We start from the raw sequence: 56,488 nt of genomic DNA, 5'->3' as shown, positions 1-56,488 counted from the left end.
ACGGCACACTGCTTGCCGCAGGCGGCGACGACCAGATCGTCCGCATCATGCGGATCTCGGGCGACGACGTCGAGGAGGTGTCCGAGTTGCATGGGCACTCGAGCACCGTGCGCTCGGTGAGCTTCGATCCGACGTCCCGGTTGCTCGCCACGGGCGCGGACGATCAGACCGTTCGGCTCTGGGCGTTGGATGATCCGTCCGCGCCGAGCGCGCTCGGCGAGACGCTCGTCCCGCTCGGAGTCGTCCGCTGGCGGGTCGCGTTCAGCCCGACGGGTGCACTCGGCGGTGGCGGCGAGAACGGTGTCCTCGGCTGGTGGACGACCGATGTCGACGCGGCGGCGGATCGGGTGTGCGTCGCGAGTCACGGCACCGAGCTCGAGGGCGATTTGGCGCAGTGGAGCGACGAGGCTGCCGCGGGCTGCGCCACCTGATCGGTGTCACCCCCTGACAGCTGATGCAGCGGAAAGCCCGCATGGTGGATTGCGACCACCATGCGGGCTTTCTGTTCGGATCGCTCAGCCGAGCGAGATGGCGATCGAGAACAGGTCGCTGATCGAGAGCAGGTCGCCGCCGATGGCGTAGAAGTCGTTGAAGAACTGGGTGAGTCCGGACAACATGTGAGTGTTCCTCTCGGGTTTTCTGCGGTTGTGCGCCGTGTTCGGCACCGGAACCACAGTCGCACCCGGTGGTGACCTCGCGCCTGTCCGATTGTCGGTTTATCGCAGGTCAGATGGTGTAAATGAGCCTTCCGGTCCGGACGGAACCGGGCAGGTGAACCTGCTCGGCCGAGTCCGCGAGCATGCTCGCATGCGAATTCTTCGGCGTTGGTACCCGCGGTCGGAATCGAGTAGCGCACTACTCGCGCCGTCGGCGATATACCGGCTTACGGTTCGGTTACGCACAGCCGGGCCCATGCCCTCCCCGTCCCGGCACAGGCTGAAAGGGGGCGATGGGAAATGACGGCAATCGATGACCACCGTGTCGCGGGCCTGCCATTCCCGAACTCCGTCTTGGCAACGATTGTTGAGGTTCTGTCGACCCGCGGCCCGGCGATCCTTGGCGGCCTCGCGGGTTTGACGGCGGCGGTATTCGGCTTGGCGACGAGTTTCGAGTGGGTGGCGTGGTCACCCGCACAGCACACGGTTGTCGCTACCGAGGCAGCCACATTCTGGGCTCTCGTAGCGGCCGTGACTGCGCACTACCGCCCCGGCACGAAGAAGCAGCCGGTCGCAGTCGCGGGCACAGTGACCGCCTTCGCGTCGACGACACTGTCCTTGGGCATCGGCTTCAGTTGGTGGCAGGTGAACGAAGCCCAGAACGCGTCGCTCGTCAGTCTGGTAGTTGCCTCGGTCGCCGTCGTGTCCGCGCTGATCGCACGGTCCGGCGTGACAGCAGAACTCTCGCCGGGTCAACCTGACAGTCCTAGTGGTGAACCCGGAATGTCGATCTAGCTTTGTCACTCGAGTACTGCAACACCCTCCGACCAATCGAACGGCAAGGAGTCGCGCACTCATGACCACTCCCAACGGATCCGCGAACGGGTCGTCCGTCGGACCGTCCACGAACACCGTGAAATCGAAGAACATCGTGTTGTGCTTCGACGGCACCGACAACCAGATCAAGGCCCATGGCAACACGAACGTCGTGAAGATCTTTCGCGCCCTGGAGAACCAGGATGGCGAACAGCTCATGTATTACGACCCCGGCGTGGGCACGTTCTCGTCGCCGAAGGCGTGGTCGCCGATGGGGCGGTGGGCCTCCAAAATGCTCGGCAAGGCCTTCGGGTTGGGCGTGAAAACCAATCTCGCCGAGGCCTATACGTTCCTGATGAACAACTGGGAACCGGGCGACAGGATCTTCATCTTCGGATTCAGCCGCGGCGCCTTCAATGCCCGGGCGCTCGCAGGACTGCTGGACGCGATCGGTATTCCGCGTCGGTCCTCGGAAAACCTGGTGCAGTACGCGATCGATCTCTACGCGCGCCCGGACGACGATTGGAAGAACAAATTGGCCGATGCCAGCGAGTTTCGCAGCACGATCTGCCGTGCGGCGCACCTGGGCACCACCGGAGATCCGATGTATTCCGTCCCTGTCGAATACATCGGTCTCTGGGACACCGTCAACGCACCCGGGGTCTTCCGACGTGAACTGAGCTTTCCGAAGTCCAACAGTCTCGACAGTGTTCTCGCAGGTAGGCACGCGGTTTCCATCGACGAAAAGCGCCGACCCTTCAAGGTGAGCCTTGTCACCAACCCGCATATCGAGGAAGCCTGGTTCGCCGGTGTTCACTCCGATGTCGGTGGTGGATTCGAAGCGAAGGGACTCGGCGACATTTCACTGATGTGGGTGCTGCAAGGCGCTGTGAATGCGGGAATCATATTGCGGCGGACGGTAAGTCTTCGCCAACTGCCCGAAGTGGAGGCGACGTTTGCCGTGGCTGAGATTCACCAGAACGACAAGGTATGGGCGCTGGCCATCAACACGCCTCGCCACCCCGGACCGTCGGCGAAGGTGCATGCCTCCGTGGGTGCGCGGCGGGAATCCGATAAATATCGCGACTACGGCAAGAATGTCGTGAACACGGCCTATATCGCCGACGACTGGACAGACTCCGCGTGGGCGCGGGTGGATGGGCCCGATTCTCCAAACGTGCAGATCGCCGATACCGGCAGCAACCCACGTTGATCCGGTCGCTACGCCGGCGGTGACCCAGCCGCCCCGAACAACGTCGACCCCCAGTACTGACCGTCCCGCAGCCCAGGCGGCACCGCGAACACCGCCGAGGAGGTGTGCTGGATGTATTCGTTGAGTAGGTCGGAGCGGGCGAGTTGGAGTTGCATCGGCACGAACTGGGTCTGCGGGTTGCGGCAGTAGGCGATGAAGAACAGTCCCGCGTCGAGGTGTCCGAAGCCGTCGGAGCCGTCGGTGAAGTTGTAGCCGCGCCGCAGGAGCTTGACCCCGCCGAGCGACTCGGCGGACGCGAGGCGGATGTGGGCGCGGTGGTCGATCATGGGGCCGTGCGGCCCGGCGGATTGCAGGTCGACCTGGTCGAACTCTTCGGAACCGCCGAACGGTGCGCCGTTGCCCTTGAACCGCCCGATCACCCTTTCCTGCTCGTTGAGCGTGGTGCGGTCCCACGACTCGATCAGCATTCGGATGCGACGAGTCACCAGGAAACTTCCACCGGCGAGCCAGTCCTGGTCGTCGGCGGGATCGACCCAGACGAACTCTGATACCGCGCTCGGATCTTCGGCCTTGAGGTTGTTGGTGCCGTCCTTGAAGCCCATCAGGTTGCGTGCGGTGACCTGGTCCGTCGACGTCGATGAGGTGCGGCCGAAGCCGAGCTGCGACCACTTGACCGCGACGATGCCCGTGCCGATCCGGGCCAGGTTGCGCACCGCGTGCACGGCGACCTGCGGATCGTTGGAACACGCCTGGATCGCGATGTCTCCGCCACTGATCGCCGGGTTGAGGATCTGGCCGGGAAAGTGCGGCAGGTCGACTAGGGCGGCGGGTTTTCGTGCATAAATATCGAAGCGATCGTTGTCGGCCGTGCCGAACAGCGACGGCCCGAACCCGATGGTGAGCGTGAGCTGGCTGGGTGCGAGCCCGAGCGCCTCGCCGGTGTCCTTGGGCGGCGCGTACTGCGGCCCGTCGACCGCGGCGCCGGGATAGGTTTCCTCGCCCTTGGTCATCCGCTCGGCGACCTCGGTCCATTCCCGCAGCATCGCGACGAGTCGGTCGCGAGATTCGGTTACCACGTCGAACGAGACGAAATGCAGACGATCCTGCGTCGGTGTGACGATGCCCGACTGGTGCTCACCACGGAACTCGACGATGTCCGCGGCCGCGTGTGTGTGCTCCGGCGCGGTCACCCGGCCGACGACCGCGCCGGCACCGGCGAGTGCCGCGCCGGCACCGATCGCGCCGAACAGCCCGCGGCGACTCAATCTGCCGCGGGCGCTGCCCGACTCAGGGGCTACGTGCTGCGCAGGCTCGCTGTTCTGCACAGGATCACTGCCCTGCGACGACGCCTTGGACATTGCTCACTTCCGCGAGTAGTGCATCGAGCTTTTTCGACAGTTCCTGTCGCTGCTGCTCGGTGACGGTGTCATAGGAAACGAACCCATCGCCCTGGTGGTACTTGGCGAGTTCGGCATTCACGTCGGCGAAGCGCTGATCGATCCGGAGGCCGAGTTCGGGGTCCTTCTCATCGATGATCGGGCGGACCGCTGCGACGGCGGCCTGCGAACCGTCCACGTTGGCCTGGAAATCCCACAGGTCGGTGTGCGAGAAGAAGTCCTCCTCGCCGGTGATCTTTGTGCGCGCGACCTCCTCGAGCAGTCCGGCCGCCCCACCCGCCGTCTGGATCGGGTCGAACTCCATCTCGGGGGCGTTCACCCGAGCGACGAGCTCGCCGACATCGGCCTGGAGCTGGTCGGCGATCGCGTTGGTGTCGGGCTGCAAACCTTGCGCCCACAGGTCCTTCTCGATCCGGTGGAATCCGGTCCAGGGCTGGCCCGGCTCGACGTCGGGCTCGCGCAGGTCGAGGCGCGGGTCGAGGTCGTCGGGGAAGCTCTCCGCGACCGGCTCGATGCGCTCGTAGTAGGTGCGCGCCGTCGCGAACTGGGCCTTGGCCGCCTCGATATCGCCCGCCTTGACGGCTTCCACGAACTTGTCGGTAGTTTCCTGCAGCGCCACCGTCTGGCTCACGACGTAACGCTTGTAGCTGTCGGCCGCCGCGGCGAGTGCGCTGCCGTCGTCCGGTGCCTTCGCCTCGCCGGTGACCGTGAAGTCCGCCCGAATACCGTCGCCGACCATGCCCGGTCGGCACGAGGTTTGGTAGGTACCGGGCTCGTTCAGCGCGACGATCAGCTGCCGCGTCAGCCCCGGCCCGATGTTCTCGACCTCGCCCATCACCCGGTCGCCTTCGCCGTACACGTAGAACTCGGTCGCCTTGGAGCCGTTGTTGGTCACCGAGAATGCGGTGTTGCCGGTCTCCGCTGACGTCTTTGCCACGTCGCAGGCGTCGTCGGTCGCGTTCACCGTGATGGCGTCAGTGTCGGTCTCGGACTTCTCCGTGCAACCGGCGAGCGCCAGTGGCAGGACGGCGGCTGCGACGATTGCGCAGGTGGTGCGGATTCTCAAGCTCGTGCCTCTCAGGATGTTTCTGGTGTGAGTTCTTCGGTGGCGGCCTTGGGTGCGGACATCGGCTTGGACCGCACCGGGCGCAGGAAAAGCGGCAGGACCACCGCGATGTAGGTGACCCAGGCGATGGCTTGCGCCAGCGTCGGGTCGGGCCGGAAATTGAAGATGCCGGCGAGCACGGTGCCATACCAGCTCGACTGGTCGTAGGTCGCGGAGATGTCGAAGGCGTTGGTCGATCCGCCCGCAAACCATCCGGCGGTCTGCAGCGCCCGCACCCCGTAGGACAGGATCCCGGCCGCGACGAAGATGAGGACGATGCCGGTGTATTTGAAGAACCGCGCGAAGTCGATGCGGACGGCGCCGAAGTAGAGCAGCACGGTCACGATGGCGGCGATGCCGAGGCCGATCAGCACACCCACCAGTGGCCACGGGCTACCCGCGGTGTTTTCTGCGTATCCGACCATGAGCAGGGCGGTCTCGACTCCTTCGCGCCCGACCGCGAAGAACGCCAGCGACACGACCGCGAACGGTCCCAGCCCGAGCGCGCGCTCCATCCCCGCCCGCAAATCGCCGGAGATGGACCTGGCCGCGGTCCGCATCCACAGCACCATGCCGGTGACGATGGCCACCGCGACGAGCGAGGCGATCCCGGCGATGAGTTCGGCGACGAGCCCGTCGATCGTGGAGGTGCCGTAACGAATACCGAGGAAGATCGCTGCCACCATCGCGACCGCGGCACCAACCCCGATCCACACCCATTTGAGCGCGTCGCGGCGGTCCAGCTTGACCAGGAACGCCACGAGGATCATGACCACGATCCCGGCCTCGAGGCCTTCGCGCAGCCCGATCAGCCCACTCCCGAACAGTTGAGTCGCGATCGAAGGCGCGGTCGAGGACACGGCGAGCAGGGACATAAAGGGAACCTCGTTGTCGTTCGGATCGCTCACTTTAATAGGCAAGGCGAACCTTGGTCTGATCCAGAAACATACACCCGGATTCGAGACACGCCAGACGGCTTTACCAATGCTTTAACACTTGGCGTGCAGGATGGATGCGTGCCCCGGATTCGTCGCTGTCTCCTCGCCGCGCTGGTGACGTCGACGATCGTGACCGCCGGATGTGCGGGATTCGGCGACGGCATCGACGTGCCCGAGGGCATTCCGCCCGGTCCCGGTGCCCCGTTGCCGCCGATCGACATCGACGCGCCCGGCCGGTCGGCGACTCAACTATCGGCCTGGGCGACCGAACAGTCCGACGCGCACGACATCCCGGTCATCGCGCTGGAGGCGTACGGCTACGCCGCTGCGGTGCTCGCGCGCAGCGCACCGGACTGCGGAATCGCGTGGACAACGCTGGCCGGCATCGCGAGCGTCGAATCGAAGCACGGCATGCACGGCCGCTCGACGGTGCTGCCGGACGGCCGCGTCGACCCGCCGATCCGCGGCGCGGCGCTCGACGGCTCGCCCGGGATCGCCGAAATCGACGACTCCGACGGCGGCACCCTCGACGGGGACACCGAGCACGACCGGGCGATCGGGCCGTTCCAGTTCATCCCGGAGACGTGGCGGGTCTGGGCGGCCGACGCGAACGGCGACGGTGTGCTCGATCCGGACAACATCGACGACGCCGCGCTCACCGCGGCCCGCTATCTGTGCGCGCGCGGTGGGAACCTGCGCACCGCCGAGGGCTGGCAGAACGCGCTGATGGCCTACAACCAGTCGGGCTCGTATCTGCGCGAGGTGCGACACCGGGCCGCGCTCTACAGCGTCGGCGCCGAACTGTCCTGACCGTCCGGACGGCAATCGTCGCGTTTCCGGCGATCCCGGGGTTGCAAAACGCAGGCCGACACGACGCACCCCGTCCGGCGCGGGGCGATAGGCTCGCACCGACAAGTCTGCCCGCAGTGCAGGCACGTGTTCACCGCCGAAGGAGTGTCGTTCGTGGCCATCATCGAACAGGTTGGAGCTCGCGAGATCCTCGACTCGAGGGGAAACCCGACGGTCGAGGTCGAGATCGCGCTCGACGACGGCACGGTGACCCGTGCGGCGGTGCCTTCCGGTGCCTCGACAGGTGAGCACGAGGCCGTCGAGTTGCGTGACGGCGGCAGTCGCTACGGCGGTAAGGGCGTCACGAAGGCAGTCAATGGTGTGCTCGACGAGATCGCGCCTGCCTTGATCGGCCTCGACGCAGTGGAGCAGCGCGTCGTCGACCAGACGCTGCTCGACCTCGACGGCACGCCGGACAAGTCGCGGCTCGGCGCGAACGCGCTGCTCGGCGCCTCGCTGGCCGTTGCGCGCGCGGCGGCGCAGTCGTCGGATCTGGACCTGTACCAGTACATCGGCGGCCCGAACGCACACGTACTGCCGGTGCCGATGATGAACATCCTCAACGGTGGCGCGCACGCCGATACCGGTGTCGACGTGCAGGAGTTCATGGTCGCGCCGATCGGTGCGCCCACCTTCAAGGAAGCGCTGCGCTGGGGCACGGAGGTCTACCACGCGCTCAAGTCGGTGCTGAAGGAGAAGGGCCTCGCGACCGGGCTCGGCGACGAGGGCGGTTTCGCCCCGGACGCCGCGAACACCAAGGCCGCGCTCGACCTCATCGAGGTCGCGGTCGGCAAGACCGGACTCAAGCTGGGTGCCGATGTGGCACTCGCGCTCGACGTGGCGGCCTCGGAGTTCTACAAGGACGGCAGCTACCTGTTCGAGGGCAAGGCGCACAGCGCGGCCGAGCTGACGCGGTTCTACGAGGATCTCGTCAACAACTATCCGCTGGTGTCGATCGAGGATCCGCTCAACGAGAACGACTGGGACGGTTGGGTGTCGCTCACCGACGACATCGGTGAGAAGGTTCAGATCGTCGGCGACGACCTGTTCGTGACCAACCCGGATCGCCTCGCGGACGGAATCGCCAAGGGCGCGGCGAACGCGCTGCTGGTGAAGGTCAACCAGATCGGCACCCTTACCGAGACGCTCGACGCGGTCGAGCTCGCGCACCGCGCGGGCTACAAGACGATGATGAGCCACCGCAGCGGCGAGACCGAGGACACCACGATCGCCGACCTCGCGGTGGCGGTCGGCAGCGGCCAGATCAAGACCGGCGCGCCCGCGCGTTCGGAGCGGGTGGCGAAGTACAACCAGCTGCTGCGCATCGAGGATCAGCTCGGCGACGCCGCGCGCTACGCCGGTGACGTCGCCTTCCCGCGGTTCAGCTTCGGCAACTGAGTCATGGCTGCTCGCCGCACGCGCAAGCCGGGTCCCGACCAAGGTGGTCGGGACGCGCGCCGGTCGCCGCGTGCGGAACGGCGGACGCAGAACCAAGCAGGTGGACGGCGCGCGTCGGGGTCCGGTGCCGACCGGGAACGGCGCGCGCCCGCGTCCAAGCCGTCCGGTGAGGGCACGGACCGGGACCGTTCGGTACGGGTCATCGGACGCAAGCGTGCTGCGGACGGCGGGCCACGGTCGGATCACACGATCTTCGGCCTCTCGACGGCGCGGGCGGTGATTCTCGCCGTGGTCGTCTGCATGCTCGCGTTGACTCTCGCAGTCCCGCTGCGCACCTACTTCACCCAGCGCAGCGACGCGTCGAGCATCGAGGCCGAGCGGGTGAAGCTCGAAAACGACATTGCGGAGCTACAGCTGAAGAAGCAGCAGCAGGACGACCCGGCGTATGTCGCCGCGGAGGCTCGCGACCGGTTGCGCCTGGTGATGCCGGGGGAGACCCCCTATCAGGTGCAGTTGCCCGGGGCGTACGAGGCGGCGCAAGCCGAACGCGCCAAACCAGAACCGACATCCGGCACGTGGTACAGCGACCTGTGGGATTCGGTGTCCGAGCCGCGCCCGGTCGGCCCGGTGCCGGCACCCGTCGCGCCACCGCCGGCCCCGGCGGCACCGCCCGCCCCGGGAGGTCCGGGCGGGTGAGTGAAGTACATGTCGACCCGACCGAGGATGACCTCGCCGTCATCGAACGGCAACTCGGGCGGGTGCCCCGTGGAGTGCTCGCGGTCGCGTACCGCACTCCCGACGGGCTGCCCGCGGTGGTGAAGACCGCACCCCGATTGCCGGACGGCACACCGTTTCCCACGCTGTATTACCTGACCGATCCGCGGCTCACCGCGGAGGCGAGCAGGCAGGAGTCGGCCGGCGTGATGCGGGAGATGACCGAACGATTATCGACCGATCCGGAGTTGGCGGATGCGTACCGTCGGGCACACGAGAGCTATCTGGCCGAGCGCGACGAGATCGATTCGCTCGGAACCACTTTCACCGGTGGCGGTATGCCGGAGCGAGTGAAGTGCCTGCACGTGCTGATGGCGCACGCGCTGGCGAAGGGGCCGGGGGTGAATCCGCTCGGCGACGAGTCGGTGGCGCTGGCGGCACGTGGACGTTTGCGGGGCACGGCGCTTCCCGCGGACTGGCCGGAATACGAAGGCCCCGAACCGGTGTCCGAGGATGCACCGGTGGCCGACGACAAGATGGAAGGTCACGCGTGACTCGACGGGTTGCGGGAATCGATTGCGGGACAAACTCGATCCGCCTGCTGATCGCCGATATCGACGAGACCGGCACGCTGACCGATGTGCGTCGCGAAATGCGCATCGTCCGGCTCGGACAGGGCGTGGACGCAACGGGTGCGTTCGTGCCGGAGGCGATCGAGCGAACCAGGGTGGCGCTGCACGAGTACGTGGAGATGATGCGCGAGACCGGGGTCGGCGCCGTGCGGATGGTCGCGACCTCGGCGACGCGCGATGCACGCAATCGGGAAGACTTCTTTGCAATGACCCGAGCGGAGTTGGGTGCCGTCGTGCCGGGTGCGGTGGCCGAAGTCATCACCGGCGACGAGGAGGCGCGACTGTCGTTCGCGGGAGCGGTCGGCGAACTCGACCCGGCCGAGGGGCCGTTCGTCGTGGTGGATCTCGGTGGCGGATCGACCGAATTGGTGCTCGGTGACGCTCATGGTGTCCGGGCGGCGTTCTCGGCGAACATCGGCTGCGTGCGAATCACCGAGCGCTGCTTGAAGACCGATCCGCCGACGAGTGAAGAGGTCTCGGCAGCAAAGCAATTCGTTTCCGAGCGGGTGGGTGAAGCGCTGGACGTGGTGCCGGTGGCGCAGGCGCGAACCTGGGTCGGCGTGGCGGGGACGATGACCACGATCGCCGCGCTCGGCCGCGACTTGCCCGAGTACGACCCGGCCAAGGTGCACCTGTCCCGCATCGACCTGCCCCGGCTGTACGAGGTGTGCAAGGGGTTGGTCGAAATGAACCACGAACAGCGCGCTGCGCTCGGCCCGATGCATCCGGGCCGGGTGGACGTGATCGGCGGCGGCGCCATCGTCTGCTCCACCCTCGCCGACGAGTTTCACAGGCGCGCAGGCATTTCCGAACTTGTCGTCAGCGAACACGACATTCTGGACGGAATCGCAATGTCGGTACGCTGAGCGCGGGCTCGAAGCCCTTGGCCCCCATAGCCCAATTGGCAGAGGCAGCGGACTTAAAATCCGCCAAGTGTCGGTTCGAGTCCGACTGGGGGCACTGTGAAGGTGCAGGTCAGAGCAGCTTTTTCTGCCCGGCACAACGCGCCGTCGCGCTCAAAACCGGCACCGTGACAGCGGCGTGACAGCAGCACGGCCAACAGCACCGCTGCAGCACCCGCGCACAGGGGTTTGCCCTTCACCCCACCCGCATCAGCAGTGCCTGCCGTCCCAGCTGCACCTAGAGACACAACGGCGCAGTTCAGGGCGATTTACCAGTGGCGATGGCTACCTAGGGTGAGGAGCGTCGGCGGCACCAGTCAACAGACGTGGCGGCGGCAGTGTCCATTCCGTAAGTCCCCAAAAGCGCGCTGGTCCTACCAACCGTCGGTTGGGGGTTCACTGCGCTTTCTGGAAGGCCACAGGCACATCTATGTCTATGGATGACGACGCCCGCGAGTTCGGGCAGCACTTCAAACAAGGCGGCTGGCGGTTGGGTCTGCTGGTTGCGCGCAACGTGGAACACGGCGGAGCCGGGGGAAGGCCAGCGGAGAACCGTTCTCTGGAGAACGGTTCCGGCAAGGTCAGCATGAGTCAATTCGCCGATCTTGCCCGGCCTTAACGCTGCCGGAGGCAGCAAGTACATCGGGCACGCACCGCTGTTTCCGGGCCGGATCAATCGCTATGTGTTCGATTGGGCTAACCCCGTCCACGCGGGCAACCTGTACGAGAACTACCTGCAGCCCGCCTGCGCCGCGTTGGCCTAGGGTCGGTACGTTTCCGCGACTTGCGGCATACGTTCGCCACCATGAACCTGAGTGCGGGCGAGCACTACATGCAGGTCAGCAAGTGGCTCGGGCACTCCACGTTCGTACTGACGCTAAGCACCTACGCGGACTACATCAACGAGGACGAACAGGCCGCACCGAAAGTTGGCCGTGGTGTTGCTCAGTCACCGGCAACGTTGTAGAGCTACACAGTCGTAACACCCGCTAACCGTTGCGCTGGGGCGTGAACGAGCTGACAACCCTGCCCAGGCTGGTTGACCAAATAATTGTTCCGCTGCTACGGTTCCATCCGAACCAGCACGGAGGGAACCTCGTGATCGACTTCACGGATCAAGTAGCTGTTGTGACAGGCGCTGGCCGGGGCCTTGGCCGCCTTTACGCGCTGGATTTGGCGAAGCGCGGAGCCTCGGTGGTAGTCAACGATCTTGGCGGATCCATGCACGGCGAGGGCGCTGACAGCAAGGTCGCCGATGATGTAGTCGCCGAGATCACCGCAGCGGGCGGTTCGGCAATTGCTTCGTATGACTCGGTGGACAGTCCAGAAGGTGGCGAAGCGATTGTGCAAGCTGCAGTCGAAAACTTCGGCCGCCTGGACGCGGTGATCAGCAACGCCGGCATTTTCAACAGCATCGCGTTCGATGAGATGACTCCGACTCAGTGGAGGCGGATGCTCAGCGTGCATCTGGACGGCGGCTTTTACCTGAGCCAGCCGGCATTTAGGGTGATGAAGCGGCAGGGTTACGGCAGGTTCGTATTCATCTCATCATCTGGCGGACTCTTCGGGCAGCATCTTGAGGCTCACTACGCCGCCGCGAAGGCGGGTCTCCTCGGCCTGAGCAACATAGTTGCCCTCGAAGGCGCCGATCACGGCATCTGTTCGAATACGGTTTTACCCTTTGGCTTTTCGCGCATGGTTACCGAGACCGTGGGTGATTCAAAGGCACTAGAGGAATCAGGTTTGTTGGACCTGATCAAGCCTGAGAAGGTGGTGCCGATAGTGGTCTTCTTGGCGAGTCGCGCCTGCGAATTAAGCCATCAGAACTACTCGGCGTGCGCCGGAAGGTACTCCCGGGCGTTCGTCGGCCTTGGAGATGGATGGCTGGCCGATGCGGACGCTACCGCCAGCGCAGACGATATCGCCACGCACCTGTCCGAGGTGTCGTCAACCGACACGTACTCCATCCCCGGGTCGATCTACGAAGAACTCTTCGCCGTGGTTGATCGACTTGGGGCCAATCCTTCTCAGTAAGGGCTCGTTAGGACTAGGCGAAGCGCTTCCGTGAAGCCGTCGGCTGGCTGAGTCGTCACTCGTCACTTTGCTGTGAGTCCGCACTGCTGGCGCGGGTCGCGGCGTGACAGCAGCGCGGCAGGAAACGGCCAACCTGCGGCAACGCTCAGCGCTGACGACAACGGAGCGTGTTGACCCAATAAGGCATAGTCAGACAGGGGGATTGGCGTCCAAATTGGATCGCGGCGCGGCATTACAGCAACCCTAATCGGACAGAGGCAGCGGGCTTAAATCCGCCAAGGGTCGGTTCGAGTCCGACTGGGGCACCGTGAAGGTCATCGATCGGCGCAACCCGAACCGCGCACACGCTCGTTCGAATACCCCTGCGGTATAGTGACTTCCGCGGTCCGAACGCAGAATTATACCGGTGCAATCACCTCCACGCGCACGTACGGCTCGCTCAAGTGCGTCGGTGACCAACTCAGTACGCATGTGATCGGCGACCGACCATCCCACCACTCGTTTCGAATATTCGTCCTTGATCGCACACAAGTACATCTCGCCCTCGCCGCACCTCAGGTAGGTGATATCGGAAGTCCACACCACATCGATGAGACCCTGATCGAAGCGGCGTTGCACCAGATCGGCAGGAAACGACGCGAACGGATCGACCACCGTCTTACGAGTTTTGAACGTCCGCGGGCTGATGCCTCGATGCCGATCTCGGCCATGATCTTGGCAACGGTCTTCTCCGTCACAAGGTCACCGCCGGCCCGCTGTCGACGCTCTTTGAATTCCGGCCGGTGGCGCTCTTCGAATTTCGGGCCACGTTGGTGGTGTCTAGTCTGCCGTGTTGTCGGTCCGCATGGACGGGAGTGTGTCGATTTCGGTGCGCGGAGTCGGTAGCTGTTGCCTTTGAGGGTGAGGACTTCGGCGTGGTGGACGATGCGGTCGATCATCGCAGCGGCGACGACGTGGTCGCTGAACACGTCGCCCCATCGGGAGAAGGGCAGGTTGCTGGTGAGGATCAGCGAGGCGTGCTCGTAGCGGCTCGAGACCAGTTGGAAGAACAGGTTCGCTGCGTCTTGCCCGAAGGGGATGTATCCGACCTCGTCCACGATCAACAGTCCGTAGCGGCGCAGCTTGGTGAGTTCGGTGGCGAGTCGGCCCTGTTGGTGGGGCGGTCTGCAGGCGGGCGACCCAGTCGACCGCGGTCGCGAACAGGACCCGGTGTCCGTGGTGAGCGGCGGCGATGCCGAGCCCGATGGACAGATGGGTTTTGCCGGTTCCCGGTGGTCCGAGCATCACCACGTTCTGCGCCTTGGCGATGAACTGGCTGGTCGTCAGGTGGGCGATGGTGTCGCGTTTGAGGCCGGGTTGGTGATCGAAGTTGAACTCCTCGATGGCTTTTCGGGCGGGGAATCCGGCGGCGCGGATGCGGAGCTCGGCGCCGGAGGACTCACGCGCGGCAACCTCGCGTGAGAGCACCGCGGCGAGGTATTCCTCGTGGCTCCAGCCCGAGTCGCGGGCCTGGCCGGCCAAGCGGGTGGCGGCCTCGCGGATGCGGGGAGCTTTCAGTGCGCCCGCGTAGTACTCGATCTGCTTGGTGGTTTCCGTCGGTGTCATCGGGCCACCACCTCGTCGTCGAAGTCGATGCCGAAGCGGGTGTCGTAGTCGGCCAGATCCCGCGCCAAACCCTGCTCGGCGTCACCGGGCTCAGTACATGCCCCGCGCCCGAACTCTGCTCGCATCCGTGCCGCGATGGCGACGTGGTCGGGATCGGTGATGGTCTGGTGCCGCGCCCAGGCGCGGGGATGGCGGGCGACCAGGTCGCGGCCGCAGTGGACGGTGACCATCGACAGGTCGGCGTGCAGATCGATCATGCGACCGATCACGCTCGGGTCGATGGAGTAGTCGTTGCCCAGCACCCGCACGTAGTAGTCACGGGGCAGCCGACCCGTCCGGTGAACCCGACTCCCGGGGCGAGCGGCGCCAACTCGACCATCGCGGCACGGTCGGCGTCGATCAGCTCCGCCGGCACCGCGCAGGTCCTACGGACGCGCCGAGTGTTCGCGCCCGCCAACCACTCCAGCAGCTGGGCGTTGAAATCAGCTGGTGAGGTGAACGACCGGCCGGGCAGAAACGACGTCTCGAAGTAGCCGTTGGCCCGTTCGACGATGCCTTTCGATTCCGGGTCGAACGGTTTGAGCTGCACGATTCTGGTCGCCAGGGTGCCGGTGAACTCGGCCACGCCCTGGGCCAGCCGGCCCCCACGGCCGATACCGGTTTCGTTGTCCCACACCAGTCGGCGAGGCACCGCACCGAGTTGCTCATCGAGCAGCGACCACATGCCGGCCAACAGATCCGGTGTCGTACGGGTCGGGATCATGGTCGCGGTGATGAACCGGGAGAACGAGGAAACCATCACCAGCACCGGCGGCGAGCCGATCTGCCCGTGCCCCAACGGAACCGGGACCGGCGGAAACCACAGATCGCATTGCGCCTGATCGCCGGGCCGATACGAGATCCGGTCGGCCGGGTCCTTCGGCGCGTACTCCGGGCGCAGCGCCGCGACCTTCTTACGAAACCAGGACTGCGAGCCCACCCAGCCGACCCGCTGCGCGATCACGGTCGCGGGCATCATCGGGAACTCTGCCAGCAGCGCCCGAACATGCGGATCGAACGGATCGAACGCCGAGGGCCCCGACACCCGCGAATACCTCGGCGGCGACTCCGCAGCGATCGCCCGCGCAACCGTGTCCCGCGAGATCCCCATCCGCGTCGCGATCGCCCGAATCGACAGGCCCTCGCCCTTGTGGAGATACCTGATCTGCGCCCAGTCCTGCACTGTGATCACCCATCCGATCGTCGTTGGGTGGCCGATTTTCAAAGAGCGGCAGTGGCCTAGTTTTCAAGGAGCGCTGACACCCGCAGATCGGCGGTGATCCGCGGCGACCCGTACACCCACCCGCCGTCCTGTGGTGGGCCACAATCTTGACCTCCAGATCCGCCCTCCGTTGGGCGTACCGCGTCAATTCGCTTGCCGCATTGCGGATGCGGTGCTTGTAGTACCCAGATGTCGACACCTCGAGCAGTCGTGCCATGCGGGTTGTCTCGGTGCTCGCGTACTCCGTGTCCATCAACAAGTAGAGCTCTACCGTTGTTGATTCGCGGCGAAGTACGCGGACGCTTTTTTCAGGAACGCGAGGTCTTTCTCCTGCTCGGCGACCTGCTTGCGCAGCCGCAGCAGTTCGGTGCGTTCGGCCGCACTCAACGGTGCCTCACCGTTCACCGCAGCCGCTCCACGCGGCGACGCTCGTCGCTGGTCCATTTGCCGAACAGTGCTTCGGCGCGCATCCTCCACCTTGTACTCGGTCGTGAACGACCGACGTGTTCGTGCCATGAGGGACATCCTCCCAGCGAGACCAGCGAGACCAGCGAGACCAGCGAGACCAGCGAGACCAGCGATCCCGCTATCTCGATGTCCACTATCCGGGGGAACCTCGCACAGGTCGGCCGCGGGCTGGGGCGGTCGACCGCACCATTGCTGTGGCAGGATGGTGGCGTGCTCGGTCATGTGGGGCTGAACGTTCCGGATCTTCTAGGGGCGCAGGCATATTACGATGCGCTGTTGCCGCTGCTGGGTTTTGAGCCGTTCCTCGCTGCTGATGATCAGTGCGCCTACAAGCCGGCGGGCGGAAAGCCTGGGACGTATTTGTTCTTGTATCCGGCCGTAGATCGGATGCCGTACTCACGCGACAGGACCGGACTCCAGCACCTGGCGTTCATGCTGAGGACGAGAGGCGATGTTGATCTGGTGCATCGTCACGTGCTGTCAGTGTGTGGAAAAGTGATCCATCCACCGCGCGATTTTCCGGAGTACCCGCCCCCGTATTACGCCACGTTCTGGCTGGACCCGTTCGGGATCATGCTCGAGGCCGTGTGTCATTACGACCGCGACTGATCCCAGCCGGGGCCCCAAACACTAGAAGTCTTCTTCCGTGTCAACGTCGCCTGAATTCGGACCCCTCTGCGACGGTGGTTCCGGTATTCGTCGCGACAGGTGAGCGCAACGCCACTGCCGGTTCAGGGCGATCACCGCGAGCGAGGACTTCATCCGCGAGTCGATCGAGTAGCCCACGATCCGGGTAGAGTAGACGCGCTTGAAGGCGCAGAGCTTGCCTTCCTCGGTGGGGTGCTCGGTGATGTCGGTCAGCCACACCTGCTTGTCGGCCCGGGCGCTGAACTGGCGGGCGACGAGGTCGTCGTGGACCGGTGGCCCTGATCGACGGTTCAGTCCGCGCTCCTTGGCGAAGATCGACCAGATGGGCTCCTGCGAGCACAACCGTGCGACTCGGTTCTCGCTGGCGGTGATCCCACCGCCGGGAAATTCGTCGGCGATGAACCGGCATCCGAAGGCACGGTGATCGGCATGAATGTCGCGGGCGGCGTTGATCAGGTGCGCATCGTCCCAATCTCGCTGTGACACGGGTGTTTTACGTCCTCGGCCTCCTGTTCGAGAGCTTGATCCGCTTGTGCGCCCCGCGCAGTGTTGACACCGTTAGCGGGTTGAAGTCGGCGCTCCCAACTTGCCACACCCCTGCCCGCCCGTTCTATTATCTGCGTATGAATGCAGATACGGGAGCATGTGCGCGCCGCCTTCCTGGCGACCAGGCCGACCTGGTGGTCGAGGTATTCCGAATGCTGGCCGATGCCACCCGTGTGCAGGTGTTGTGGGCGCTTGTGCGCCGCGAGATGTCGGTCAACGATCTCGCCACCCATGTGGGAAAGCCCGCCCCGTCGGTATCTCAGCATCTGGCGAAGCTCCGGATGGCGCGTCTGGTTCGGACCCGCCGCGAGGGCACGACGATCTTCTACAGCCTCGAAAACGACCACATCAGGCAACTGGTCACCGATGCCGTCTTCAACGCCGAGCACGCCGGACCGGGTATACCCGGCCACCACCGCGATGCCGCCGAACTCGCAACGCTGCACCCCGATAATTCCGCCGCCGACCCCAAACCCGCCGACCCCAAACCGGCCCGACAGAACGCCGGCCGATCGTGACCCACGAACCCACCGGCAATGCCGAGCACAGCCATCATCACGGCCACAGCCACGACGGGTGGGGCGGCAAGTTCGGCGCCGCGATCCGCGAGGTATTTGCACCGCATAGTCACGACACCTCCGACAGCATCGACGACGCGCTGGAGTCCAGTGCCGCCGGAATCAGGGCGGTGAAGATCAGCCTGCTCATCCTGGGCGCGACGGCGATCTCCCAGATCGTCATTGTGCTGATTTCGGGGTCGGTCGCGCTGTTGGCCGACACCATCCACAACTTCTCCGACGCACTGACCGCCCTGCCGCTGTGGATCGCATTCGTTCTCGGGACCAAGGCCGCCACCCGGCGCTACACCTACGGGTTCGGCCGCGCCGAGGACCTCGCCGGACTGTTCGTGATTGCGATGATCAGCCTGTCGGCGATCGTCGCCGGAGTCGAATCCGTCCGCCGACTGATCAACCCCGTGCCCATCGAGCACGTCGGGTGGGTCGCTGCCGCCGGGCTGATCGGTTTCATCGGCAACGAACTCGTCGCGATCTACCGCATCCGAGTGGGGCGTCAGATCGGCTCGGTTGCGCTCGTCGCCGACGGTCTACATGCCCGTACCGACGGCTTCACATCCCTCGCCGTTTTGTTCGGCGCAGTCGGTGTGGGACTTGGGTTTCCGCTCGCCGACCCCATCATCGGGTTGCTCATCACCGCGGCGATTCTCGCGGTGCTGCGCACGGCCGTCCGCGACGTGTTCCGTCGCCTGATGGACGGAGTGGACCCCCACCTAGTGGACGCGGCCGAGGCTGCTCTGGCCGCTGAGCCGGGCGTCACCGAGGTCCGCAGCGTGAAGATGCGTTGGCTCGGCCATAGCCTGCACGCCGACGCCGAACTCGACATTGACCCCGCTACCAGCCTCGACGAAGCTCACCGGATCGCGCATGAGGCCGAGCACACCCTGACTCACGCGGTCCCGAAGCTATCGTCAGCCCTGGTCCACGCCTATCCGGCAGCCGACAAGGGCTAGGCGTGACCGACCGCGAACCCCGCCCCATCGAAGGTCATCCCGTTGAAGCCGTAAAGAACGTGTAGCCCATTCGGCTGGCGAGCGGGTTGACCATCACAGATGTTGTCGAACGGAATGCAGTATTGCCGGGTCTTCGCCAGGTAGGCCGGCCCGACGGTGACGACGGGTGCGCCGATGTCGAGCATGAATCGGTCCGAGGGCGACCCGAACAGCACGACTGCTGCGACATGGCCGGCGATCTGCGGCGGCATCGGTGGGGGCACGTTCGCTGCATATTCCGGGCGCACGCCGGCCGGTGTCGTGGCCATGGTGGCGAGCGCAGCAACTACGGCACCCTGCGAATATCCGCCGAGCACGATCCTCGTGCCGGGGCAGTTTGCCGCCATGAACTGAACGTGCCCTTGCGCGTCCCTGATCCCGTCCATGGCTGTGTTGACGACGTTCAGCGGGTGGTTGAAGTCGGCGCTCGCGGCGTAGTTCACGCCGTACGTCCCGACCGACTTCCCGCCGGACCGTAGGCGCACCGATTCGGCGAAGGAGGTTCCGGTAATGCCGAGACCAGGCGGTTCGGCAGTGCCCCGGGCGAAGACCACCTCGATGTCGGGGCACGGTGCCGCCGATGCCGGCTGGGTGGGCAGAACGAGCTGCACCCCCAATCCGACGATCGCGGCACACACGAATTTGGCGAGAGAGCGTGCTGTCATCTTGCGAACAATACCGTTCATAATGGGTTCGATACCCAGTTTCGAACCGAATCAAGCATTCGATATCTCGGTTGAGAGAGATGCCCCCGGATCCCCGCAACCGTTGCAGAACGCACGAATCGGCACCGACGGCCGGGCAAGTCGTGTGCCCGTGCACGCTCACGCGCGCCAGCGCAGTCCCAGTGCTCTCGCGGCAGTTCGGCCTCGAGCGACCACGACATTCCCGCCCACGCCCGCCGACGTTCACTGCAGCGCTACGCCGATTCCACCAGCGTCCGATAGCTATGCAGAATGGCCGACGACACCCCTGCAAATCAGCCGGAATCCGAACGAGCCACGCAACCGAAGTCCCCGCCAGTAAGCCGGCGCTGGCTGCTCGGTGCCTCCGCGAGCGCCGTCGCCGGCCTGGCGGTCGGATCCGGAGTGACCGCCGCCGTGATGAACGACGGAAAGCAAGCGATCCCGTGGCCGTCCGGTGTATCGGCCGCGGGCACCGGCGACGTCCCGACCGTCGCAGGGTTGCACCTGCAGTTCGGTGCCGACGCCGCCCGCGAAGTCGTGGTGTCCTGGCACACCACCCGCTCGGTCACCAAGCCGATGGTTAGATTCGGATCGCCCGATGGTGAGCTCGGGTCGGTCGTCGAAGCACAGACATCAACCTATCGAGATGCCAAGTCCGGCATCGAGGTCCAGGTACATCATGCCCGACTCACCGGCCTGGAGCCGGACAGTCGGTACATCTACGCAGCGGGCCACGACGGTGTGCCGGTCGAACTCGGCACCCTGCGGACGGCGCCTTCGGGGCGTGCGCGATTCCGCTTCACGAGCTTCGGGGATCAGGGCACGCCGACGCTCGGCAAGGTGGACCCGGCGAGTGGGAAGTTCGTCAACGACAACCTCGGTTCGCCGGTCGCCGCCGATGTGACAACCGCCGTGGAAAGTGTTGCGCCGCTGTTCAATCTCGTCAACGGCGATCTCTGCTACGCCAACATCGCCACCGATCGGATTCGCACCTGGAACGACTGGTGGACCAACAACAGCAGGTCGGCTCGGCACCGGCCGTGGATGCCCGCGCCGGGAAACCACGAGAACGAGTCGGGTAACGGTGACATTGGATATGCGGCCTACCAAACCTATTTCACGGTGCCGAACTCCGGCAGCGACGAACCGCTGCGCGGCCTGTGGTACGCGTTCACCGTCGGTGGCATGCGCGTGATCGCGGTGGCCAACGACGACGTCTGCCTCCAGGACGGCGGCGACAGCTACGTTCGTGGCTACTCCGGCGGCGCACAGCGGCGATGGCTGGCGAAGGAACTGGCAAACGCACGGGCCGACAAGGGCATCGACTGGGTCGTCGTCTTCATGCACCAGACGGCGATCTCGTCGGCCAAGGGCAACGGCGCCGACCTCGGCATCCGCGGTGACTGGCTACCGCTCTTCGACCAGTACCAGGTGGATCTCGTGCTGTGCGGCCACGAACACCACTACGAGCGTTCGCATCCGGTCCGCGGAACGTTGCCGACCGACACGCTGACGCCTAATCCTGTCGAAATGCTCAGCGATGCAATCGATACCACGAAAGGCACGGTGCACCTGGTCATCGGCGGCGGGGGCACCAGCGTGCCGTCGAACTCCCTGTTCTTCCCGAACGGCGAGTGCCGGGTGATCATGTCCGTGGGCGCGCCCGACCCGGCGAACCGTAACCGGATGGCACCGAACTACGTTATGGAGCAGGCGGTCTGGTCGGCGTTCAAAGATTCCGCCAACCCTTACGGGTTCTGCAGTTTCGACGTCGATCCCGGGACGCCGGGCGGCCGCACCACCATCGAGGCGACATATTTCGCGGTAACGCCCGCCGGCCTCACGGCTGTCGACACCTTCACGCTGACCCGGCCCCGGTCCGACGCACTGTCCGCGTGAGGCTGCGCGGCGGCCCACCGTCGAGCAGTGGATGGCACACCCACGAGGGACTCGAAGTCTCGCTCGTCACCAGGGGCAACGTCGTGCTCCAGACGTCGACGAACTGCGCAGGCACGACCTACGGCACCGGGCAGGTCGTCGTCATCCCCGCCGGTGTGCCGCATCGTGTCGCGAATACGTCGACTCGGGACGCCGAGGCCCTCGTCACCTACACGTTGCCTGCGGGGATTCCGGCGCGGAACGACGCACCCAACGCCTGCGCCGCGTGGTAGTGCACATCGGTCTCGCATCCTCACCGAACGCCGCCGCACTCGTGCTGAACGCACTCGATCCCGCGCACCCGCGGGCGGTCGATTGCGTGCCGACGCAGGCCGTCACCGGCGGTCCGCTGCGCTGAATGATCAACTCCCGGCGATCTGGTCTCGACGGAACTCGACGAGTGCACGAACCGCGTCGTCCGGGATCGGCGCGGCAGGCTGAAAGCGGATGGTGCCCTTGGCGGTATCCAACCCGTCCAGCCGGGCACCGGCGGCGACGATCGCGTCCGGGCTGAACGGATACACCCCGATGTGCTTCTTGGCGCGCATGACCGACAGTAGCGGCTTGCCCCGCAACGTCAGCGCCGGCATCCCGTAGCCGTTGCCCTGTTCGGCCTCTGGTTCGATCTCCCGCGCAATCTCGTACACATGCTCGATGACAGCGCGGTCGTCGGGTGTCAAGCCCGCGAGATAGTCGTCGATCGTTCCCACGCTGCCATCGTCGCACCCGGGTGCGCGGCGCCGCGACGCATCCGCGAAATCGGTGCGCCTCAGAGGTAGGCGCCGCTGTTCTCCACGGGCGCAGTGCGGTTGGTGATGCGCTGATTGGTCCCGACGCGTTCGATCAACTCGGCGAGCGTTGCCGAGTTCGGGACCGCGCTACCTTCGGGCAGCCACGCCCGCGCCTCGGCGGTGCTGAATCGCGTGAATTCGATCTGCGCGAGACAACGCCCGGGCCGGATGAGCGCGGGGTGCAGGCGGTCGAGGCGCTCGTTGGTGGTGATCAGCAACAGCGTGTTCGATCCCTGCCCGAGAATGCCGTCGGAGAAATTGAGCAGCCGGCCCAGCGGTGCGCCGGTTTCGTTCCGTGCCGAGGTGCGCAGGAATTCATCGTTGTCCTCGGCCACAACCAACCGCCATGGCGCCGTCGTCGGATCCCAGTCGTCCTTGTGCCGGTAGCTGACGACCTCGGTCAAATATCCCGCGTCCGCGAAGAGCCGCTCCGGATCGGCGATGTAGTGCGTTTGACACCACGGCCGCCACTCCCGCATCAGCGACCGGATCGCCGTGGTCTTGCCGGTGCCGGGATCACCGTGCCACAGCATCAATTTGCCACGACCGGAAGGTCTTTCGAGGGCGACGAGTTCGGCCAGTACCGCGGCCACCGCAGGCGGGTAGTTCCGTGAAATGTCGTTCCACTCGGGCGCGGAAATGAACTGCAGGTTGGTTTGAGTACCTTTGGACCCATCCCGGAACCAGTTGTGGATCATCATCCGGCCCGCCAAATTCGGCCGGGGCGCTCGCTCGACGATCTGGTCGGCCAGTTGCTGAGCCGCCGCCAACGTCGTCGAACTGACCGACACATCGAGTGACCGCAGGCCGATTTCCAGAATCGCCGCACAGTTCTCGCCGCGCGCCAGCACCACATCGCGGTATTCGAAGGACACGTGCCGTCGAATCTCCAGCTCCGGGGGGAGCAAACCGTCCTCCAGCTTCACCTTGGTGTTCAGCATCCGGCGCGCCACGAACGGTTGGGACCCGTCGATCTGGGTGATGTTGAAATCGGCATTCAGGATTCCAGCCGCGTCCCGCTGCTGCGTGTCGAGGCCCTGTTGCACGAATTCGGGTGGGAAGTTATCGAGCGACAACGAGCCGGCCTTTCGCCAGGAGCGTTTGCACGAACGGCTAACTGTATCCAGTGGTGGGGGTGTTGCGCAGCAAAGAGGTGATGCACGAACCCATTACCTCGGCGGTAATCGCCGCGCACACCTCCCGGGCGTAGCGTCGAAATCACCATCCCGCTCCGGAAGGAGACACCCGTGGCCACCCCGACGCACGCACACCCGATGCTCCGGTTGATTCTGCGGATGGACCGGGCGGGCTCCGCCTACTTCGTCGGCATGGGGGTACTGACCGCGCCGGTCCTGATGCTCGCCGATCCGCCGGAGGCGATCGTCTGGCTGATGTGGGTCGGCTGGATCGGATTCGCCGTTTGGCTCGCCGCGCTCGGGGTGTTCATGGCGTGGGGCCTCACCCGCTCGGCGATGCGCGGCGAAGAACTCGACGAGGACTGGTGGCGGTCGATGATCGATTACCCGGCGGACAGTCGGCGCTGAACGAAATCAACCACTCCTCGCGTTTGCGGACGGGATTCCGTGCGCGAATGCGACGAGTGGTCAGAAATGCTCACCCGTCCGAGGATCGGCGCGGCGGCAGCGCACCCTTCGGCAACTCCGGCCCGACCGCCACCTTCGCACCGGGTGAACGTCCACGCCCCCAACCGATCTGCTCGCGATAGCGCCCGACGTGTTCCTGCTCGATGTCATCATGATCGGCCAGCGGCGTCACCTGCGGATGAACGTAGAGCGCATCGGTGGGGCAGTACGCCTCGCACATGAAGCAGGTCTGGCAGTCGCCGTGCCGGGCGATCGTCGGCACACCCTTCGCGCCGCGGTCGAACACGCTCGTCGGGCAGACGTCGATGCACTTGTCGCAGCCGATGCAGTCCTGCGCGAGGACGAGTTCGATCATGCGGGCACCGGGGCCGGCTTCGTCCACACCGCGTCGAGCCCGCCGCTGAGGATGTGGTGATGCTGCGCCGGATCGAGATCGGGATGGTCGTCGCGCTTGCTCATTCCGCGTGACTCGGTGCGCTCGAGTGCCGACGCGTACATCCACCGTCCGACCGCCGTCATCGCGGCCGCCTGTCGGCTACGCACCCGCAGCGCGCCCGCGCCACCGAGTTCCGCGGATGCTGCCTCCCACAGCGCATCGAGTTGCGTGAGAGCCGGCGTCAGGCGCGCACCGTCGCGAATGAAGTTCTTGTCGTAGGGGATCAGCTCGGCCTGCGCAGCGGCGACCACCTCGTCCGCGGTCAGTGCACCGGTACCACTCGGCTGCAACCCGACCCGGCCCGCGCCGCGCACGTCGGCATGCCCGACCCGTCCGGCAGTGCGGGCGAATTGTGCTGCGCCGCTACCGGCCCAGGTCCCCGAGGACATCGCCCACGCCGCATTGTGACTCCCGCCGCCGGTGAAGCCACCGCAAATCCGCTCCCTGGTCGCGGCGTCGCCGGCCGCGAACAAGCCGCCCACGGTGGTCGCGCAGGTGCGGTCGACGACGTCGAGTCCGCCGGTGCCGCGCACGGTGCCCTCCGCAATGAGATCCACCTCGAACCGTTGCGTGAACGGGTCGATCCCGCGCCGATCGAACTGCAGGAAGAAGTTCGGCTGGCCGAGGCGCATCCGCTGCTGGGCCTCCGCGTCGGCGCGGTCGAGCTGAGCGAACACCTTCTCCCGCAACAGGGCTCGCGCGATCTCCGACCGTCCACGCAGCGAGCCGGCGCCCTCGAGCACCCGGCCGTCCTCGTGGAAGAAGGTGGCGAAGCCGTAGTAGGCGGTCTTGGTGATCGTCGAACCGGCCGGTGCGATGCCGTAGGCGTTGGAGAACTCCATGCCGGAGAACTGCGCGCCGACCTCCGCTGCCATCAGCGCGCCGTCACCGGTGTCGACGTCGGTGCCGAGCGCCTTCGACAGAAATGCACAACCGCCGCTCGCGAGCACGACCGCACCGGCGGTGATCCGGTAGTCGCGATCCTCCCGCCGGTGGTAGCCGGCGGCGCCGCGCACTTGGCCGTCGGCGTCGGTGAGCAGTTCGAGGGCCGGGGAGTGGTCGAAGATCGTCACGCCGACGCGGCGGATCCACGCCCGCATCCGGCGCATGTACTCCGGCCCCTGCACCCCGGTGCGGATCTGCCGTCCGGTGTCGGGGTCGACCGGGAACGGGTACCGGCCCCCGACCGCGAGCCGGTTCATGTTCGTCCAGGTCTGCTCGAGGACGTCGTCCATCCAGCCGTGATCGGCCAGGTAGCCGCCGAGCGCCTCGCGACTCGCCTTGGCCGCGGCCCGTGCGTCCGGATCCGGCGCGACGTACCAGACGCCGGTGCCCGCGGGCGCGGTCGCGCCGCTGGTGCCGCAATAGCCCTTGTCGACCAGGATCACTTCGGCACCGGCCTCGCGGGCGGACAGCGCGGCCCAGGTGGCGGCCGGGCCACCGCCGATCACGAGGACATCGGTGCTCAATAACAACGGCTCGGACGCCTTGGATTCGGGCACACGCGCTCCTCGCTCGACGGCAGACATGCGACCGACGTTATGGCCGCGGAGGGCCGCCGTGACCGGTTGCGATCAGCGTGATTACTACCGCTTCCGGACCCTCCGGCGCGACGCGGTCGCGGGCGGTTGATAGGAACGAGGGGCGAGATGTTCGGTCGGCGCAGTCCGGCCGCGGAGAAAGTGGTGTCGATGAACCCCGAGGTGATCTTCCGAATCGAGTCCGATCCGGGGCGCGGTTCGCTGCGCATGGGGCTGGGTCCGTGGTGCACGGACGACGCCGGCTACTTCAGCCCGGCATCGCTCGCGGTTGGTGTGGACGCGCTGCTCGGGGCCCAGATTCACCTCGCGAGGTTCACCGAGCGTTGGACCGTGACCAGCGAGTTGACCATCGACAGCTTTGCCGATCCGGAACCGTCCGCCCGCTACCTGGACCTGCGCACCGCGCACCTGTCCAACGACGATGGCGGCGGCGCGGGGACGTGTGAAGTGGTGACCGGCAGCGGGCGGGTGATCGCCGCCGGTCTGCTCCGGTCGCGATACGTCCCGCCGCTGCCGGAGATGCCGCGCGAGTTCCGGTTTCCCTCGAACGAGGAGCGGACCGGTGAGCCGGAACCCAAGTCTGTGCTCGATGCGATCGGCGGACGCGTGGAGCTGGCCGAATCGGGTGCGCTGCTCGTGGTCGGTGCCGATTCGCGGCTGCGCAACTTCAGTGGCGTGCTGCACGGCGGCATCGTGTCGACCGCATCGAGCTTGGCGGGTCTCGCCGCGCTGGATTCCAGCGTGCCGAAGCGGATTGCGCGCTACTCGGTGAATTTCGTGCGGCCCGTGCCGATCGATGTGGATGCGATATTCGAAGCCACGGCAGTGCACGACGGTCGTGGATTCGGTGTCTCGGAAGTGATTGCGCGAACTGCCGAAGGCAAGGTCGGCTCGTTCGCGACCGTTACCGCATACGCACGCCCGGGCGACGCGCCGACCCCCTGATTGTCGCCGCGTCGCCCGGGCGGCGACTCACCCGTCCATCAGGTGAGGCTGGCCCGCCCGGAAGCGGTCGGCGTCGATCTTCTTCGCTGCGTCGAAGATCGGTAGCTGCACCAGTGGGAAGATCCCGGCGCGCGGTCCTGGGTCGCCGGCGGCGTTCATGATGCCGTTGGCCGCGGCGCGACCCGATTCGTTTGCGGCCTCCATGGTGGGCAGGTCGATGTGGGTGCGCACGTGATCGCCGCCGATGAACAGGTTCGGGATCGCGGTGGTGGCGTTCGGACGCCAATCCCACGAACCGACGGTGTTGACGAGTAGTGGCGTCTCGTTGTGCGTTGCGCCACCGGACCACGTCAAACCGGGGTCGAGGTGCCAGGAATGGATGTCCTCGTCACGCAGCCAGCTCCGCCCGGTGTTGAGCCACATCTTCGCCTGCGCCCAGACCTCCTGGTGCACTTCCTCTTTGGTGCACTGCTTGGCCGGCTTGCCGAACAAAATGCCGGGCGTATCCCAGTCGGACACGTCGATGGACAGGCATTCCACCACGGTGCCGTCACCGTAGGTGTCTTGGAACTTGTTGGCCCACATGGGCGCCTGCCGCAGTCCGGTGATCGCCCATGGCGAACCCATGCAGGCGATATGCCCCTCGGGCAGACCGCTCTGCCGCGTGAGGTAGTACTGAATGCCCACCATCCAGTCGGCGTACAGCTTGTGGATGCCGGCGAGGTGCGGGTCGGCGTTCATGACTTCGTCGGTGATCAGCGGTTGCGCTTTGTCGACGGGCATCGAGGTCACGTAGTAATCGGCGTGCACGGTGCTGCGTGCTCCCGACGCGTCGGCCATTGTGACGTTGGAAATCCGCCCATCGGCCACGTTCAGTTTCACGGCGCGCTGGCCCATGATGAACTGAACACCGCGTGCGCGCAGGTAGGCCACCCATGGGTCGATCCACGCTTCGTTGGTGGGGCGGTTGAGGATTCGGTCCGCACCGCCCTTGTACTCGGGAACGATTCCGGTGGCGGCGAGCACCAGCGCCTCGCCGATGGTGGCGATCGTGCGTGCAGAACTGACGTGCGGCTTCGCCGCGACGGTGATACGAGTCAGCGCATTCACGAGGTAGTCCCGGTAGGCCTGCGACTTACCCTCGGCCTCGAGCGCCTTCTCCCAGGTCAGGTACTCCCATTGCCCAAACCGTCGTTCCTCCGAGCTGGTGAACCACATCATCATCATCTTGACGAAGAACGCCATCTCCAGCGGCGGCAGCTGTGGGATGAAGCCAACCGCCGTGATGATGGCCTTCTCGATCGTTTCCGGCGTGAGCTGGGAAATGCCGGAAACCCCGAACGGGGCCGCGACGGCGGGCGAACCCTTGATGCCGATGACGCTGGACTCCACCGGGCGCAGATTGGTGAGCACGCCGTGCGGGTTGCCGGGGAACGGAATTCGCGACATCGTGTCCGGCACATGCTGGTAACAGCCGGGGAAGAATCGGAACCCGTGCTCACCGGGCAGGTTCTTTCGCCCGCCCGCCGCGGTGTTCGGCACGTCCATACTGCGCGCCTTGCCGCCGAGGAACGCCGGCTCGTACACCGTGACGGCGTACCCGCGCTCGCTCAGTTCGTGTGCCGCCGATAGTCCCGCCATGCCGCCGCCGAAGATTGCGACCGACCGGCCGGGCTTCGGCAGGATCGGTGTTTGGCGTAGCGGCCGGGGATGTGCGCCGGCGGTGCCGGGCAGCACAGTCACTGCTGCTGCCGCGGCACCACCGACGATCGTCGCGCGCAATACGTCGCGACGGTTGAAACTTGCAGCTCCACTGCCGGCTTCCTTCATTTCGACCCCCTGGCAAACTGGTGGGATGGAGCTACTGACGGGCTGATGTGGGCGCAGCACGGCGCACCGAATCCGTTGGCGGCGTGGGCAGATCGGGCAACGCGACGCGACGCTGGGCCCATTCGCTCGCGGCGTCTCGGACTTCGCGGCCAAGTTGCTTGGTGAACGCCGCCCGGGAACTGACCGGGCCGGAGATGCCGCGGGCGACGACCCGAGCGAGTCGTGCGGGCGACACCACGTTATTGGGCGTGCGCAGCCGGGAGTACACCTCGATCAGACCGACCGCGACATCGGGATGCTCGTCCGCGGACCGGTAGAGCTCGAGTTCGAGCGGCGTGAGCGGCTCGCCGCGGGCCTGCCGATTGGTCCACTGGAAGATGTCCATGCACTCACGCACGCGCCGCCGCTCCCACTCGAGCACTTCCCCGTCCAGCACGTGCGGGTCGTCGAGCGACCTCGCGACGCTCTCGCCGAGCAGCCGGCCATAGCGCATTGCATCGCGAATGCCCTGTGCGGTAACGGGATCCTTGAAGTGCCCGGCGTCGCCGGCCAGTGCCCAGCCCGGTCCGGCGGACCGGCGGAAGTACGAGGAAATATTGAGGCCGACGCGAACCTTGCCTTCCAGTTCGCAGCCGCGCATCCGCTCGTTCAGGCCCGGGATCTGTTCGACCATGCCCCGGTAGAACTCTTCCACCCCGCGGGTCACCTTCTGCGGCGACTGATCGACCGGTGGCTGCAGCAGGCACAGCACCAAGCCGTCGTCACACGGAAACGCGGTGCCGAGCAGTGCGGCGGCGCGCCACATTACCGCGGTGTCGCGCCACTCGGGTTTGTTGTCGCGCCAGTAGCCGTAGAAGCAGTTCCGCCCGCTGCGTACGTCGAGGAACGGCTGGTCGCGCACCCCGACCAGACCGGCAACTGTGCTACCACGGCCGTCGGCGCCGATCGTCAACGGTGCCCGTACCTCTCGAATCGTGTTGTCCGCGTTCGTGTAACGCACCCCGGCAACGCGCCCGTCGGACCAGACGAGCTCGGAAACCCGTGCTCGTTCCCGGATTTCGGCGCCCGCTTCACGCGCGGTTTCCACCAGCGCCGCGTCCATGCCGGTCCGCCGGACGCACATCGCGTAGTCGATGCCCTCGTAGGGGGTGTACGGCGCGCGAACCGTGTATCCCGGACCCGATGCGACCGCCATAGCGACGGTGAGCGGTGGTGCGCCGAGTTCGCGTACCGGTTCGAGTGCGCCGAGGGTATTCAACTCGGCGACCCCCGCCGGCCAGAGCAGGTGAGTCGAGAGTGCATCGGAGGGGAAACGGGCGCTGTCGAGGCCGATGACTCGCCGACCGGCCCTGGCCAGGGCGATCGCCGCGGCAGAACCCGCGCACCGCGTGCCGACCACGATCGCGTCGGCGTGTTCGACAGTGTCCGGGCCGCTCATCGGCGGGCCTCCCGGCGCGCGCAATAGCGTTGTGCGGCTTGATGTTCGACGACTTTGTCGAGCGTGTACACCATCCACTACCCCTATGGGTCATAGTGTTCGGACATAGTGTCCGATCCGATCGTGGCGCGCTGTTGGCCGATTGTCAATAACCGATTTCTGAAATGCCTCCGCTCGCGGCGAGCGTTCCGCAGGCATGATGGTGATCATGGTGTCGGTCACCCGCATGGCGAAGAATGCGCCCGCTCGTCGGGACGAGCGGCGTGAAGACGTCGAGGAGCGGGTGCTCGCGGCGGTGGACCGGCTACTGGCCGAGGGCGCGGTATTCACCGAGTTGCCGGTGCAGCGCATCGCGACCGAGTCCGACATCGCGCGCTCCACCTTCTACCGCTATTTCCCCGACAAGAGCCAACTGCTGATCCGGATGGCCGATCTCGCGACCGATGATCTGTTCCGCACCGCCGCGCAATGGTGGGGCGGGGGCGAGGCGACCGAGGCTAGCGCGATCGATGCGATGCGAGAGATGATCGCCGGTTTCACCCGACATCGGTTGCTGCTCGAGGCGCTCGTCGAGGTGTCCGGCTACGACCGTGACGTCGGCGGGTACTGGCGGGCGAGAGTGGATGCGTTCGTGGAGTTGGTCCGCCGCCGGCTCCGTGAATTGCAGTCGTCCGGCCGGATCAGCAAGGACGTGGACGTGCATGCCACCGCGGTCGTGCTGACATCGATGGTGGAACGGACCATCGCCACGCGCCATCGCATTTCGGACGGTCGGCTCGCCGAAGCGCTCGGCCGGGCGATCTGGTTGACCATCTACGGCGACGCGCCATCCTGACGCTGGGGCGAGTTCGTCAGTCGCGCGCCGCGGCTCGCGGGTAGCCGCGCACCACGGCGCGCTCGAGGATGCCGAGCGTCGCGCGCAGTGCGGGCTGCGAGATCACTGGGAATAGGCCGGATTCGCGCCACTTGTCGCTGATCGCCGACCAGTCGTAGAACGAGGTCACCAGCGTTCCGCCCTCGCCCGGTGCGAGGTCGTAGCCGTACACATGGCCGATCGGGGGCTTGATCTGGCCGTCGACGGTCCAGGAGATTCGCTTGTCCGCGTCGAACTCCTCGATCACGACCTGAACGTCGTAGTGGCCGAGCGGGACGTCGCCGAGCGACTCGCGGTCCATGTGCACCAGGAACCTGTCACCCGCCGCGGTGACCGGCTCGCCCTCGGCATCCATCAGCATCCCGGAGGAGTCGATCGCGACATGCCCCTGCGGATCGCACAGCACGGCGAAGATCTCTGCTGCGGAGGCGGGGATCAGGCGTTGGGCTTCGAGACGTTCGGTGCTCATTTCCACACCCTACGGGCGTCGTTGCGGTCACGGTGAGCCGAACCCGTGAGAGTGCCGAGGCGCGGCACTACCGTCGGTTGACCCAAAGGCGAGCGAACGGGAGTTGAGTACGGATGGATCTGGGACTGAGTGGCAAGCGGGCGATTGTGACCGGCGGTAGCCGCGGGATCGGACTGGCGATCGCACGCGCGCTGGCCGGGGAGGGCGCCGACGTCGTGCTCGCCGCACGGAGCGCCGAACCGCTCGAACTCGCCGCGAAGGCGCTCGCGCAGGAGACCGGCCGGCGCGTCATCGGCGTCCCGACCGACACCGGTGACGAAGCCTCGGTGCAGGCACTGGTGGATCGCACGGTGCGCGAACTCGGGGGAGTGGACATCCTGGTCAACTCGGCGGCGACACCGTGGAGCGCCGGGAAGCCGCGCGATTTCGCGTCGACCACCGACGATGTGGTGCGCGAGGAGGTGGAGATCAAGGTGCTCGGCTATCTCCGCACGGCGCGCGCGGTAGCGCCCCATTTCGTCGAGCAGGGTTGGGGCCGCATCATCAATATCAGCGGTCTCGGTGCCCGCCAGGCGAATTCGATCGCGCAGACGGTGCGCAACGTGTCCGTCTCCGCGCTGACCAAGAACCTCGCCGACGAACTCGGGCCGAAGGGGATCAACGTGACGGTGGTGCACCCGGGGGTCACCCGCACCGAAAGTCTCGTCGAACGGCTCGCCGCGCAGTCCGAGGCGGAGGGGGTGCCGGTGGCGGAACTGGAAGAGCGTCTTGCGACGAACTCGATTCGCCGGGTCGTCGACGCCGCGGAGGTGGCCGACGTGGTCACCTTCCTCGCCTCGCCGCGCAGCATTGCGATCACCGGTGACGCCGTGGCGGCGGGCGGCGGAGTGCCCGGGCCGGTCTACTACTGACGCCGAGGTACGCCGCGAAGCGGTAATACGAAGAGTACGAGACCGTTCGGTGGTTGACCGCCGAACGGTCTCGGCGTAGATTGTTAATCAATCAATTCGTTGATAAAAGATGAGGTTGATTAGGGTCGTGGAGGATGCGCAGGCGCTGGATCAGGCGTTCCTGGCGTTGGCCGATCCGGTGCGGCGGGCGATCATCGCCCGGCTGTCACGCGGGCCGGCCACGGTGAATGAACTCGCAGAACCGTTCGCAATCACCAAACAGGCGGTGTCGCGGCACATTCAGGTGCTCGAACACGCCGGGTTGGTGACGCGTACCCGCGAGGCGCAACGACGCCCCGTACATCTCGACAGCGTGGCGCTCGAACGCCTCACCGGCTGGATCGACCACTACCGCCTCGCCGCGGAGCGCAACTATCGGCGACTCGACTCACTTCTGGAAAGTATTGGCAGTGCAACGGAACAGGAGGAAGAACAATGAGCAATCCGACGACGATCACCGCGACACCGGGCACACCGTATGTCGATATCGTCCGCGAGTTCGACGCGCCGGTCGAGGCCGTCTTTCGTGCACATGTGGCGCGCGAGCTGTACGAACAATGGATCGGCAGCGCCGGCGACGGCATCGAAGTGATCGAGTACGACGCTGCTCCCGGTGGGACGTGGAAATACGTGATCAAGGGCCCTGTGAATGATGCCCGCGCTGCAGGCGGGGACAACACCGCGGGCGAGATTATGAGCTTTCGCGGCGTCTTCCACACCGTCGAGCAGAACCGGCTGCTCGTGCAGACTTTCGAGGTGAGCTTCGCTCCCAACCAAGTCGGCGTCGACACCACGACATTCGAGGATCTCGGTGGTGGACGCAGCAGGTTGACCCTGCACGAGTTGTACCCGTCTATCGAAGCCCGCGACGCCGCGATGGCGAGCGGCATGGAATCCGGAATCCGCGCCGGCTACGACCGACTCGAGGAAATCGCCGTCGCGTGACGCGGGCAGCGAGGTGGCTCGGCTACTCCGTCGGCTTCAGTCGACGACGACTTCGTTGAGCTTGCCGGTCGCGACGTCGAAGACGAAGCCGCGCAACGACTCCGTCTTCGTGATGAAGGGACTGGCCGCGATCCGCTTGATCGATTGGCGGACGTCCTCGTCGACATCGGGGAACGACTCCGCAGACCATGCCGGCTTGATCCCGGTCTCGTCCTGGATCGAGCGCTTGAACTCGTCGTCGGTAAACGTCAGCATGCCGCAGTCGGTGTGGTGGATCAGGATGATCTCGCGGGTACCGAGCAATCGCTGACTGATTGCGAGGGAACGGATTTCGTCATCGGTGACGACGCCACCGGCATTACGGATGACGTGCGCCTCGCCGTCGGCCAGGCCGAGGAGGCGGTATACGTCCAGTCGAGCGTCCATGCAGGCGACCACGGCGAGATGCTTGCTCGGCGGCAACGGGAGTGGGCCGGTGAATGTCTCGGCGTAGGTCTTGTTGTTCTCGATGAGTGCGTCGGTGACCGACATCGGGTTCCAATCGTTCGCGCGGAGCATGGCGCGGCCCACATTTCGCATGCGTGTTTGCGAAGGGAACCGTTTCGTTCAGGTTGATTGGATGGGTTGCCTCCCATCGGGGCCGAGCACGGTCAGTTGCACGGCGTCGGCGAGCCGGTACGGCTTGGTCTCCACCACGGTGCCCAGCACCCGGCGCAGCCGCGACACCTCGGCACGCACGGTCACCACGTGGTCCGGGTCGCCATACATCGCCCGGCTCAGCTCGACGGCCGACAGGCCCGGCGCGTCGGCGCGGTGCAGCAACTGCAGGATCTCGGCGTGCCGGGCGGTGATGCCGCTGCGCCACGACCGATCCCCGCCGGTGACGTCGACGGTGGGATTGCTCGTCCTGGTGTCCAGCGTGATCCGCAGCCCCGTGTCGGCGCCGGCGGGGCGCACCAGCCAGCCGTCGCCGATCTGCTCCGGCACGCACAGGCCGAGGCCGGGCACGGTCAGCGCGCGCTCGCCGCGCGGTGCGGCGATGCGGTCTCGGGCCGCGATGCCCGACGCGTGCGCCACCCAGCCGTGCTCGTCCACGAGCAGCAACGGGCCATCGGTCGAGGCGAGTCGCGGCGCGGCGGCGGTGCGCAGTCGTTCGAGCCGGCGCTCGTGGTGTCGCCACAGCTGCGACTCGGCGAGCCGGACCGCGGTCTCCACCAGTGCGGTGATCGTCGGGTGCAGCGTCAACGCGGGCCCGCTGACATCGACGATGCCGAGCAGGTCGCCGGTGCGCGGGTCGTGGATCGGCGCAGCCGTGCAGTACCACGGGTGTTGGGTCTGTTCGAAATGCTCCGCGGAGAACAACTGCACGGGAGCGGACTCGGCGAGCGCGGTGCCGATCGCGTTCGTCCCGACGGCCGTCTCGGTCCAGCGACTGCCCTCCTCGAACCCGAGTTCGTCGGCGCGGTGGCGCACCTTCGCCGATCCGTACCGCCACAGGATGATCCCGTCCGCGTCGGTGACGACCAGGAGCAACAGCGACGCGTCCGCGACCGGCGAGATCGCGTCGCGCAGCTCGGCGATGACGCCCGACAGCGGCGAGGCGCGGCGCCGCCGCTCGACGTCGGCGAAGGGAAGCGGATCACGCTTGTTCGCGCCGTCCGGGTCGAGACCCGCGTCGAGCACGCGCGTCCAGGAACGCGCGACGAGCGCGCGGGGATGCAACGTCGTGGCCGTGCCGCCGATCACCGCTTCGTGCATTCGGCGCAGGTCGCGGGCGTAGCTGGGCAAGTCGGTGCCCGGCCGCACGGCACTGAACATGCTCACTGGGCGTACCCCTTCTGCCGGATCTACCCGAGCATATGCGCGGACGCTGTGATCTGGGCCACGCAACCGGAGCTCCCAATCGGAATGCAATTCGATGCAACCCTGTCGCCGACGCTGCGCGCAGGTGTGTGCTCTACATCACAAAGAGTTTCCATCAGGAGGTTGTGATGACCCGAACACTCGAGCCCGACACGACGGCACAGCAGCAGACGCAGACACCCGCCGGGCGCGTCGACGCCTGGCTGGCCGGCTTCGAGGCGGCCCTGTCCCGCCGAGATGTGGCGGCCGCGGCGGGCATGTTCGCGCTCGATAGCTACTGGCGGGACCTGACTGCGTTCACCTGGAACCTCAAGACCGTCGAGGGTCGCGACGGCGTCGCGGACATGCTCGCCGCTCGCGTCGAGGACACCGACCCGGGCGGGTTCCACACCACCGAGGAACCGACCGAGGCGGACGGTGTGACCAGCGCATGGATCGCGTTCGAGACGGCGGTGGGGCGCGGCGTCGGACACCTGCGGCTGAAGCACGACGATGACGGTCCGGGTGACCGCGCGTGGACCCTGCTGACCGCGATGCAGGAATTGAAGGGCCACGAGGAGGGCAAGGGCGCGCGGCGGCCCAGGGGCGTGCGGCACGGCGCCGACAAGGAGCGCGTCACCTGGTCCGAGCAGCGCGCCGCCGAGGATGCCGAACTCGGCTACACCCGCCAGCCGTACGTGGTGATCGTCGGCGGTGGCCAGGGCGGCATCGCACTGGGTGCCCGGATGCGCCAACTCGGTGTGCCCGCCGTCGTACTCGATAAGCACGATCGGCCGGGTGACCAGTGGCGCGGGCGGTACAAGTCGCTGTGCCTGCACGATCCGGTGTGGTACGACCACCTGCCGTACCTGCCCTTCCCGGACAACTGGCCGGTGTTCGCGCCCAAGGACAAGATCGGCGACTGGCTCGAGATGTACACCCGGGTCATGGAGGTTCCGTACTGGAGCAAGACCACCTGCGCGTCCGCGTCCTACGACGAGGCAGCCAAGGAGTGGACGGTCGTCGTCGACCGCGACGGCGAGGAGATCGTCCTTCGCCCGAAGCAACTCGTGTTCGCCACCGGAATGTCGGGCAAGCCGAACGTGCCGTCGTTCCCCGGCATGGAGAAGTTTCAGGGCGATCAGCACCACTCCAGCCATCATCCGGGGCCGGACCGCTACGCCGGCAAGAAGGCCGTCGTGATCGGCGCCAACAACTCCGCGCACGACATCTGCGGCGCGCTCTGGGAACACGGAGCCGACGTGACGATGGTGCAGCGGTCCTCGACGCATATCGTCAAGTCGGACTCGCTGATGGACCTGGGGCTGGGCGACCTCTACTCGGAGCGGGCGCTCGCCGCCGGAATGACCACGGCCAAGGCCGATCTCACCTTCGCCTCGCTGCCGTACCGGATCATGCACGAGTTCCAGATTCCGGTTTACGACGCTATTCGCGAGCGGGACAAGGATTTCTACGATCGGCTCGAGCAGGCCGGCTTCTGGCACGACTGGGGCGACGACGGTTCGGGTCTGTTCATGAAGTACCTGCGTCGCGCCTCGGGCTACTACATCGACGTCGGCTCCGCGGAATTGGTGGCCAATGGTGATATCAAGCTGGCGCACGGCAACGTGCGTGAACTGACCGAACGCAGTGTGATCCTCGACGATGGCACCGAACTCGAAGCCGACCTCGTCGTGTACGCGACCGGGTACGGCTCGATGAACGGCTGGGTCGCCGACCTGATCGGCCAGGATGTCGCGGACAAGGTGGGCAAGGTGTGGGGCCTCGGCTCGGACACCACCAAGGACCCCGGTCCCTGGGAGGGCGAGCAGCGAAATATGTGGAAGCCGACCCAGCAGGAGGGGCTGTGGTTCCACGGCGGCAATCTGCATCAGTCGCGGCACTATTCGCTCTACCTCGCGCTGCAGCTGAAGGCGCGCTACGAGAACATCCCGACGCCGGTCTACGGCCTGCAGGAAGTGCACCACACGGCATAGAGCGAAGCGATGGAAAAGGATTCAGCATGAAGGCCGCACGGTTCTACGGTCCGAAGGACATCCGGATCGACGACATCCCCGAGCCGGCCACCCGACCCGGCACGGTGAAGGTGGAGGTGCGGTGGTGCGGAATCTGCGGCCCGAGTGCGCGGCAGCCTCGCCTACGCGGGTGACCACCCGGCGACCATCGCCATGATCGCGGACGGAAAGGTGGACGCCTACCAGTTCATCACCGGGCGGATCGGGCTCGACGGCATCGTCACCGACGGGTTCGACGAGCTGATCACGAACAAGGAAGAAAACGTCAAGATTCTGGTGCGACCGTGACGTGACGCGTCCCGCCGGACGACCACGAGCCGGTGATCATGGCAGGATGACGTTGGTGAAACGTGACGTCTCCGCCCAACTCGACCTCGATATCACCGAACCCACGGAGTTGGAGTTCCAGATCGCGGTCGCCCCGCACCCGGGGACGACGATCACCGAATCGCTGTCGTTTTGGCACGACGGCACACCCGTGCAGGCGCAGGAGATCATCGGTGTGCACGGCAGCCGCATCCACAAGTTTTCGGCCGGAATCGGCAACCTGCAGGCGTCGTACGAGGCCACTGTATTCGGTCGCGCCGAGCCGCCGCCCGTCGATGCCTATGACCTGTCGGTGTATCTGCGACCGAGCCGCTACGCCGAAGCGGACACCTTTTTCGGTTTCGCGGCAACCGAATTCGGCTCTTACACCGGATCGGCCACCTTGTTGGAAAAGGTATCGGCCTGGGTGGGCTCCCGGCTGGACTACGTGCCCGGCAGCAGCGACCCCATCGACGGTGCGACCGACACGTTACTGTCCGGAAAAGGCGTGTGCCGCGACTACGCCCACCTCGTCGTCGCACTGCTCCGTGCGGTGAACGTCCCCGCCCGTCTGGTCGCGGTGTATGCGCCCGGCTGCGACCCGATGGACTTCCACGCCGTGGCGGAGGCGTTCGTCGACGGCGCGTGGCGGGTGGTGGACGCGACGTGTCTCGCGCCGCGGCAGTCGCTGTTGCGGATCGCCACCGGACGCGACGCCGCCGACACCGCCTTCCTGGACAACCACGGCGGCTCGATCAACCTCAACTACGCCACCGTGACCGCAGTGGTGGACGGCGGGCTGCCGTTCGACGACATCACCGAATTGATCACGCTGGGCTGAGTTCGGCGCGTCTTCGTGGTGTCTGCCCGGAGTGGCTGCGACCTGCCCGAATGGTTGGTCCGCCCAGGCGATGCCGAGCCCATATTCCCTTTCTGCACTCGATGCCATATCTTGGTGAGGCGGGTCACAACGGTTGGTCGACTCGCATCCGCTCACACAACACACGGAGGTGTCAGATGGCTGACCGGAACGAGTCCGTCACCGAGGACTCATTGGTGGAAGAAACCCTGGTCGAAGAGGTTTCCATCGACGGGATGTGCGGGGTCTACTGACCATGGCCGCCGATGTCGTGCCCGCATTCGAGCTGGACGCTCGCTGGCGCCTGCACCCGCAGGTCGCGATTCGACCGGAGCCGTTCGGGGCCCTGCTCTACCACTTCGGCACCCGGAAGTTGTCGTTCCTGAAGAACCGCACCGTCGTGGAGGTGGTGCAGTCGTTGCCGGACCATCCGGATGCGCGCACGGCATTGCGGGCGGCGGGGGTCGATGAATCGGCCACCGGCGCATACGGCAAGGCCCTGGCCACGCTTGCCGGCTCGAACATGATCGTTCCTGCCGTGGATTCCGAGGAGGTTTCTCCATGACGTCCGTACTCTCCGCCCCCACTGCAACGCCGCCCAAGGTAGGCCGCCTGGTCGATCAGTTCGAGCTCGGTCTCGACGCGCCGATCTGTCTGACCTGGGAGCTCACCTACGCCTGCAACCTGTCGTGTGTGCACTGCCTGTCCTCCTCCGGGCGTCGCGACCCGCGCGAGTTGTCCACCGAGCAGTGCAAGGCGATCATCGACGAACTGCAGCGCATGCAGGTCTTCTACGTGAACATCGGTGGCGGCGAACCCACTGTGCGCTCGGACTTCTGGGAGCTCGTCGACTACGCGACGGCACACCAGGTGGGCGTCAAGTTCTCCACCAATGGTGTCAAGATCGACAAGGTGGTCGCGGCCCGGCTGGCCGCGAGCGACTACGTCGACGTCCAGATATCCATCGATGGCGCGACCGCCGAGGTCAACGACGCGGTACGCGGCCCAGGCTCGTTCGATATGGCGGTTCGCGCGCTGGAGAACCTCGCCGAGGCGGGCTTCAAGGACGCCAAGATTTCGGTTGTCGTCACCCGCGAGAACGTCGGGCAGCTCGACGAGTTCAAGGCGCTTGCCGATAAATACGGTGCGACGCTGCGCATTACGCGACTGCGGCCCTCCGGTCGCGGCGCCGACGTCTGGGACGAACTGCACCCGACAGCGGAGCAGCAGCGCGAGCTGTACAACTGGCTCGTCGCCAACGGCGACGGCGTCCTCACCGGTGACTCGTTCTTCCACCTGTCCGCCTACGGTGACGCGCTGCCGGGTCTGAACCTGTGCGGCGCCGGTCGTGTGGTGTGCCTGATCGACCCGATCGGTGACGTCTACGCCTGCCCGTTCGCGATTCACGAGCAGTTCCTCGCCGGAAACATCGTGCGCGACGGCGGTTTCCAGCAGGTCTGGCAGCACTCCGAGCTGTTCGCCGAGCTGCGCTCGCCGCAGACCGGCGGCGCCTGCAGCAAGTGCGACCACTATGACTCCTGCCGCGGCGGGTGCATGGCGGCGAAATTCTTCACCGGCCTGCCGATGGACGGCCCCGACCCCGAATGTGTTCAGGGCTATGGCGAGTCGGCGCTCAATGCGGACCGGAGTGTGCCGAAGTCCAGCCAGGATCACTCGAGGACGGGGAAACGCGCCGAACGCCGCACGCCGAAGGCGCCGGTCCCGCTCACTCTGATGACCCGGCCACCGGCCAAGATCTGTGACGAAAACCCCCTCGCGGGAATGAAATAGAGGACAACATGGCTAAGAATGCGTGGTTCGAGACCGTTGCGGAGGCGCAGCGGCGAGCCAAGAAACGGCTGCCGAAGTCGGTGTACAGCGCCCTGGTCGCCGGCTCCGAGCGCGGCCTGACGGTCGACGACAACCTTGCCGCGTTCGGCGAAGTCGGCTTCGCGCCGCATGTGGCCGGCCTGTCCGACAAGCGTGACCTGTCCACCACCGTGATGGGGCAGCCGATTTCGATGCCGGTGCTCATTTCGCCCACCGGTGTGCAGGCGGTCCACCCCGACGGTGAGGTCGCCGTCGCCCGCGCCGCTGCGGCCCGTGGTATCGCGATGGGACTGAGCTCGTTCGCAAGCAAGTCGATCGAGGACGTCGCGGCCGCGAATCCGCAGACCTTCTTCCAGATGTACTGGGTGGGCAGCCGCGAGGTGCTCGTGCAGCGCATGGAGCGGGCTCGCGCCGCCGGCGCCACCGGGCTTATCATGACTCTGGACTGGTCGTTCTCCAACGGCCGCGACTGGGGTAGCCCGCAGATCCCGGAGAAGATGGACCTCAAGGCGATGTGGAAGTTCGCGCCCGAGGGCATCACCCGCCCGAAGTGGTTGTGGCAGTTCGGCAAGACCGGCCGGGTGCCGGACCTGACCACGCCCAACCTGACCGCGCCCGGCGGCGTCGCCCCCACTTTCTTCGGGGCCTACGGCGAGTGGATGGGCACCCCGCTGCCCACCTGGGACGACGTGGCGTGGCTGCGCGAGCAGTGGGGCGGTCCGTTCATGCTGAAGGGCGTCATGCGCGTCGATGATGCGAAGCGCGCCCGCGACGTCGGTTGCACCGCGATCTCGGTGTCCAACCACGGCGGCAACAATCTCGACGGCACGCCCGCGCCGATCCGCGCGCTGCCCGCGGTCGCCGAGGCCGTCGGCGATGACATCGAGGTGCTGCTCGACGGGGGCATCCGGCGCGGCAGCGACGTGGTCAAGGCGTTGTCGCTCGGCGCCGATGCGGTGATGATCGGCCGCGCCTACCTGTGGGGCCTCGCGGCGAACGGCCAGGCCGGCGTGGAGAACGTGCTCGACATCCTGCGCGGCGGCATCGATTCGGCACTGCTCGGGCTCGGACGAGCCTCGGTGCACGAACTCACGCCCTCCGATGTGGTCGTGCCGGACGGTTTCGTCCGCAACCTGGGCGTCTGAACCCCCGGCCACTGAACCGCCCGACTACGCGCCCGCCCCCCGACCGGTCGGGCGCGTAGTCCGCGCACGCCTGCAGCGCCGATCGCCACGCCCTGCCACCGCTGGGACCTCGCGCCTGGCTGCGACAACACCGTGAATCGGCAGAAAGCGCACCGCTGTGCGGGGAGCGGAGGATTCTTGCGGATAGCTGTGCGTGAACCCGAAGTGGCAGTTTGGTGGTACCGGTCGTTACAGTAAGAGCGCCGAACGCTCGCGCAGCCCGCGTCGTCGGCTCGATTGCTTGGAGGTAGTTGGCATGGTCGCGCAGCGCGCCACGGACTTCGACGTCCTGATCGTGGGTTCCGGATTCGGTGGCAGCGTCACGGCGCTGCGTCTCGTGGAGAAGGGCTACCGCGTCGGCATCCTGGAGGCGGGACGGCGCTTCGCCGACGAAGACTTCGCCAAGACGAGCTGGGACCTCAAGCGCTTCCTCTGGGCCCCCAAGCTCGGCTGCTTCGGCATCCAGCGCGTACACCTGCTGCGTGACTGCCTGATTCTGGCCGGCGCCGGGGTCGGCGGTGGTTCCCTGAACTACGCCAACACTCTCTACAAGCCGCCCGCCGCGTTCTTCGAGGACCAGCAGTGGGCACACATCACGGACTGGAACGACGAACTCTCGCCCTACTACGAGCAGGCGCGCAAGATGCTCGGCGTCGTGCAGAACCCGCATATGACCCCCGCTGACGAGGTCATCAAGCAGGTCGCCGACGAGATGGGCGTCGGGGACACGTTCATCCAGACCCCGGTCGGCGTGTTCTTCGGCGAACCGGGCAAGACCGTCGCCGACCCGTACTTCGGCGGGGTCGGCCCGGACCGCACGGGCTGCATCGAATGCGGCGAGTGCATGACCGGCTGCCGGCACGGCGCCAAGAACACACTGCTCAAGAACTACCTCGGACTCGCGGAAAAGGCCGGGGCGCACATCATTCCGATGAGCACCGTCACCTCGGTCACCCCGCACTCCGACGGTTCATGGGACGTGGCCACCGAGCGCACCGGTGCATGGCGGCGTAAGCGACCCACGACCTACACCGCGCAGCAGGTCGTACTCGCCGCCGGAACTTGGGGCACCCAGCATCTGATGTTCAAGATGCGCGACGAGGGCGTGTTGCCGAAGCTTTCCGAGCGGCTCGGCCTGCTCACCCGGACCAACTCCGAATCCATTGTCGGCGCAGGCAAATACAAGGTGGACCCCGAACTCGACCTGACCAAGGGCGTCGCCATCACTTCGTCGTTCCATCCGACCGCGGACACCCATATCGAGCCGGTGCGCTATGGCAAGGGCTCCAATGCGATGGGCCTGCTGCAGACCTTGATGGTGGACGGCGGCGGCCGAATCCCGCGCTGGCTCAAGTTCATCTGGGCGGTGCTGTGCAACCCGGTCGGGACGCTGCGGCTGCTGTCGGTGAAGAACTGGAGCGAGCGCACGATGATCGCGCTCGTCATGCAGAACCTGGACAACTCCATCACCACGTACACGAAGAAGGGCTTGTTCGGGCGCCGCTACACCAGCAAACAGGGGCACGGCGAACCGAACCCGACCTGGATCCCGGTCGGCAACGAGGCGACCCGGCGGATCGCGGACAAGATCGACGCCGTCGCCGGTGGCACCTGGGGCGAAATCTTCGACATCCCGCTGACCGCGCACTTCCTCGGTGGTTGCACCATCGGCGAGGACGAGACCAATGGCGTGATCGACCCCTACCACCGCGTCTACGGCTACCCGACGCTGAGCGTCGTCGACGGCGCCGCGGTGTCGGCAAACCTCGGTGTAAACCCGTCGCTCACCATCTGCGCGCAGGCCGAACGGTCGGCCGCGATGTGGCCGAACAAGGGCGAACTCGACACCCGCCCCGAGCAGGGCGCGGGCTACCAGCGCCTCGCTCCGGTGCAGCCGAAGCAGCCGGTGGTGCCTGCCGAGGCACCCGCGGCGCTGCGGCTGCCGATCGTGCAGATCAAGTCGGCCTGACGGCTGCGTCTGAGCGAAGTCGTCGCAGCTAGACTCATGCGAGTGGCCAACCCCCAGCAGCCCGATTCCCCGGTCCTCGTCATCGACTTCGGCGCCCAGTACGCGCAACTGATCGCGCGCCGCGTGCGCGAGGCCAAGGTGTACTCCGAGGTAGTCCCGCACACCCTCACGGTCGACGAGATCGTCGCGCGCAAGCCGCGCGCGATCGTGTTGTCGGGCGGGCCGTCGAGTGTCTACGTCGAGGGTGCTCCGCAGCTCGACCCGCGGCTGTTCGACCACGACATCCCGGTCTTCGGCATCTGTTACGGATTTCAGGCGATGGCGCAGGCGCTGGGCGGGACGGTCTCGCAGACCGGCACCCGCGAGTACGGCCGCACCGAGTTGAGCGTCGATGGCGGCATCCTGCACGGCGGGCTGCCGACGTTGCAGCCGGTGTGGATGAGTCACGGCGACGCGGTGACCGACGCCCCGGAGGGCTTCGAGGTCACCGGTACCAGCACGGGTGCGCCGGTCGCTGCGTTCGAGAACGTCGAGCGCCGCCTTGCCGGTGTGCAGTACCACCCCGAGGTGCTGCATTCGCCGCACGGTCAGCAGGTGCTCAGCCGCTTCCTGCACAAGATCGCCGGCATCGACGCGACCTGGACGGCCGCCAATATCGCCGAAACACTGATTGAGCAGGTCCGCAGCCAGATCGGTGACGGGCACGCGATCTGCGGACTGTCCGGCGGCGTCGACTCGGCCGTTGCCGCAGCGCTCGTGCAGCGCGCGATCGGGGATCGGCTGACCTGTGTTTTCGTCGATCATGGGCTGCTGCGCGCCGGCGAGCGTGAACAGGTGCAGAACGACTTCGTCGAATCCACCGGCGCCAAGCTGGTCACCGTCGACGCGGTGGACACGTTCCTCGGCGAACTCGACGGTGTCAGCGACCCGGAGGCCAAGCGCAAGATCATCGGACGCGAGTTCATCCGCAGCTTCGAAGGCGCGGTCGCGCAGGTGGTCAACGAGACCAGCGGGGTCGGCGAGGCAGGCACGCCATCGGTCGAATACCTCGTGCAGGGCACGTTGTATCCGGACGTGGTCGAGTCCGGCGGCGGTTCCGGCACCGCGAACATCAAGAGTCACCACAATGTCGGCGGTCTGCCCGACGACCTGGAGTTCGAGCTCGTCGAGCCGCTGCGATTGCTGTTCAAGGACGAGGTCCGTGCGGTGGGGCGCGCACTCGGACTCCCCGACGAGATCGTGAACCGGCAACCCTTCCCCGGGCCCGGTCTGGCGATTCGCATCGTGGGCGAGGTGACCCTCGATCGCCTCGAGACCCTGCGGCAGGCCGATGCGATCGCCCGCGAGGAACTCACCGCAGCCGATCTCGATAAGCAGATTTGGCAGTGCCCCGTGGTGCTGCTCGCCGGCGTCCGCAGTGTCGGGGTGCAGGGCGACGGACGCACCTACGGTCACCCGATCGTGCTACGGCCGGTGTCGAGCGAGGACGCGATGACCGCGGACTGGACGCGACTGCCCTACGAGGTGCTGGAGCGGATCTCGACCCGGATCACCAACGAGGTCGCCGAGGTGAACCGGGTCGTGCTCGACGTGACGAGCAAGCCGCCGGGCACCATCGAGTGGGAGTAACCGCGCCGCCCTACTGACGTGCGCGCTTGCCCGGTACGAAGACGAGCAGCGCACCGGCCACGATCGCGGCGACGGCGAGGATCCAGCCGAAGTTCAGGCCGTCCACCCCGTCGAAGGGCCAGGCGTTGCCGCCGGCCAGCGCCCAAGCGCTGACCACGAGAGCGACGATCCCGGAGAGCAGCAGCAGGACCGACGGTCCGCGCTTGGCGGTCTTGGTTTCGGTTTCGGTATCGAATTCGTCAGCCACGGAGCACCTCCACCTTGCCGAAGCGGCCATCCACATCCAGGGTCAACACCGGCCCGTCGGTGCCGTCCGGTCCACCGGTCAGCCCTTCGGGCAGGCAGGTCGCGTCGCCGAACTGCATCTCGCAATGACTGCGGACGTTCATGTTCGTCGGAATCAGCACGGTCGCCTGGCCGAACTCCTGCTTCACCTGCACCGTCCGGTTCTCGGTGAGTTCGAGTCCGCGCAGGTCGAGAGTGCTCTCGCCGAACCGGACGACGTACTCCGGCCGCAGGTCGGCGGCAGTCGCGGGTTGCCAGGTCTGGTTGCCGGTGCTGTTGAAATCGACCGGGCCGACCAGCGAAGCCAGCACGACGAAGCCGAGCACCGGAGCCGTGACGATCAGCAGCCCGTAGCCCCGGCGCAGGAAGGCCCCGATGATCAGGCCGACACCGATCACGGCAAGCGCGATCGCACCGATCCGGGCGGGGGTGAACCATTCCACCCCGAGCGCGGCGGCGATACCGGAACCGGCGGCGGCCAGGATTGCCAGGCCGATCACCGTCGTGGTGAGCCGGGAACGTCCGCGCACGGTCTGGGCGACCTCGGGGACCTGGGTCGGTGTCGGTTCGGGTAGATCCCAGGCGAACGGCGCGACGCCCAACGGATCCCAGGCCGGCGGTCGAGTGGTCGTCGATGGCGTGCCGGCGGGCGGGGTGCTCGACCAGCCCGAAGGCGGTGCAGGCAGATCGTTCTCCCGCGCGGGTCCGGATTCCTCGTCGTCGACCGATGATTGCGGCCTGTCGGGTGCGGTTTGCGCAGTCGACGGTGTCACGGCCGGGCCGGGCTCGTAGTGCTCCGGCAGCCGCGTGTACGGCGTGTAGTCACTCTGCATGGCCCGCCACGGCGGACCGAATCTACCTGGACCGCAACCAATTCCGGATCCACGAGCGGGGCCGAATGAGTCGTAGGGCGCCGACATGCCGACCGGCAGCGGCGGCGGTAGCGGTCGACGCTGGTACAGCAGCCACAGGCCGGCGAGCATGAGGGCGGTGCTGATCAGACCCGACCCGCCCAGTCCGACACCGACCGGTCCCATCGTGCCGACGGCGATGCACAGGGCGACGATCAGGATCACCGTCTTCCTGGACGACTGCCTATCGTTGCGCCGTCCGCCCACCAATGCCTCGGCGCGGGAGAACTCGTGGCGCGCGTCGTTGAGCAGCAGCCACCCGGCGAGATAGAGGACCACTCCGGCGCCGCCGAAGATGGTGGAGACGACGAAGGCGATGCGAACCAGCACCGGGTCGACGCCGTAGCGGTAGCCGATACCCGCGGCGACACCCGCGATCGGACCGCGGTCGGGCAGTCGGACAGGGCGGGTGCGCCAGAGGTCGGCCAGTTGATCGCCGAAGGTCGTCGTGCTCATGTAGCAATCGTGGCCGCTCGGGCTGCATTTCCGCATCGGGGGGAACCCTGATCTTCGTGGGCCGTCCACGCGGCGCGACCCCGATACGTCGCGGACAGGTTCAGGGCAAACCCCGATGCCGAGTACGGGCCCGACGTGCCAGTATCGAAGATGTGCCGTCCGTGTTCCCTCCTGCCACGACGCCGGAACGCGACCCGACCAGGCTGGTCCGTCGCTCCGGCGGCAGCATCATCGGCGGTGTCGCGGGCGGGATCGCCGATCACCTCGGCATCGACCCCTTCAAAGTCCGAGTGGCATTCGTACTCCTCGCCGCGCTCGCCGGCGCCGGGATCGTTGCCTACGGACTGATCTGGGTCTTCACGCCGAGCGGATCCGACACTGCGCGGCCATCCGCCGGTGAGCGGCGCCGTGCCTACGGGCTGGCGATCATGGGCCTGGGACTGGCCGCCGCGCTGTCCTGGATGTTCAGTGGCACCGCCGGGCAGGTCATCGTCCCGATCCTGGTCGTGGTGATCGGCGCGGGCCTGATCTGGCACGAATTCGACTCGGACGCATCACGTTCGATATTCGGCCTGCCGGACCGACCGACGGTGCTCACCTGGTCGCGAATCGTGGCCGGCGCGACGCTCATCGTCGTCGGTCTCGCCGTGGTGGTGCTCGCGCGCGTCGATCTCGACGCGCTGCGCCCGGCGTTGCTGGCCGTCGCGGTGACACTGTTCGGGGTCGGCCTACTCACCGTCCCGCTCTGGCTGCGCACCATGCGCGCGCTGAATGCCGAGCGGGCGGCGCGAATTCGCAACGAGGAGCGTGAGGAGATCGCCTCGCACCTGCACGATTCGGTGCTGCAGACGCTCGCGCTCATCCAACGTCAGGCGAGCAATGCACAAGAGGTCAACAGGCTGGCGCGCAGCCAGGAACGTGAGCTGCGGACCTGGCTGTTCGACGAGCCCGAACGTCCGCAGTCGAGCCTGGCGGCAGCGCTGCGCAGGATCGCCGGCGAGGTCGAGGACCAGTACGGGGTGAAGGTCACCCCGGTGATCGTCGGTGATGTCGCGCCCACCGGCGGCCCAGGTCAGAATCACCGCGACGCACAGGATTTCCCGCGTGAGCGTTTCACCGCGCTGCTCGGCGCGACCAGGGAGGCGTTGGTGAACGCCGCCAAGCATTCCGGGGTCGCGGAGGTCGACCTGTTCGCCGAGTGTGAGGACGACCGGGTGAGTGTCTTCGTCCGGGATCGCGGCGTCGGTTTCGACATCGACGAGATACCCGCGGATCGGCAGGGGCTGTCGCGCTCCATCCGCGGTCGGGTCGAGCGGCGCGGCGGTGAGGTCGAGCTGATCAGCGGCACCGGCCGGGGGACCGAGGTGCGAATCCGAATGGCCAGGGGTGGCAAGGGCGCCGATGCGGGGCGGACATTCGAGCCGGCGGCTGCCGAGACAGACGACGCAGAGCAGGCGGAGAAGCAGGATCAAATGGAAACCAAGCACCGTGAGGAGCAGCCCCGGTGACCGTTGCGGATACTTCGGTGCGGCACAAGCCGTATCGGGTCTTTCTGGTCGATGATCACGCGGTGTTTCGCTCCGGTGTGCGTGCGGAACTCGGCAGCGAGACCGATATCGAGGTGATCGGGGAGGCGGGCACGGTCGAGGAGGCCGTGCTCGGGATAAACCACACCCACCCGAATGTCGTGTTGCTCGACGTGCACATGCCCGACGGCGGCGGGGTGGCGGTGCTGAACCGGATCGACCCGGGACCGGTGTGCCTGGCACTGAGCGTGTCGGATGCGGCCGAGGATGTGATCGCGGTGATCCGGGCGGGGGCCCGCGGCTATGTCACCAAAACCATTTCCGGGTCCGAACTCGCCACCGGTGTGCGCCGGGTGGCCGGTGGCGATGCGGTGTTCAGTCCGCGGCTGGCCGGGTTCGTGCTCGACTCGTTCACCGGCAAGTCACCGGTCCCCGAACCGCCGCTCGATCCGGAACTCGACTCGCTGACCCCGCGCGAGCTCGAGGTGCTGCGCTTGCTCGCCCGTGGGTACACCTACCGCGAGATCGCCGAGGAACTCGTCATCTCGGTGAAGACCGTGGAGACGCATGCGTCGAACGTGCTGCGAAAGACGCAGCAGTCCAACCGCAATGCGCTCACCCGGTGGGCGCACCGGCGTCGTATCGACTAGTCGTTTCAGAGCTCCGGAAAGAACTGGTGGACCACCGTCTCACGGGGAACGCCTGCGGTCGGTGTCGGGCACCTGGATGCACCTGTGGTTTGCCCCACAACCATCCCATTGCCCGCAACAGATCTCACAGACCGAGTGGCGCATCCAGGATCAACGACTCAGGACACCGGCGCGAGCAGCGTGACTTCGAATCGCACCGATCGTAACCAGTGACAATGCGTCCCTTATTCGCTCACCTGTTGAGGTGAACACCGTCCTTGGCCATGTGTCCCGTCTTACCGTGGCCGTATCGGCTGTTGTGGTCGCCGTCGGGGTGATGGTGGCGTCGCCTGCTCGTGCCCAAACGCCGGTGCCGCTGGATGGCTTGTTCGCCCTGTCGCCCGGAGTATGCGCGGGCGGCGCGGTGAGCGGCAGCTTCTTCCGGATGATCTTGCCCACCGGCGACGCGAACGGTCCGTTCCTATCCAACAGCGACTCCGCGTGCAGCGACCAGAGCGTTACTCCGCTTTCCGCGGGCAGCGACGGCGGACTCGTCAGCGGCAGCTATCAGCCGCAGCCCGCGGCGGCGTTCGACGGGCGCCGGTAATGCCGTCTCGGGGCGGGTCACCACCCCGGTCCGGTTCTACGGCGTGGGCTTCGCGACCGCGACCAATCCGACCGATCCGCAGACCGGAACGGGCACTGCGGTGCCGCAGATAATCGCCACCGGCGGCGCTCTCTCCGGTGACCTGAGCAGCCTCGGCGTGACCTGGAACAACCAGGTGTTCAACCAGGGTGCGCCGAAGCCGGGCGGCGGGCTGCCGGGCAAGACGACGGCGGTGCGCGGCACGATCGACCCCACCACCGGCAGCTTCGTGCTCGAGTGGACCAGCCAGATCGTCGGCGGACCGTTCGACAACTTCACCGGGCTCTGGCACCTCGCCGGACAGTACCGCGGTGGTACCGCGCTGCGACCGGCCGCCGCACCCGTCCCGGCTGGTCCGGCACCCGGGGCACCGGCACCCGGGGCGCCCGCAGCGGGAATCGCGGCACCGGCACCTGTTCCAGCACCCGCACCTGGTCCAGCACCGGCGCCGGGCGACGAGCCCGCCGCACCCGTGCAAGCCGGCGCGGCGGATCCGGCGCCGGTAGCGAAGACGATCGATCTGCCCGATGATCGCGACCTGCCGATCTGGCTGGTGCCGGCCCTGATCGTGGTCGGCCTGGCGGGTGTGGCGGCGTTCCTGTCCGCGGACCGGATCGCGGGCCGGAGACGGCGCCCATGACCGAACCGCGGCCAGGCATGGCGACCGTAGGCGCCGCATTCCCGGCCTACGGGGACGTCGTCTCCTCGCACGCTGCCGAGGTCGCCGGGATCCGCGCGCCCAGGTCCCGAATTCCGCACCTGCTCCTGGCAGCGCTCGGGGTGGCGCTGATCCTCGCCCCACTGTTGCTCGGCATGTTCACTCGAGCCGCGCAGGGGCAGGAGATGATCGTCTCTTTCGCCCCGTACATCCAGACCGAACGGATCGCGGAGTTCCGTGCCGATTTGGCCACGGTTGATGCCGCGCGGGAGAACGTGGCGGCGCTCGAACTGTCGGGGCACGCGCCGGTCGGGGACTATCCGTACGTGGCAGCGCTGGTGCGTGAATACCCCAGCATCGACGCCGACATGTCCGCGATGTTGGACACTGTCGAATCGAACGCCGTTCGCTATCAGCAGCTTTCCTCGCTGCCGCCGTTCGCGCTGTTGCCTTGGCTGTTTGTCCTGCCTGGGCTCGCTTTCGTTCTCGCCGGCGCGCTCGGCTGGCGCGCGGCGCGGCGCGGCCGGCGTTCGATGTTCGCGACGGGCGTGGCAGGGCTGGCGGTGGTGTGGTTACTCGTCGTGCCGTTCGCGGGCGGCTTCTTTACCAATGCACCCTCGGGAACGCCACTGCTGCAGGACTTCTCGGCCATCATGACGCATGATCGCGTCCGGCAGGTGCAGGGCTACTTCGTCACCCTGGCAGGTGGGCAGGGCGAGCTGAACAGCCGCTACACCAAGGCCGTGCTCGCCGCCGACCCGGGCGCGGATGTCGGTGCGATAGCGGCGCTCGAGGCCCGCTGGCAGCCGATGACCTCCCAGTTCGCCGGGCTGATCGGCGTGCTGAACGACAACGTCGACAACTACACCGCAGTCTCCGAATTGAACGATTCCACAGCGCCGCTCGGCTTTTCCGCATTCGACCGGTTCGGGTGGTTCTTCCTGCTGCCGGGCCTGGCCGGGCTGGGCGTGCTCGTCGCCGAGCCGGCTCGTGTGCTGCTCGATCGACGACGCGCCACGGTGCAAGGAGAGAATCGATGAATCGACGAATCGTTACGGCCATCCTGGTCGCGATCTTCGTGCTGTTGGGGTCGGCCTGCTCGAGCTCCGAGTCGGCGGGGTCGGACACGCCGGCGCAGGACGAGCCACTGATCGGATTGTTCCGGTTGACACCGGGAACGGTGGACGGGGAGACGGTGTCCGGCACCTGGTTCCGGATGGTGCAACCCGGCGGCACGCCCGAGTCCGGCCCGTACATGCCCAACGGTGACTCGATCGTTCCCGGGGGCGCCGCAACTTTGCTGGAGCCCGGCACCGAAGGTGGATTGCGCACCGGCGGCTACCAGTCCGAGCCGAATCCCGCCTTCGCGGGAGGTAATTCGCTGGCCGGGTCGATCACCAAGCCGACGAAGTTCTTCGCTGTGGAATTCGGCACCTCGACCAACCCGGTCGACCCGCAGACCCAGCGCGGCGTGGTGGCGCCGTCGGTGGTGAACAAGGCCGGCGTGCTGACCGCGGACCTGTCCGCGTGGGCGGCCTCGTGGAACAACCAGGAATTCAACCAGGGTGCACCGAAGCCGCCGGCGAAGGCGGGACCGGACGTGCCGGTCGCTGCGCAGGTCCGGCAGGCGTGGGACTGGGTCGCGCAGAAATGGCTGAACATGCCCAGCGAGACGGCCGCCAGCGGACCACCGGCGACGGGCACCTTCGACCCGGACAGCCGTGCCTTCACCCTCGAGTGGACCAGCCTGATCGTGGGCGGGCCGTTCAACGGCTTCACCGGCGTCTGGCATCTCGGGGGCGTGTTCGAACCGGGTGCCGCCGCGCCGGGCGGCCCGGGCAATGCGCCACCAACGGGCTCAGGCGGTTGAGCGATGAGACGAAGCAGCGGTATCGAGAGGATGCGATGACCAACCCGTCCGCACGACCCAGATCTGGCCTCGCGACCATCATTCGCGTGGTCTCGGCCGCCGCGGTGATCGGCAGTTCGGTCGCGGTGACCGCGTTGACGGTGGACAACGGCGATCGGGTCGCGGTTGTCGTGCCGCAGGCGCAGGTGGCCCCGGCGCCGGTCGCGCCGCCTGCCGGGAACGCCGAGACCGCACCTGCGCCGGCCGCGCCGCCCGCAGTCGGCACGCCCGCACCGGCAGCGTCGGTCCCGCTCGGCGGCGGCGTCGGGGCGGGTGCGGTACCGATCGGTACCGCCCCGGTGTCGACCGTCCCGCTGCCGACCGCCGCGCCGGGCGCCGGGCCCGCGGGCGCCGTCCCGCTCGGCGCGGTCGCGCCGGGTACGGGCAGCCCCTTCGGCGCGACGATTCAGGTGACGCAGCCGCCGTGCCCGCTGGGCTGGCCGGCACCGGAGAAGCAGGGCGGCCTGGCATCGTTGATCGGTTTGGCTCCGCTGGCCGGACCGTTCTCCTCGGAGGCGTTTGCGCTGGCGTCGGTGTACCAGCCGATGCTGCGCCTGGCCGGGCCGATTCTGGCCGAGATCGCGCCGGTGATCACCCACTACCAGCCGCAGATCGATCCGATCATTCAGAACGTTCAGGCGGTGGAAGCAGTTGTGCTGCAGGCGATTCTGCCGTACTACGGACCGTACCGGGACCAACTGATCGCTGCCGAGGGGGACGTGGCGAAGGCGCTCGCGCCGGTCCTGGAACGGGCCTACGCCACCGAGAGCGCCTCCTGCCTGGTGGCATGGCAGGGGCAGGTGGTCGAACAGGCGCGCGGCGGGCGGATTGTGGTGCCGTCCCTGGCGCGGCCGGGCACGCTCGTCGAACTCGGCCCCCAGCCCTTTGCGCCCCGGACCGACGCGCCGCGCTAGCCGGCGCCGGCAGGCTCAGAAGGCGGAAGCGATCAGGAAGGCCAGCGCAACCACGACCACCGCGGCGCCGACGAGTAGCGCGACCAGGGCGCCGATCGGGAGGCCCTGCCTACGAGACAGGGATTTCCGCTCTGCCTGCGTCGGGAACGACGGCGTGGTGCCGGGGCGGGATGGTGCCAAACCGGTCGTGTCGTCGGTCGAGCCTTGCGCGGGAACGGGATCCGATCCCTGCGTGGCCGCGGGGAGTGGACGTGCCGGGCGCATCGCCGAGCCGGGAACCGTGCGATCGGGCACCCGGCGGCCACCACTCGCGCCGGCCGGTCGGACCGCCCAAGCGGGCACCGACCCGTCCCGGGAACGCAACGGTGCGCCGAGGATGTAGGCGGCATTACTGCCGGCGCCGATCGTCGCGGCGAGGAGTTCGTCGCGTGCCTGCGCCATGCTCGGCCGACGTGCCGGGTCGGGTTCGAGCATGTGCAGCAGTGCGTCGGTGAGCATTTCGGTGCGCTGCGGCGGAATTATCTCGGCGGCAGCGACCTTGGTGAGCATGGACGAGGGATCCGGGTCGATACCGAACGGCGGCTGTCCCTCCACCGCGGTGTAAAGCGTTGCACCGAGGGAGAATACGTCACTCGCCGCGGTCGGGTTGGCGCCGCGAGCCACCTCGGGAGCGAGGTAGGCCGGGGTGCCGGTGATCATTTCGGAGTTCTCGGGATCGGTGTCGCCCACCGTCCTGGCGATACCGAAGTCGGAGATCTTGACGATGCCGACGCCACGTCCTCGATTGGCGATGAGGATGTTGCCCGGTTTGATGTCGCGATGGACGATGCCCGCCGCGTGTGCGTCGGCGAGTGCGTCGGCGATCTGTGCGCCGATCTGGCCGACCTCGATCGCCGGAATGGTGTCGGCGGCGTTGAGCGCCTGCGCGAGACTGCGGGAGGGCAGGTGCTCCATTACCAGCCAGGGCTCGCCGCCTTCGATCGCCACGTCGTACATCGCGATGGCGTGCGTGTGCGAGAGCTGTGCGGCGATCCGGCCCTCGTTGATCACCTGGTTGCGGACCCGCTGCGCCTCGACCGCGCTCAGGCCGGTGGTCGAGGTGATCTGTTTCATGGCGACGTCGCGATCGAGCAGCCGGTCGTGGGCGAGCCAGACCGAACCCATCCCGCCACCGCCGAGCTTGGTACGCAGTCGGTAGCGCCCGGCTACCAGGAAGTCGGGACCAACGGGGGGACGGGGGACGCTCACGTAGGCGAGATTAGTTGACTCGAGTGGCTGTGCTGGTGGCCTGTCGGGCCTGCGCAGGTGAGCGGCTGGACTTGACGGCCGACCCGGCCGAGGCTTTACTTGAAGTGTTCGAATATGTGTTCGAATACCGCGTCTTCCCCGTGGTTTTCTGCGCTGTGCCGCCTGCGGCGCAGCTACGCCTGCAACATGGGGGTACGTGTGACATTGCCACTCGAATCACATTCGGCTGCAATCGAATCGGCCGATGCCGGAGCAGATGTCCCGGCTGGTCCCGACCGGCAGGAGCGGCTGGAGCAACTGCGTCGCCGGATTGCCGCGGTGCCCGGCCGAGGTGAGGCGTCCACCGGCCGGTTGCCGCTCGCCGCCGACGAGCGTGAGGTGCTCGCGGTACCGGACGGGATTGCCCGGCTGCTGCCTAAGGGCGGGTTGGTCAGGGGATCGGTGGCGTCGTATTCGGGGCCGAACTCGCTGCTCGCCGGTCTGCTCGCCGCGGCGACGAAGGCAGGCGCGCATGCGGTGCTGATCGGTATGCCCCGGTTCGGGTTGCTCGCCGCGGTCGAGATGGGCGCCCGGCTCGACCGCATCGCCGTGGTCCCCGATCCCGGTCCCGACCCGGTGGAGGTGGCCGCGGTGCTGCTGGACGGAATGGACCTGGTGGTGCTCGGGCTCGGCGGCGCGGCAGTGGCACCGACGCGTTCGCGTGCCCTGGTCGCGCGGGCGCGGAGCAAGGGGGCTGCGCTTGTGGTGACCGACGGTCACTGGACCGGTGTCGAGCTGTCGCTCGCGGCCCGCGTCGTCGGCTACGAGGGGCTCGGCCGAGGTTGCGGGCGGGTGCGGGCGGTGCAGCTCGATGTCAGTGCCACGCGCCGGGGCGCCCCGTCGCGGACGGTGCGGGTCGATGTGCGGCCGGTTGCTCGTGGGGGTGTGGAGTGGGTGCCGGAGAACCTGGCGTTCACCCGGCTGCCCGAGGCGGTCTCCCGGTGAACAAGGCCGAGGCGGGGCACGCGCCCGCGGCAAAACCGGCCCGGGTGCTTGCCCTGTGGTGTCCCGACTGGCCGGCGATCGCCGCGGCCGCGGCAGCGGACCTGCCGCCCACCCGTCCGGTGGCGGTCACCTCGGCCAACCGGGTGGTCGCTTGCTCGGCGACGGCGCGGGCGGCGGGAGTGCGGCGCGGGCTGCGTCGAAGGGAGGCCCAGGCGCGCTGCCCCCAACTGCACGTCGTGACCCTCGACCCGGATCGGGACGCGCGGTTGTTCGAACCGGTCGTTGCGGCGATCGATGCCGTCGCGCCGGGGGTGGAGGTGTTGCGACCCGGGCTGCTCGTGCTCTCGGCGCGCGGCGTTGTCCGGTACTTCGGTTCCGAACCGGCCGCCGGGGAACGGCTCGTCGACGCGGCCGCCGCGGCGGGGGTGGAGTGCCAGATCGGTATCGCCGACGAGCTGTCCACCGCGGTGATCGCCGCCCGGCATGCCACGCTCGTTCCGCCCGGTGCGGGTGCGCAGTTTCTGGCGCCCCTGCCGGTCGCCGAGCTCGCAGCCGAGCCCAGCCTGGCCGCACCCGACCGGGAAGAACTGGTGGATCTGCTGTGGCGCTTGGGATTACGCACCATCGGGGCGTTCGCCGCGTTGTCACCCACGGATGTGGCCTCGCGCTTCGGGACCGATGCGGTGCTGGCCCATCGTGGCGCCCGCGCCGAGCCGGAGCGGCCACCCTCGGCTCGCGGATTGCCGCCCGACCTCGAGGTGTGCCAGTCCTGCGACCCACCGATCGATCGGGTCGACGCGGCGGCCTTCGCCGGGCGCGCACTTGCCGAGCAACTGCACCGGCGGCTCGCTGCTGCCGGGGTGGCCTGCACTCGGTTGCTGGTGCAGGCAGGCACGGCGAACGGCGAACACCTCTCGCGCACCTGGCGCTGCGCCGAACCGCTCACCCCGGACGGCACCGCGGACCGGGTGCGCTGGCAGCTCGACGGCTGGCTCACCGGCCGCAACGAGGCCAGGCCCACCGCAGGGATCGTGCTGCTCCGACTCGAACCGGTCGAGGTAGTCGCCGCGGGAGCGCTGCAGCTGGGGCTGTGGGGCGGGGTCGGTGCGGAGGACGAGCGCGCCCGGCGGGCATTGATCCGGGTGCAGGGACTGCTCGGCGGCAGCGCCGTCCGATCCGGGGTGCTCTCCGGCGGGCGCGGCCCGGGCGAACGGATCACCCTGGTTCCACTCGGCGACGAACCGACCCCCGATGCGGATCCGCACCTGCCCTGGCCGGGCCGGCTGCCGGAGCCGGCACCGGCAGCGGTACTCGACACCAGGCCGGACGTGCTGCTCGAGGACGAGGCCGGGCGCCCGGTGCAGGTCACCGACCGCGGGGCGTTCAGTGCTCCGCCCGCCCGGCTCCGCTGGGGACGGCGGGTCTGGGCCCTGCAGGGCTGGGCGGGGCCGTGGCCGGTGGACGAACGCTG

General features: G+C 67.1%; 56 protein-coding genes, 1 tRNA gene and 6 pseudogenes (1 of these 63 cut by a window edge). 42 read left to right on the top strand and 21 right to left on the bottom strand.

Going from position 1 to position 56,488, the window contains the following annotated elements:
* From OG921_RS20305 to OG921_RS20295, 3 genes are all read left to right on the top strand, one after another.
* Positions 1-431, top strand: the 3' portion of a protein-coding gene (locus tag OG921_RS20305; RefSeq protein ID WP_266114337.1) for a hypothetical protein. It extends 3,394 nt beyond the left edge of the window; 431 of the gene's 3,825 nt are visible here — the last part of the coding sequence; the start codon falls outside the window, past its left edge; the stop codon is at positions 429-431.
* Positions 432-956: 525 nt separating this feature from the next.
* Complete coding sequence (locus OG921_RS20300) at positions 957-1,451, top strand: hypothetical protein (RefSeq protein ID WP_266114336.1); 495 nt, start codon at positions 957-959, stop codon at positions 1,449-1,451.
* Between the two features lie 118 nt (positions 1,452-1,569).
* Positions 1,570-2,685 (top strand): DUF2235 domain-containing protein, encoded by a 1,116-nt coding sequence (locus tag OG921_RS20295; protein ID WP_266114335.1) that lies wholly within the window; start codon positions 1,570-1,572, stop codon positions 2,683-2,685.
* Between the two features lie 8 nt (positions 2,686-2,693).
* Here OG921_RS20295 and efeB read toward each other — a convergent pair whose 3' ends face one another.
* Genes efeB through efeU form a run of 3 tightly spaced genes read right to left on the bottom strand, consistent with a single transcriptional unit; the run spans position 2,694 to position 6,062 of the window.
* Positions 2,694-4,043: an iron uptake transporter deferrochelatase/peroxidase subunit gene (efeB, locus tag OG921_RS20290; protein ID WP_266114334.1), complete on the bottom strand. Its 1,350-nt coding sequence runs from the start codon at positions 4,041-4,043 to the stop codon at positions 2,694-2,696.
* The gene (efeO, locus tag OG921_RS20285; RefSeq protein WP_266114333.1) at positions 4,015-5,148 is read right to left on the bottom strand and encodes an iron uptake system protein EfeO; all 1,134 of its coding nucleotides are present in this window, start codon (positions 5,146-5,148) and stop codon (positions 4,015-4,017) included. The genes efeB and efeO overlap by 29 nt, the downstream gene beginning before the upstream one ends.
* An 11-nt stretch (positions 5,149-5,159) precedes the next feature.
* Complete coding sequence (gene efeU, locus OG921_RS20280; protein WP_266114533.1) at positions 5,160-6,062, bottom strand: iron uptake transporter permease EfeU; 903 nt, start codon at positions 6,060-6,062, stop codon at positions 5,160-5,162.
* Positions 6,063-6,236: 174 nt separating this feature from the next.
* On the opposite strand from efeU, the gene OG921_RS20275 reads away from it, so the two are divergent.
* The 9 genes and pseudogenes from OG921_RS20275 (at position 6,237) to OG921_RS20235 (ending at position 12,654) form a co-directional block, all read left to right on the top strand.
* On the top strand, positions 6,237-6,935 hold the full coding sequence (locus OG921_RS20275) for a lytic transglycosylase domain-containing protein (RefSeq protein ID WP_266114532.1): 699 nt from the start codon (positions 6,237-6,239) through the stop codon (positions 6,933-6,935).
* Between the two features lie 153 nt (positions 6,936-7,088).
* Complete coding sequence (gene eno / locus OG921_RS20270) at positions 7,089-8,372, top strand: phosphopyruvate hydratase (protein ID WP_266114332.1); 1,284 nt, start codon at positions 7,089-7,091, stop codon at positions 8,370-8,372.
* A gap of 3 nt (positions 8,373-8,375) precedes the next feature.
* Entirely contained in the window at positions 8,376-9,068 is a 693-nt protein-coding gene (locus OG921_RS20265; RefSeq protein ID WP_266114331.1) for a septum formation initiator family protein, read from the top strand.
* The gene (locus OG921_RS20260; protein ID WP_266114330.1) at positions 9,065-9,640 is read left to right on the top strand and encodes a DUF501 domain-containing protein; all 576 of its coding nucleotides are present in this window, start codon (positions 9,065-9,067) and stop codon (positions 9,638-9,640) included. Before OG921_RS20265 ends, OG921_RS20260 begins: the two co-directional genes overlap by 4 nt.
* On the top strand, positions 9,637-10,584 hold the full coding sequence (locus tag OG921_RS20255; RefSeq protein WP_266114329.1) for a Ppx/GppA phosphatase family protein: 948 nt from the start codon (positions 9,637-9,639) through the stop codon (positions 10,582-10,584). The genes OG921_RS20260 and OG921_RS20255 overlap by 4 nt, the downstream gene beginning before the upstream one ends.
* Before the next feature lie 20 nt (positions 10,585-10,604).
* Positions 10,605-10,678, top strand: a tRNA-Leu gene (locus OG921_RS20250).
* Positions 10,679-11,056: 378 nt separating this feature from the next.
* Positions 11,057-11,239: a hypothetical protein gene (locus tag OG921_RS20245; RefSeq protein ID WP_266114328.1), complete on the top strand. Its 183-nt coding sequence runs from the start codon at positions 11,057-11,059 to the stop codon at positions 11,237-11,239.
* 22 nt (positions 11,240-11,261) lie between these two features.
* Positions 11,262-11,587, top strand: a pseudogene (locus OG921_RS26645) (site-specific integrase); the annotation flags it as partial.
* Positions 11,588-11,718: 131 nt separating this feature from the next.
* A complete protein-coding gene (locus tag OG921_RS20235; RefSeq protein ID WP_266114326.1) occupies positions 11,719-12,654 on the top strand; it encodes an SDR family NAD(P)-dependent oxidoreductase in 936 nt (311 codons plus the stop codon).
* A gap of 243 nt (positions 12,655-12,897) precedes the next feature.
* Here OG921_RS20235 and OG921_RS26735 read toward each other — a convergent pair whose 3' ends face one another.
* From OG921_RS26735 to OG921_RS20220, 4 genes and pseudogenes are all read right to left on the bottom strand, one after another.
* Positions 12,898-13,191, bottom strand: a complete 294-nt coding sequence (locus OG921_RS26735) for a DDE-type integrase/transposase/recombinase (RefSeq protein WP_353962101.1) — start codon at positions 13,189-13,191, stop codon at positions 12,898-12,900.
* 335 nt (positions 13,192-13,526) lie between these two features.
* A pseudogene (gene istB / locus OG921_RS20230) lies at positions 13,527-14,259 on the bottom strand (IS21-like element helper ATPase IstB); the annotation flags it as partial.
* Positions 14,256-15,490 (bottom strand): annotated as a pseudogene (gene istA, locus OG921_RS20225) (IS21 family transposase). The pseudogenes istB and istA, both read right to left, overlap by 4 nt.
* Before the next feature lie 297 nt (positions 15,491-15,787).
* Positions 15,788-16,036: a hypothetical protein gene (locus OG921_RS20220; RefSeq protein ID WP_266114325.1), complete on the bottom strand. Its 249-nt coding sequence runs from the start codon at positions 16,034-16,036 to the stop codon at positions 15,788-15,790.
* A gap of 162 nt (positions 16,037-16,198) precedes the next feature.
* On the opposite strand from OG921_RS20220, the gene OG921_RS20215 reads away from it, so the two are divergent.
* Complete coding sequence (locus tag OG921_RS20215; RefSeq protein WP_266114324.1) at positions 16,199-16,597, top strand: VOC family protein; 399 nt, start codon at positions 16,199-16,201, stop codon at positions 16,595-16,597.
* Between the two features lie 88 nt (positions 16,598-16,685).
* Here OG921_RS20215 and OG921_RS20210 read toward each other — a convergent pair.
* A pseudogene (locus OG921_RS20210) lies at positions 16,686-17,164 on the bottom strand (transposase); the annotation flags it as partial.
* A gap of 95 nt (positions 17,165-17,259) precedes the next feature.
* On the opposite strand from OG921_RS20210, the gene OG921_RS20205 reads away from it, so the two are divergent.
* Both OG921_RS20205 and OG921_RS20200 read left to right on the top strand, forming a co-directional pair.
* Positions 17,260-17,700 (top strand): metalloregulator ArsR/SmtB family transcription factor, encoded by a 441-nt coding sequence (locus OG921_RS20205; RefSeq protein ID WP_266114323.1) that lies wholly within the window; start codon positions 17,260-17,262, stop codon positions 17,698-17,700.
* A complete protein-coding gene (locus OG921_RS20200) occupies positions 17,697-18,710 on the top strand; it encodes a cation diffusion facilitator family transporter (protein ID WP_266114322.1) in 1,014 nt (337 codons plus the stop codon). The genes OG921_RS20205 and OG921_RS20200 overlap by 4 nt, the downstream gene beginning before the upstream one ends.
* Here the strand turns inward: OG921_RS20200 and OG921_RS20195 are convergent.
* Positions 18,707-19,414 carry a cutinase family protein gene (locus OG921_RS20195; protein ID WP_266114321.1) on the bottom strand — a complete coding sequence of 236 codons (708 nt, stop codon included), beginning with the start codon at positions 19,412-19,414 and terminating at the stop codon, positions 18,707-18,709. The genes OG921_RS20200 and OG921_RS20195 overlap by 4 nt on opposite strands.
* A gap of 291 nt (positions 19,415-19,705) precedes the next feature.
* On the opposite strand from OG921_RS20195, the gene OG921_RS20190 reads away from it, so the two are divergent.
* Genes OG921_RS20190 through OG921_RS20180 form a run of 3 tightly spaced genes read left to right on the top strand, consistent with a single transcriptional unit; the run spans position 19,706 to position 21,731 of the window.
* Positions 19,706-21,334, top strand: coding sequence for a metallophosphoesterase family protein (locus OG921_RS20190; protein WP_266114320.1), 1,629 nt, complete (start codon positions 19,706-19,708; stop codon positions 21,332-21,334).
* Positions 21,331-21,606 (top strand): cupin domain-containing protein, encoded by a 276-nt coding sequence (locus OG921_RS20185; RefSeq protein WP_266114319.1) that lies wholly within the window; start codon positions 21,331-21,333, stop codon positions 21,604-21,606. The genes OG921_RS20190 and OG921_RS20185 overlap by 4 nt, the downstream gene beginning before the upstream one ends.
* On the top strand, positions 21,600-21,731 hold the full coding sequence (locus tag OG921_RS20180) for a hypothetical protein (protein ID WP_266114318.1): 132 nt from the start codon (positions 21,600-21,602) through the stop codon (positions 21,729-21,731). The genes OG921_RS20185 and OG921_RS20180 overlap by 7 nt, the downstream gene beginning before the upstream one ends.
* Before the next feature lie 4 nt (positions 21,732-21,735).
* Here OG921_RS20180 and OG921_RS20175 read toward each other — a convergent pair whose 3' ends face one another.
* Together OG921_RS20175 and OG921_RS20170 are read right to left on the bottom strand one after the other, a co-directional pair.
* Positions 21,736-22,083 carry an iron chaperone gene (locus OG921_RS20175; protein WP_266114317.1) on the bottom strand — a complete coding sequence of 116 codons (348 nt, stop codon included), beginning with the start codon at positions 22,081-22,083 and terminating at the stop codon, positions 21,736-21,738.
* A 59-nt stretch (positions 22,084-22,142) separates the two neighbouring features.
* Positions 22,143-23,240: a DUF5925 domain-containing protein gene (locus OG921_RS20170; protein ID WP_266114316.1), complete on the bottom strand. Its 1,098-nt coding sequence runs from the start codon at positions 23,238-23,240 to the stop codon at positions 22,143-22,145.
* Positions 23,241-23,411: 171 nt separating this feature from the next.
* Between OG921_RS20170 and OG921_RS20165 the strand changes: the two genes are divergently transcribed.
* On the top strand, positions 23,412-23,708 hold the full coding sequence (locus OG921_RS20165; RefSeq protein ID WP_266114315.1) for a hypothetical protein: 297 nt from the start codon (positions 23,412-23,414) through the stop codon (positions 23,706-23,708).
* Positions 23,709-23,778: 70 nt separating this feature from the next.
* Here the strand turns inward: OG921_RS20165 and OG921_RS20160 are convergent, their stop codons facing one another.
* Positions 23,779-24,123, bottom strand: coding sequence for a 4Fe-4S dicluster domain-containing protein (locus tag OG921_RS20160; protein WP_266114314.1), 345 nt, complete (start codon positions 24,121-24,123; stop codon positions 23,779-23,781).
* Positions 24,120-25,706 carry an FAD-binding protein gene (locus OG921_RS20155; RefSeq protein WP_266114313.1) on the bottom strand — a complete coding sequence of 529 codons (1,587 nt, stop codon included), beginning with the start codon at positions 25,704-25,706 and terminating at the stop codon, positions 24,120-24,122. Before OG921_RS20155 ends, OG921_RS20160 begins: the two co-directional genes overlap by 4 nt.
* A 147-nt stretch (positions 25,707-25,853) precedes the next feature.
* Here OG921_RS20155 and OG921_RS20150 point away from each other — a divergent pair, with 147 nt between their 5' ends.
* The gene (locus OG921_RS20150; protein ID WP_266114312.1) at positions 25,854-26,690 is read left to right on the top strand and encodes a PaaI family thioesterase; all 837 of its coding nucleotides are present in this window, start codon (positions 25,854-25,856) and stop codon (positions 26,688-26,690) included.
* A gap of 27 nt (positions 26,691-26,717) precedes the next feature.
* Here the strand turns inward: OG921_RS20150 and OG921_RS20145 are convergent, their stop codons facing one another.
* Both OG921_RS20145 and OG921_RS20140 read right to left on the bottom strand, forming a co-directional pair.
* A complete protein-coding gene (locus OG921_RS20145; RefSeq protein ID WP_266114311.1) occupies positions 26,718-28,520 on the bottom strand; it encodes an FAD-dependent oxidoreductase in 1,803 nt (600 codons plus the stop codon).
* Between the two features lie 31 nt (positions 28,521-28,551).
* On the bottom strand, positions 28,552-29,958 hold the full coding sequence (locus tag OG921_RS20140) for an NAD(P)/FAD-dependent oxidoreductase (protein WP_266114310.1): 1,407 nt from the start codon (positions 29,956-29,958) through the stop codon (positions 28,552-28,554).
* 208 nt (positions 29,959-30,166) lie between these two features.
* Here OG921_RS20140 and OG921_RS20135 point away from each other — a divergent pair, with 208 nt between their 5' ends.
* On the top strand, positions 30,167-30,793 hold the full coding sequence (locus OG921_RS20135; RefSeq protein WP_266114309.1) for a TetR/AcrR family transcriptional regulator: 627 nt from the start codon (positions 30,167-30,169) through the stop codon (positions 30,791-30,793).
* A 16-nt stretch (positions 30,794-30,809) separates the two neighbouring features.
* Here the strand turns inward: OG921_RS20135 and OG921_RS20130 are convergent, their stop codons facing one another.
* Positions 30,810-31,301 (bottom strand): polyketide cyclase, encoded by a 492-nt coding sequence (locus tag OG921_RS20130; protein ID WP_266114308.1) that lies wholly within the window; start codon positions 31,299-31,301, stop codon positions 30,810-30,812.
* A gap of 113 nt (positions 31,302-31,414) precedes the next feature.
* Between OG921_RS20130 and OG921_RS20125 the strand changes: the two genes are divergently transcribed.
* The 3 genes from OG921_RS20125 to OG921_RS20115 all read left to right on the top strand — a co-directional run bounded on the left by OG921_RS20125 (position 31,415) and on the right by OG921_RS20115 (position 33,196).
* Positions 31,415-32,212, top strand: coding sequence for an SDR family NAD(P)-dependent oxidoreductase (locus OG921_RS20125; RefSeq protein ID WP_266114307.1), 798 nt, complete (start codon positions 31,415-31,417; stop codon positions 32,210-32,212).
* Between the two features lie 127 nt (positions 32,213-32,339).
* On the top strand, positions 32,340-32,690 hold the full coding sequence (locus OG921_RS20120; RefSeq protein ID WP_266114306.1) for a helix-turn-helix transcriptional regulator: 351 nt from the start codon (positions 32,340-32,342) through the stop codon (positions 32,688-32,690).
* Complete coding sequence (locus OG921_RS20115) at positions 32,687-33,196, top strand: SRPBCC family protein (protein ID WP_266114305.1); 510 nt, start codon at positions 32,687-32,689, stop codon at positions 33,194-33,196. The genes OG921_RS20120 and OG921_RS20115 overlap by 4 nt, the downstream gene beginning before the upstream one ends.
* Positions 33,197-33,232: 36 nt before the next feature.
* Here the strand turns inward: OG921_RS20115 and OG921_RS20110 are convergent, their stop codons facing one another.
* Positions 33,233-33,727 (bottom strand): carbonic anhydrase, encoded by a 495-nt coding sequence (locus OG921_RS20110; RefSeq protein ID WP_266114304.1) that lies wholly within the window; start codon positions 33,725-33,727, stop codon positions 33,233-33,235.
* 75 nt (positions 33,728-33,802) lie between these two features.
* Positions 33,803-35,020, bottom strand: coding sequence for a GAF domain-containing protein (locus tag OG921_RS20105; protein ID WP_266114303.1), 1,218 nt, complete (start codon positions 35,018-35,020; stop codon positions 33,803-33,805).
* Between the two features lie 167 nt (positions 35,021-35,187).
* Here OG921_RS20105 and OG921_RS20100 point away from each other — a divergent pair, with 167 nt between their 5' ends.
* The 10 genes and pseudogenes from OG921_RS20100 (at position 35,188) to guaA (ending at position 44,851) form a co-directional block, all read left to right on the top strand.
* On the top strand, positions 35,188-37,035 hold the full coding sequence (locus OG921_RS20100) for an NAD(P)/FAD-dependent oxidoreductase (protein WP_266114302.1): 1,848 nt from the start codon (positions 35,188-35,190) through the stop codon (positions 37,033-37,035).
* 26 nt (positions 37,036-37,061) lie between these two features.
* Positions 37,062-37,175 (top strand): annotated as a pseudogene (locus OG921_RS20095) (2,3-butanediol dehydrogenase); the annotation flags it as partial.
* A 4-nt stretch (positions 37,176-37,179) separates the two neighbouring features.
* A complete protein-coding gene (locus OG921_RS20090; protein WP_266114301.1) occupies positions 37,180-37,362 on the top strand; it encodes a hypothetical protein in 183 nt (60 codons plus the stop codon).
* 46 nt (positions 37,363-37,408) lie between these two features.
* Positions 37,409-38,221, top strand: a complete 813-nt coding sequence (locus OG921_RS20085; RefSeq protein WP_266114300.1) for a transglutaminase family protein — start codon at positions 37,409-37,411, stop codon at positions 38,219-38,221.
* A gap of 176 nt (positions 38,222-38,397) precedes the next feature.
* Positions 38,398-38,493 (top strand): mycofactocin precursor MftA, encoded by a 96-nt coding sequence (mftA, locus tag OG921_RS20080; RefSeq protein ID WP_266114299.1) that lies wholly within the window; start codon positions 38,398-38,400, stop codon positions 38,491-38,493.
* A gap of 2 nt (positions 38,494-38,495) precedes the next feature.
* On the top strand, positions 38,496-38,804 hold the full coding sequence (gene mftB, locus OG921_RS20075; protein WP_266114298.1) for a mycofactocin biosynthesis chaperone MftB: 309 nt from the start codon (positions 38,496-38,498) through the stop codon (positions 38,802-38,804).
* On the top strand, positions 38,801-40,030 hold the full coding sequence (gene mftC, locus OG921_RS20070; RefSeq protein ID WP_266114297.1) for a mycofactocin radical SAM maturase: 1,230 nt from the start codon (positions 38,801-38,803) through the stop codon (positions 40,028-40,030). The genes mftB and mftC overlap by 4 nt, the downstream gene beginning before the upstream one ends.
* A gap of 8 nt (positions 40,031-40,038) precedes the next feature.
* Positions 40,039-41,214, top strand: a complete 1,176-nt coding sequence (gene mftD, locus OG921_RS20065) for a pre-mycofactocin synthase MftD (RefSeq protein ID WP_266114296.1) — start codon at positions 40,039-40,041, stop codon at positions 41,212-41,214.
* Between the two features lie 295 nt (positions 41,215-41,509).
* Positions 41,510-43,222 (top strand): GMC family oxidoreductase N-terminal domain-containing protein, encoded by a 1,713-nt coding sequence (locus OG921_RS20060; protein WP_266114295.1) that lies wholly within the window; start codon positions 41,510-41,512, stop codon positions 43,220-43,222.
* A 36-nt stretch (positions 43,223-43,258) separates the two neighbouring features.
* On the top strand, positions 43,259-44,851 hold the full coding sequence (gene guaA / locus OG921_RS20055; protein WP_266114294.1) for a glutamine-hydrolyzing GMP synthase: 1,593 nt from the start codon (positions 43,259-43,261) through the stop codon (positions 44,849-44,851).
* Between the two features lie 10 nt (positions 44,852-44,861).
* Here guaA and OG921_RS20050 read toward each other — a convergent pair whose 3' ends face one another.
* The gene (locus OG921_RS20050; RefSeq protein ID WP_266114293.1) at positions 44,862-45,098 is read right to left on the bottom strand and encodes a hypothetical protein; all 237 of its coding nucleotides are present in this window, start codon (positions 45,096-45,098) and stop codon (positions 44,862-44,864) included.
* Positions 45,091-46,503: a PspC domain-containing protein gene (locus tag OG921_RS20045; protein WP_266114292.1), complete on the bottom strand. Its 1,413-nt coding sequence runs from the start codon at positions 46,501-46,503 to the stop codon at positions 45,091-45,093. The genes OG921_RS20050 and OG921_RS20045 overlap by 8 nt, the downstream gene beginning before the upstream one ends.
* Positions 46,504-46,646: 143 nt before the next feature.
* Between OG921_RS20045 and OG921_RS20040 the strand changes: the two genes are divergently transcribed.
* From OG921_RS20040 to OG921_RS20010, 6 genes and pseudogenes are all read left to right on the top strand, one after another.
* Positions 46,647-48,011: an ATP-binding protein gene (locus tag OG921_RS20040; RefSeq protein WP_266114531.1), complete on the top strand. Its 1,365-nt coding sequence runs from the start codon at positions 46,647-46,649 to the stop codon at positions 48,009-48,011.
* Positions 48,008-48,679, top strand: coding sequence for a response regulator transcription factor (locus OG921_RS20035; protein WP_323182830.1), 672 nt, complete (start codon positions 48,008-48,010; stop codon positions 48,677-48,679). Before OG921_RS20040 ends, OG921_RS20035 begins: the two co-directional genes overlap by 4 nt.
* 316 nt (positions 48,680-48,995) lie before the next feature.
* Positions 48,996-49,944: pseudogene (locus tag OG921_RS20025) on the top strand (hypothetical protein).
* Positions 49,941-51,002, top strand: a complete 1,062-nt coding sequence (locus tag OG921_RS20020; protein WP_266114289.1) for a hypothetical protein — start codon at positions 49,941-49,943, stop codon at positions 51,000-51,002. The pseudogene OG921_RS20025 and the gene OG921_RS20020 overlap by 4 nt, the downstream one beginning before the upstream one ends.
* Positions 50,999-51,832: a hypothetical protein gene (locus tag OG921_RS20015; RefSeq protein ID WP_266114288.1), complete on the top strand. Its 834-nt coding sequence runs from the start codon at positions 50,999-51,001 to the stop codon at positions 51,830-51,832. Before OG921_RS20020 ends, OG921_RS20015 begins: the two co-directional genes overlap by 4 nt.
* Positions 51,833-51,867: 35 nt before the next feature.
* The gene (locus OG921_RS20010) at positions 51,868-52,785 is read left to right on the top strand and encodes a hypothetical protein (RefSeq protein ID WP_266114287.1); all 918 of its coding nucleotides are present in this window, start codon (positions 51,868-51,870) and stop codon (positions 52,783-52,785) included.
* Positions 52,786-52,800: 15 nt separating this feature from the next.
* On the opposite strand, the gene OG921_RS20005 is transcribed toward OG921_RS20010, so the two are convergent.
* On the bottom strand, positions 52,801-54,033 hold the full coding sequence (locus OG921_RS20005) for a serine/threonine-protein kinase (protein WP_266114286.1): 1,233 nt from the start codon (positions 54,031-54,033) through the stop codon (positions 52,801-52,803).
* Between the two features lie 231 nt (positions 54,034-54,264).
* Between OG921_RS20005 and OG921_RS20000 the strand changes: the two genes are divergently transcribed.
* A complete protein-coding gene (locus tag OG921_RS20000; RefSeq protein WP_266114529.1) occupies positions 54,265-55,017 on the top strand; it encodes a hypothetical protein in 753 nt (250 codons plus the stop codon).
* Positions 55,014-56,488 (top strand): DNA polymerase Y family protein (locus OG921_RS19995; RefSeq protein ID WP_266114285.1); only part of this gene is annotated, 1,475 nt, incomplete at its 3' end. The genes OG921_RS20000 and OG921_RS19995, both read left to right, overlap by 4 nt.

The sequence above is a fragment of the Aldersonia sp. NBC_00410 genome, from assembly GCF_026342035.1.
Lineage (GTDB): Bacteria > Actinomycetota > Actinomycetes > Mycobacteriales > Mycobacteriaceae > Aldersonia.
This window is presented reverse-complemented; position numbering and strand designations above follow the sequence as displayed.

Excerpts from the sequence above, each read along its gene's own strand:
- OG921_RS20145 (WP_266114311.1), bottom strand. The coding sequence starts at position 28,520 with ATGAAGGAAGCCGGCAGTGGAGCTGCAAGTTTCAACCGTCGCGACGTA.
- OG921_RS20045 (WP_266114292.1), bottom strand. The coding sequence starts at position 46,503 with ATGAGCACGACGACCTTCGGCGATCAACTGGCCGACCTCTGGCGCACC.
- OG921_RS20010 (WP_266114287.1), top strand. The coding sequence starts at position 51,868 with ATGACCAACCCGTCCGCACGACCCAGATCTGGCCTCGCGACCATCATT.
- OG921_RS20085 (WP_266114300.1), top strand. The coding sequence starts at position 37,409 with ATGACGTTGGTGAAACGTGACGTCTCCGCCCAACTCGACCTCGATATC.
- OG921_RS20060 (WP_266114295.1), top strand. The coding sequence starts at position 41,510 with ATGGTCGCGCAGCGCGCCACGGACTTCGACGTCCTGATCGTGGGTTCC.
- OG921_RS20150 (WP_266114312.1), top strand. The coding sequence starts at position 25,854 with ATGTTCGGTCGGCGCAGTCCGGCCGCGGAGAAAGTGGTGTCGATGAAC.
- OG921_RS20265 (WP_266114331.1), top strand. The coding sequence starts at position 8,376 with ATGGCTGCTCGCCGCACGCGCAAGCCGGGTCCCGACCAAGGTGGTCGG.
- efeB (WP_266114334.1), bottom strand. The coding sequence starts at position 4,043 with ATGTCCAAGGCGTCGTCGCAGGGCAGTGATCCTGTGCAGAACAGCGAG.
- OG921_RS20140 (WP_266114310.1), bottom strand. The coding sequence starts at position 29,958 with ATGAGCGGCCCGGACACTGTCGAACACGCCGACGCGATCGTGGTCGGC.
- OG921_RS20015 (WP_266114288.1), top strand. The coding sequence starts at position 50,999 with ATGAATCGACGAATCGTTACGGCCATCCTGGTCGCGATCTTCGTGCTG.
- OG921_RS20115 (WP_266114305.1), top strand. The coding sequence starts at position 32,687 with ATGAGCAATCCGACGACGATCACCGCGACACCGGGCACACCGTATGTC.
- OG921_RS26735 (WP_353962101.1), bottom strand. The coding sequence starts at position 13,191 with ATGTACTTGTGTGCGATCAAGGACGAATATTCGAAACGAGTGGTGGGA.
- OG921_RS20245 (WP_266114328.1), top strand. The coding sequence starts at position 11,057 with ATGGATGACGACGCCCGCGAGTTCGGGCAGCACTTCAAACAAGGCGGC.
- OG921_RS20130 (WP_266114308.1), bottom strand. The coding sequence starts at position 31,301 with ATGAGCACCGAACGTCTCGAAGCCCAACGCCTGATCCCCGCCTCCGCA.
- OG921_RS20125 (WP_266114307.1), top strand. The coding sequence starts at position 31,415 with ATGGATCTGGGACTGAGTGGCAAGCGGGCGATTGTGACCGGCGGTAGC.
- OG921_RS20110 (WP_266114304.1), bottom strand. The coding sequence starts at position 33,727 with ATGTCGGTCACCGACGCACTCATCGAGAACAACAAGACCTACGCCGAG.
- OG921_RS20220 (WP_266114325.1), bottom strand. The coding sequence starts at position 16,036 with ATGGCACGAACACGTCGGTCGTTCACGACCGAGTACAAGGTGGAGGAT.
- OG921_RS20195 (WP_266114321.1), bottom strand. The coding sequence starts at position 19,414 with ATGACAGCACGCTCTCTCGCCAAATTCGTGTGTGCCGCGATCGTCGGA.
- OG921_RS20020 (WP_266114289.1), top strand. The coding sequence starts at position 49,941 with ATGACCGAACCGCGGCCAGGCATGGCGACCGTAGGCGCCGCATTCCCG.
- OG921_RS20160 (WP_266114314.1), bottom strand. The coding sequence starts at position 24,123 with ATGATCGAACTCGTCCTCGCGCAGGACTGCATCGGCTGCGACAAGTGC.
- OG921_RS20135 (WP_266114309.1), top strand. The coding sequence starts at position 30,167 with ATGGTGTCGGTCACCCGCATGGCGAAGAATGCGCCCGCTCGTCGGGAC.
- mftB (WP_266114298.1), top strand. The coding sequence starts at position 38,496 with ATGGCCGCCGATGTCGTGCCCGCATTCGAGCTGGACGCTCGCTGGCGC.
- mftD (WP_266114296.1), top strand. The coding sequence starts at position 40,039 with ATGGCTAAGAATGCGTGGTTCGAGACCGTTGCGGAGGCGCAGCGGCGA.
- efeU (WP_266114533.1), bottom strand. The coding sequence starts at position 6,062 with ATGTCCCTGCTCGCCGTGTCCTCGACCGCGCCTTCGATCGCGACTCAA.
- OG921_RS20205 (WP_266114323.1), top strand. The coding sequence starts at position 17,260 with ATGAATGCAGATACGGGAGCATGTGCGCGCCGCCTTCCTGGCGACCAG.
- OG921_RS20190 (WP_266114320.1), top strand. The coding sequence starts at position 19,706 with ATGGCCGACGACACCCCTGCAAATCAGCCGGAATCCGAACGAGCCACG.
- OG921_RS20100 (WP_266114302.1), top strand. The coding sequence starts at position 35,188 with ATGACCCGAACACTCGAGCCCGACACGACGGCACAGCAGCAGACGCAG.
- mftA (WP_266114299.1), top strand. The coding sequence starts at position 38,398 with ATGGCTGACCGGAACGAGTCCGTCACCGAGGACTCATTGGTGGAAGAA.
- mftC (WP_266114297.1), top strand. The coding sequence starts at position 38,801 with ATGACGTCCGTACTCTCCGCCCCCACTGCAACGCCGCCCAAGGTAGGC.
- guaA (WP_266114294.1), top strand. The coding sequence starts at position 43,259 with ATGCGAGTGGCCAACCCCCAGCAGCCCGATTCCCCGGTCCTCGTCATC.
- OG921_RS20300 (WP_266114336.1), top strand. The coding sequence starts at position 957 with ATGACGGCAATCGATGACCACCGTGTCGCGGGCCTGCCATTCCCGAAC.